Origin of the sequence: Myroides odoratimimus (assembly GCF_001485415.1) — a bacterium.
Taxonomy (GTDB): Bacteria; Bacteroidota; Bacteroidia; order Flavobacteriales; family Flavobacteriaceae; genus Flavobacterium; species Flavobacterium odoratimimum.
Genome location: NZ_BCMQ01000025.1, coordinates 1 through 49,358, shown reverse-complemented (window position 1 = coordinate 49,358; position 49,358 = coordinate 1). Strand labels below are relative to the sequence as shown.

Here is a 49,358-nt window from a genome sequence, read left to right as displayed (position 1 = left end):
AATTACCTTTAGATTTGCTAACTGAGAATATGATAATATTGTAGAGAATAAATAAAACAACCTAATCAACAAAGTGAACCAGACGAATTACAAGGATAACGCCCTAAAATTCGAGTAGGACTTTGTTGATTTTACTAAAGAGTATCAGACTAGTAATTAAGACGTCGAGGTCTAGTATTAAGGTTTAGATGATATTTTAGTAACAGGTTGCCTTAAATAATTATCATATGGACAAATTTACACAATTTATCGGAATAGATATTTCCAAAGATTATTTTGATGTAGCTATTTATGTAGATGCTAATTCTTGTAAACACAATCAGTTTGAAAACACTAAAACGGGAGTTGATCAATTTATGAAGTGGATGAAAAGCGAAGGATGTTGTGTAGAGGAAACATTGATATGTATGGAGCATACAGGTATTTATAAAAATATTTTAGTAGATATTTTGCTTTCAAAGAATTGTAATCTATGGGTAGAAATGGCTTATAGAATTATAAGAAGTAGTGGAATACAAAGAGGAAAGAATGACAAGATAGATTCTAAAAGGATAGCATTGTATGCTAAGAAAAATCAAGAAGAAGCGAAGCTCTTTAAAGCATCAAAGGCTGTATTGAATAAGATTCAGGCTCTATTGGGACAGCGAGAGATGAGTATAGCTCATAAGACAGCTATAGAAGTAAGAACCAACGAATTTAAGGGGTTTAATGATGAACTGTACAAGGTTTTGTCTAAAAATGATAAGGCTATTATCAAGGCTTTAGAGAACGCTATAAAGGTGATTGAAGAACAGTTAAATACTCTTATTAGAGAAAATCAAGAGGTATCTGAGATATTTGATTGTGTGATTTCTGTAAGAGGTGTTGGAGATATTACAGCGATGTTTTTAATATGTTATACCAATGCGTTTACATCATTTGAAGACTCTCGACAATTAGCATCTTATTGTGGTGTTGTCCCTTTTGAATATACTTCAGGTAAAAGTGTAAGAGGCAAAGCTAAAGTACACTTTATGGCTAATAAAAAGCTTAAAAAACTTTTACATCTCTGTGCTTTATCAGCTGTTAGATGGGACCCAGAGATAAGGGCTTATTACGAGAGGAAAGTTGGAGAAGGTAAGCATAAGATGCTTGTTTTAAACAATGTTAGAAACAAGCTTGTACAGCGTATATGTTCTTGTGTTAGGAATAAAAAAGCTTATGAGGTACGACAAGTAGCATAAACATCATACATTGAATTAGAAACAAAAATAGAGGATAATACGGATATAATCCTCAGGTTAGATATGCCTTGTTTTATTGAGTTATTCTCAAAAATAAGGTGTAAAATATATTAATAATGATTTGCTTTTATCATAGTAATCGAAAATGACCAAATACTGTTTTATGACTTAATATTTGAGTGCTAAATAAAGCTTGAACTGGCAAATAACTCCACTGGATACCTGTTTTTAGTTTATACAATATAGCATTAACTATCTCATAAAGTGGAGCTTTTGATTTAAATCCTCTTTTTGGAAGTGGTAAGTGAGGTACTATATCTAATTCTATACTATCTTTGTGGAGTACTTGGTACACGGGGTTGTAGTTTTTGTTTGTTTAGCGACACAAATTTCTATAACCCTTCTTTATTTTACAAAAGTCAAGACGACTTCATTATTACAGTAGAAGATAAGGATAAAATAAATTCTATTTTTTATAGAGAAACAATAGAAGATAGAGAGCTTATTTTTGTAATTAATCCTATACGAAATCTGTGGAAAATAGAGGAGATTATTGATGAGAAAGATTTAGATAAACGATCCGAGGCAGTGGATTATTGGATAACTTATAAATCTGATCGCCACAAATTAGATTTAAATATTTGGGAAGAATCTAACATGTTTGGAAGTGATATTTTTTTAGTAAGTTGTAAACTTGATGAATTAGATAAAGAAAGCGAGATGTCCAAGTTGTTTAGTAGGATTAAAAGATCATCAAAAACAAAAAAAATTAGTTTACTTAAAGAAGAACTACCTAAGATTAGAGTTTTTTTTAGTTTCAAAGGTAGAGTATTAGAACTAAAAGTTACAAGTGATACAAAAGGAGAAGTGTTTATTATCCCTTTTACAGAAGAAAAAGGCTGTACTGTATTTTAATAAAGGATTTAAGATAAAAAAATTGAATTGAGGAGGTTTTTAATGTTCATGCTAGGAGAGAAAAGTGTTTATAAATAAAAAAGGAACCACTTAATAGTGATTCCTTTTTGTCGGGGTGGCAGGATTCGAACCACTCCTCGTAAATATCTTTAAATCAACCTATTGTCTTTTTTGTAAAAAACCAACTCACCTAATAGCTCACCTTAGCAAATTAGGTTAAAATCAAATATAATGATTTTAAATGTATTAAAAAAGTACTAAAAAGTTAAATAATCATCTGTTTTTTTGATTGATGGAAGCGAATATTTTAGTAGAAATATTAGTTTTAGCTTTTGTTTATTTTTATTTTGTTTTTCAGTGTTTTGTTGTATTTGTTTTATATTATTAGTTAACTAATTTAATTTGATGTATTTTGTTATGGAATACTAAACTTGTTAAGGTGTTTTTTGGTTGTCGGGGTGTCTATTTGGCTTTAGTTAACTATTTTTATGGAGTAAAAGATTGAACTATTTTTAATTCTATCTTAGATTCAACTAATAAATGCTGTTGCATTTATTAGTTGAATCTAAGTAGTAAAAATCTTATAAAAGTTAAATAAGGATAAGAATTCATAGAAATAACTGTCGTATAGTAGCTAACAAAATTAATTTTCTATTTTTGAGTTTGTAAACTATGTATAACATTAAAAAAGAAGAGTTATTTTTATGAGGCAATTGGACAAAACACCTATTGAGAGGATGGTATCACCGATACAGCGATTTATGCAACAAGAAAAATCTGGAGGGATCGTTCTAGGTATAAGTGTGATTATAGCGTTAATATTAGCAAATACATCATTTAAAGAACAGTACCATCACATATTAGAGTATAAATTTGGTTTTCAATGGGCAGGCAATAGCTTCTTTGAATATAGTATTCACCACTGGATTAATGATGGGTTAATGGCTATCTTTTTCTTTGTTGTAGGGCTAGAGTTAAAAAGAGAGATTGTAGCTGGAGAATTATCAAACCCACGTAAAGCAATGCTTCCTATTGGAGCTGCATTAGGAGGAATGATTGTTCCTGCGGGTATTTATTTTTTTCTAAATCCAAGTGGAGAGATGTCTAATGGATGGGGAATTCCGATGGCAACAGATATTGCTTTTGCCTTAGGAGTCTTGTATTTATTGGGTAGTCGTATACCCTTGACATTAAAGGTTTTCTTAACTGCATTGGCGATTGTAGATGACTTAGGAGCGGTACTTGTGATTGCATTCTTTTATACCTCTGAGATTTCTATGTTACATTTAATCATTGGTGCTGCTATTTTATTAGTGATGTATTTGGGAAATAAAATGGGAGTTAGAAATATTATGTTTTATGCAATCTTGGGTATTGGTGGAGTTTGGACAGCATTTTTGCTTTCAGGAGTACATGCGACAATTGCAGCAGTATTAGCTGCTTTTACAATTCCTGCAAATGTGAGAATTAGCGAGAAAGTATATGGCGATAAGATGCAAGGTTTGTTAGATAGGTTTAGAGGCATTGATCCCAATGATAAAATTCCGACATTAACAAACGAACAATTGCATATCTTAGAAGAGATTGAGCATACAAGTAGTGCTGCTACTCCTCCATTACAACGTTTAGAACATATGATGCATCCGATGGTAACCTATCTAATTATCCCTATATTCGCTTTAGCTAATGCTGGGGTATCTTTAGATATTGATATGGATCACTTGTTTAGTACTAATGTAGCTCTTGGTGTAGCTCTTGGCTTATTAGTAGGGAAAGTAGTTGGAGTAGTTGGATTTACAGTGCTTTTAGTGAAATTAAAAGTAGCTCCTTTCCCTGAAGGAATGAATGTGAAAAATCTATTAGGATTAGGTTTGCTAGCTTCTATTGGATTCACAATGTCTTTGTTTGTAACTTCGTTAGCATTTACTAATGAGGAGTACATGACTCAAGCGAAGATAGGTATTTTTGTAGCATCCATCATTGGTGGTGTGCTAGGCTATATGGTATTGAGTAAGTCAACGAAATAATGTTTTAAATGACTAGTAAGTTTTTTGATTACATCAATCTTCACAAAGGTGAGGAGAAGGGCGAAAAAGTCCTTGAAAATATAGTAGCAAATATTGCTTTTAAAGGATCAAATCTTTGGATTTTGGCATGTGCAATTATCATTGCGTCGATAGGGTTAAATGTAAATTCTACAGCGGTGGTAATTGGAGCTATGTTGATCTCACCATTGATGGGACCAATTGTAGGAGCTGGTTTTGCACTTGGTACCTATAACTTTTTATTACTGAAGATTTCTATTAAAAGCTTGGTTATAGCTACAATTGTAAGTTTGGTTGTATCTTCAGTTTATTTTTATTTAAGCCCATTTAAAGATGTACAATCAGAATTACTTGCTCGTACTGCACCGACGATTTATGATGTGTTGATTGCTTTTTTTGGTGGATTAGTGGGGGTGATTTCAATTACTCGAGTAGAGAAAGGAAATCCTATTCCAGGAGTAGCGATTGCTACAGCCTTAATGCCTCCTTTATGTACTGCAGGATATGGTTTAGCAACTTTTAATTTTAGTTATTTTTTAGGAGCATTTTATCTGTATATGATTAACTGTTTCTTTATTTGTATAGCGACGTTCTTAGTAATTAAATACTTGAAATATCCTACAGCGACTGCACTAGATACAAAAAAGGAGAAACGTATGCGATACGGTATTAGTTTATTGATTTTAGTGTTGATTATACCAAGTTTTTACTTGGCCTATAATCTATTCAATGAGAAGAAATTTACCAAGACTGTTGAGGAGTTTATCAATACAGAGTTTACTGCTAGAGGGGTAACAGTTATCTATAAAAAAATTAATTATAATACCTCGCCACGTAAGGTAGAGTTAGCCTTTTTGGATAAGAAATTGTCTAAAGAGAATATAGAGATGTATAATCGACTTTTACAGGAAAAAGGGATAGATAATGTAGCTTTGACCTTCAAGCAAGATGAGCAAGATATCAAGTCTGAAATCATGAAGGAAATCAATAAACAAAATAGTAACCTATCCGAGAAAGACGTTATTATTAATGATTTAAAGCGCGAGTTAGCTAAGTACAAAGTGAGCGAGCCTGGTTTGGTGAGAGAGATCGGAGTATTGTTCCCATCACTTGAACAAGTATCTTTAGGTAAAGTAGAGCGAAATCTAACCGATACAACTAGTCAAGTTGATTGGGTGTTAATGTATAAAGATAGTGTTGCACCTATAAATTCGGAGAAGATACGTATCACGAATTGGTTAAAAGCTCGATTACAAGTAGATACTGTTTTAGTAGTGAATACATACCAGCCGGCTGTATATACTAAAGAGTAGCTTAGTAATTAAAAACATCGCAAAGAGCTCCTTACTTATTTTTTTGAGTAGGGGGCTTTTTTTTTAGTAGCTCACCAAAACAATGTAACTGCTTTTAGATGGGATCACAAGCAGGATTTAGCGTTAGATTTATCAGCTAGATGTATTACAGCAGATAATGGTTTTCAACGTTGGGATTTGAATGGAAAGTATCTCTCGGGAGACAAAAAGCAGAATTTAGTTCTCATCCGGCTGTCTGATGAGTATTGGTTTTCTTGGAAACGCTTTCATCCAAATACTCAGTTCATTGATTTGTAATATATAAAAAGAACCATATTAACTTTAAGCTAATATGGTTCTTTTTTGATACTAGAATAAGTTGACTAGTAATATATTATCTTAAACGATGATTGGAATCACTACTGATAAACATTTCATTTTTCTCTTCAGATATAATTTCAAGGAATCGTTCATAGTGTTTTAATACGTCAGAAATTAGCTCATTTTTAGTAAAGATGTGAACATCATAACCTTGTCTATAATCACCAAAATAAGCTTTTGGATAAAAGGTTTTATTATCGTTAATATCAGGTAAGTTTTCTTCTGATAATAAGTAATCAGAAACCATTTTAGACTCTGTTTTGACACCGTAAATAAAGTTATTTACCAAGTCGTGTTTAATCTCAATTTCTAGTCGATAAGGACCTTCATAAGTATTGATAACAGCATCAATATTATTTTTAGCAAATTCGGTTTCTAGCTCTTTAAAGGCTTCTTTGACTGTCGTATCAATAAATTTGTGTACAGATTCTTTATCGTCAAAGGATACAATTTGTTTTAATCGCTCTTTCCATGAATCTCCTGACCACGTAACCGTTGTAGTAGAAAAGTCAGTTTCATAATATTTTTTATCGATAACTAGTGCTTTGATCAAGCTTACGATAAATAATAGCATTATAATAGAGAATGGAAGAGCTGTAATTAAGGTCATGCTTTGTAATGCACCTAATCCACCTGCGTTTAACAATAACAAAGCTAATACAGCTAGTAATACTCCCCATCCAATAGTTTGCCATTTAGGGGATATTATAGCATTCTTGGTTGATATACTGTTCATTACAAACATTCCTGAGTCTGCAGAAGTAACAAAAAATATGATGATAATTGATATAGTTAAGAAGCTAGTAATTGAACTTAGAGGTAAGTACGCTAAAAACTCAAACATCAACGCATCTGGGTTGTTAGCAATAGTACTCAATGCACCATCAGCTACATTCATATCAAACCAAATGGCACTATTCCCGAATACAGACATCCAAATAAAGTTGAATAGTGTCGGTAGTAATAATACTGCAGCAATATATTCACGAATAGTACGTCCTTTAGAGATTTTAGCAATAAACAATCCAACATATGGAGACCATGAGATCCACCATGCCCAGTATAGGATAGTCCAGTCATAAAACCAGGGTTGTGTTTTATCATTAAAGGAGTGTGTACTAAAAGTCATGGTAAAGAAGTTTGATATATAATTACCAATACCTTCTGTAAAGCTTCCAATTAAATAAACGGTAGGGCCTAAAGCGAGTACGAAAACAAGCAATACGACTACAGCAATGATATTGATACTACTTAGTAGTTTTACACCTTTGTCTAATCCACTAACAGCAGAGATAATAGATAGAGATACTAATACAGCTACAATAAGTACTTGATAGATAAAGCTGTTTTCAGGTAAAATATTTAAGGTTTGAAGTCCAGAGTTAATCTGTACAACACCAAAACCTAATGTTGTTGTAATACCAAAGAAGGTACTACACAAGGCAAATACGTCAATCATATTTCCCCATTTACCTTTTATTTTATCTTTTAAAAGAGGATAAAAACAACTTCTTAGAGATAGCGGTAAACGATATCTATAAGCAAAATAAGATAGTGCTAGACCAACAATAGCATAAATAGCCCATGCGTGTATTCCCCAGTGAAAGAAGGTGTACATCTGTGCATCTTGTGCGCGTTGTAGTGCGGTATTGTTACTGAAAACTTCATTTGAATAGTGTTGGATCGGCTCAGCAACACTGAAGTACATTAGCCCAATCCCCATACCAGCAGCGAATAACATTGATATCCATGAAAAGAAGGAATAATCGGGTTTACTATTATTTCTTCCTAAGCGAATATTACCGTATTTACTGGCCATTAAATAAATCAAGAAGATAATAAATATAGTTACAGACCATACATATATCCAATTGAGATTAACAAAGATGAATGTTTTGATTACGTTTAATAGCTCATTGGTTATCTGTGGAAAAATTGCAGCAAGTAAACTGACTCCAATAATAAAAATTAAACTTGGTAGAATAACACCTTTACTCAAGGTTGTACGTATTCTAGGAAATTTAGACATAATTTTTGTTTTTATGTATTAAAAATATAGTTTTATTGTTTTTGTTTCGAATATACGTAATATTTAGTATTTTTTGTGGTTTTATTCTGTGTTTTTCGTTGTTGAGAATTAAAAAGAAGATGTTTTTGGAGTTTTTATTTCTAGTAAACTTTCATTTTTTTAAAGGTTAAAAATTGTAGTTTTGTCTTCTATAAAGCCTCAGAAGCATATGTTTTTTTGTTGCTTTATTTTGCTATTTTAGTTAAAAAGAATGCGGCAAATAATAAGAAATTAATACAAAATTGTTTTGAATTTATCTAATCGTGATAGTAGAGTAACTTTAATTTTTCAATTAGTAATCTTTTTTATTTTCACAAAGGGTATTGCACAGCAACCAGTGAGAGTTACTATTGACTCATTATCGAAAGTGTATTCCCAGAATGTATATTCCAAACCACTTGAAGCTAGAAAGGCCGCATTTGCTTGGTTAGCTTTAAGTGAAAAGCATAACTTAGAGAAGGAAAAAGCTCGTGCTTATTATTCTTTAGGAAATTTGAATTCTATTAATGGAGATTATAAGAAGTCTATAGAATATGCATTGAAGACTATTGAATCCTTAGAGAAATTAAAAATGGAGCAAGGTTTACCTGCTGCTTATAATCTATTAGCACTTAGTTATAAGAATTTATCGTTATACTCCAAGGCAATGGAGAGCTTTATGATATGTATTGAAAAAGCTAGAGCTGTAGACGATGTACTTCAAGAGGCAAATGCGTATCAGAATGTTGCTACACTATATATACAAAAGGATGAATATGATAAGGCTATAGAGAGCTTGAAAAGAGCGAATGATTTGTATAAATCTATTGAGGATACCGATGGGGTATTGACTACATTGTTTAACTACGCAAATATTTTGAAAGAGCAGCGTAAGTTTGATCAAGCTAGGGAGCATTATATGACTGTATTAAAGTTTCGTCAAGAGGAAGGAAATAAAACAGTGGAGGCCTATGTTAAAATTAACCTTGCTCAACTATTAGTAGAACAGCATAAGTTTAAAGAGGCTATACCTCACTTGGAGAATACTTATAAGCTTCTTGAAGAGTTAAATTATGTCACTGATATGGCTATCGTATTGAATGATTTAGGAGTGTGTGAGAGTAAAGTAGGGAATACAAAGAAAGCAATTAAGTATTTTGAGAGAGCATTGAGTATTACTGAAGAACGTTCTATATTAGCCTATAATACTAACTTTTTTTTGAATTTAGGTTCCCTATATGCAGATCAAAAACAATATGAAAAAGCATATAATTATTTATATCGAAGTATAATCGATAATACAAAATTTAATAGTATTGAGAAAGAGAAGCATTTAGCAGATCTGCAACAACAATATGAAACGGAATTAAAGGAAACTAAAATAGAGTTGCTGGAGAAGGAGCAAGAATTAAAAGAAGTAGAGCTTAGAGAAGTAGAGCAAGCTGTCATTCGTCAGAAACAACTTCGTAATACTTTTATCATTGGTTTTATTTTGGTGTCAATTCTCTTTATTATTGTGATGTATTTTTATCTACAACGTTTGAAAGTGCAAAGACAACTACAGGTGGAGGTTGAGAAAAATGCGAATCACAAGATTAATGAGATGGTTAAAGATCATAAAATTTCTATGATCGAGCGCTATCAGAAAGGACAAGAGGAAGAAAGAGCTCGATTAGCACGAGAGTTACACGATGGAATAGGAAGTGATTTAGCAGGAATTAAGATTGCTTTTGAACATCATTTCTCTCAGCAAGATACGGGAGAACAAACTAAGCGTTTGCAAGAAGCAATTAACAATGCGTGTAAGGATCTGCGTTTGCTATCGCATCAATTGCATCCACTGGCTTTCTCTTCAATTGGATTTAGTAGTTTTTTGAAAGAATACGTCGATACTGTAAGTCAGAAAAATAATTTGACAATTAAAGCTTATTTTTTTCCAGAGACAGAAATTAATAAGTTGACAGATGATGTATTGGCTGGTGCATATCGCATCGTTCAAGAGTTGGTCAATAATATCGTTAAGCATGCTAAGGCTTCAAGTGCTGAGGTACAATTGACCAAACACGATGACCACCTCAATATTCTTATTCATGATAATGGCGTTGGGTTTGCCAATGTTAAGAAACAAGGGATAGGACTGCGCAATATAAGAGAGCGTTTAGAAAAACTCAAAGGAAGTATAGAAATAGATAGTAATGTTAAATATGGGACTTCCATAACAATTAATATACCTTTAAATAAATAAGTAGTGAGTAGAGTAAATATAATCATAGCAGATGATCATTTGATGTTTTTAGAGGGGTTAAACACTATATTACTTGATATGGAGGAAGTAAAACAAGTGCATTTAGCAACAGAAGGAACACAAGTATTACGTTTATTAGAGCAATTTGACATACAATTAGTCATTACCGATTTGAATATGCCCAAGATGGATGGAGTAGAGTTATTAACTAGGGTAAAGAGTAATCAATCAGATGTCAAGGTTCTAATTTTGAGTATGCTTGATAATCCTCGCGTTGTTCATAAGGTAATCCAAAAAGGAGCAGATGGTTTTGTACCTAAATTTACAAATAAGCAGGAGTTACAAGTTGCTGTAAGGGAATTAATCAATGACAAGCAATATTTCTCAGAAGTTATTAAACAGCGCTATATGGAAAGTGTATTTGATAAAAAGAAGTATCAAGATATTGAATTGACTCAACGGGAGAAAGAAGTTCTAGCACTTTTATCAGAAGAAATGACTTCTAAAGAAATTTCTGAGAAACTGTTTATATCAGTTAATACGGTGGAGACACATCGCAAGAATATCTTGTTGAAAACAGGATCTAAGACAACTACGGGAGCGGTAAAGTTTGCTATTGAATCAGGACTATTTGATTAGTGAATAATTAAAAGGTATACTTTATTGCTAATAGTGGTTTAATCTCTTCTACAATAGAAATAAACGAATTTGGTTCAGTAATCGGTACGATTTCTCGATGAGTGACTACTTTGTTGGTAAGATTAATCGTTTCTAATAAAACAGCTGTTACAGGAGTCTTGTGATAGCTGTTTTTTTCTTGTTCTACTTCTTTTGTATCGATTAACAGATGTACCCACACAGCTTTAGTGAAACAAGCTGTATCTACATATAATAAAGAAAAATCATGGGAACTGTAGAGGTGGTCTAATCCCGCTAAATAATCCATACGCTTCGGCAGCAATTTTTCTTGTAAAGTTTTGAAATAATTAGTTTCTTGTTTTAGTAAGCATTCTTTGACCTGCCATGAGTCCTCTATGCTATGTATAACAATCATAAAAATATCCTCATTATAGGTTGGAAGATGGATAGTAATTGTGAAAATACTATTGATTTTTAGTGCGTCCTTTTGTTGATTTAGTAAGTATAAGAGTTTTTTAGTTTTCGTTTTCAGCTCATTGGGATTTGGGTTAAAAAGATATGTCATGGTTAATGAATCATAACTAATGTCAATACGACAATCTAAATCAATCATTTTTAGTTTTATATCTTCTTTGGTATAGTAGTCAGATAAGGCATCTTGGTATTGTTCTTTTACTGGTTTAGCATAGGAAACACCTTGTTCAATTCTGTTTTCATTTTTTAAAATCTTGGCGTCAAAGAATAAAACCCATCTTACTTGTGCTAATTGATGATCGTAGATAATAACCGAAAACATATTGGGATTCATATTAGAGGCATTAAAAAAGCGTCTAATTTCAACTGCTTTTAATTGACCCTTGAATTCATGTTCAAGATATTCTTGTATTAAACGATTTGCTTTTTTCTTTCTCATACCTCCCATAATGAGAGATAGATTATTTACAGCTAGTGTTAGTGATAGAAAACAAAACCCAATTATTAAAAGTGTTTTTAGCATTTTTTGTAAAGTTTGAATACAAGGTAAGATACTTTTGGAAATTTTCATATCACGGAATTCCGTGATAAGCGCAATTACCGAATTTAGGTCTATGAAACCAATAGCAAAGATAAGACCTTTGAAATGTTAATAATAGTAATAATATAAATCATGGGATTACAAGAAAAAAGAGCTTATACAGCAATAGAAGAGCAGTACGTAACTGAGTATCAAAAAGAATTGAACGCAATTGTAGGTAAAGAACTACCTATCCAAATCAACTGGGATACTTTCGAATTAGAGCATATTAAGTTTGTGCCAAGTGTATGTTTACAACGCTTAATGGATGCAATGAAAGAAGTGTGTAAAGATAATTTTGGGAAAGAAGCAGTACAAGAGTCAATGGATAAAATTGAAGTAAACTGTATTGTAAATGAAGGAGCTGAAGAAAATAAAAAATTAGACCTTTCTGGAAAAACTTTAACAATGACAGCTTGCTGGGGAGGACATCATAGTGGTTTCTTTACTGATTTAGTGATTAGAGAGTATTTAGAAAGCAAGTTATAAGGATATAAGGATTCTTTTTATAAAATTTTTAGTCTGACTTTTAATTTTTGATTTAGTTAATATCAACTAGATAGATAATAAAGGGGGATCATAATTAGATGAGTCTCCCTTTTTATTTTTTAATCATCGTGAACTAAGTCAGTAATAACCTAGTGACTAATTATATCTATAGAAGTATTTAATTAGTTTACAACTATAATTTAGAAGTATGAGTATAGAAAATTTTCCAAAGCTATTAGAAAGTATATTGCGTAAAAAAGGAGCGACGACAGAAGATATTGAGGCATTAGCAGATGCTGGAATTCAATCTAAAGAGGATTTCGTTATGATTGGTGATACGCGAACTTTGATAGAAGTTACAGCTATGGATATCGAAATAGCACATGTAATTATGCAGTGGGCTTTAGGTACACAAGCAGCAAGCTTGGCAGTTGCTGAAACCGTGGTAAAGCAAGAGGCAGTAATCGTAGAGAGTGCAGATGTTGTAAAATGTGCACATTGTCAAGCTAAGCAGCCGAAGGATTATAAAGTTGGTGATTTGTGTTTGTCTTGTGGACTTCAAGCAGAACCAGTTCACAATTGTTATTGGTGTTTGAGTACAGGACCAGGTCAGTTTTGCCGTTCTTGTGGAGCTGAGTTTGTCGCTTCTTCCGATTATGAGGTAGCTTTACAATTAAAGTTGGAAGGTGAATCGAAGTCAGCTATCGGTAAGTTAGTTAAAGAAATGACAGCAGTTCAAAAAGAAAATATTTGGGCAAAAATTAGAAAAGGTAGATAGAAAAATAGTTCGTATAGTATGGCAGTTATCACTTATTGTGAATCGTGCTCTACGCCACAACCGGGCGATTATCAGCCAGGGGATATATGTGTGGCTTGTGCGGGTAGCGTTCGTGTAGATGTACGCTGTGGATGGTGTGCTTCTCTTACTCCTGCTCAGGGGAATTTTTGTAGAGGATGTGGAAGTAAGGTAGTAGAAGAAAAACACTTTGGAGTAGCAAGAATTTTAAAGAGTTTAGGATATAATCAGGAGCAAATACCTGAAAAAATAAAACAGCTTTCTGAGGCAGAAATTACAAAGTATAAGGATGAGTTTTATAAAAACTATCGAGTTATACAGTATGCAAAGCAACAGTTGCAGTTGTTAGAACCCTATTTGTTATTACCTATAAATGAGGCTGTAATAGCTATGGAAACGGATCTTCTAAATTTTATTCCATATTCAAAGCAGATACTAGAAGAGTATGAAGATTTGCTAGCTGAGCCAGCTTCACTGGATTCTTTGTTAAAAGAGGAAACTTACGGTATCCATCGTATTGTTAGACAGTTAGTAAATCTAGTTCAGTTAAAACAATATCCCCTCAATGAGCAGGTCAATAGAAATATTCATTTGAAATGGGCAGATTTGACTACTGTGTTTGAATATGAATTTGTTCGTATAGAAGGCTTTTTATGGTTTGCTCATCCTAATAGTTTCCTTGGAAATTTTAAAGTGGACGAAGCCTTTGAACATCTTGAGCAAAGTTCACCAGAAAAAGATTTAGTTGAAGTTTTCGATAAATTAACTGATCGTATAAAAGGTATAAATAGACTTAAACCTTATTTAGATGTAGCTCGTCTTCATTTATATTCTTTTTTAAATCAAATAGAAGAAGAGGAGCCGACTCGTCTTTTTGATGTGATACCAGCTTATACAGCGCATACGGATTATGATCTAGCTATGAGTAGTGCACTAATCGTTGATGATCAAGATAGTTTGGCTTCATTGACAGCTAAGAATAAAGGTGCAGCAACTACAGGGTATCACTATTTGCTTTATTATGGAGAGGAGCACTTGATGCTTCAAAGCTTAAAAGAGAGTGGTTTAAATTATTATCAACTTAATGGTTTACTGCAATTTGTTGAGTATAATAAGTATTTACAAGATCAAGGAAATACAGATGTATATACGAGGCAAATAGTTGTAAATGAAGCCATCGGTTTATTGCTTCAAAAGTTTAATTCGCATTTTGTATTCGAGCGTCATACAGATACTTTTTCTGACAATGAAATACGCTTATGGGTGGATTTTATTAGTCTTTATGATCATCAGGAAGTAGAATTGGATTACTCAGGCTTTGTAAGCTTATTGATTAGCCGTAATCTTCGTCATTCTCTAATTCAATTATTAGAAGAGGCGCCAGCGCATTTAGTGTTTACAGATGAGCTTGCCAAGGAGTTATATCTTATAGGTAATGAATTTGACAATACTTTAGACGGGTTTAATCTTATTGCAGGCTGGAACAAAGTCTGTGAGTTGGAATACTTCCCTAGTGTAGATGCGGTAGATCGCATGCTTATTTTTATAGGTGATAATTATAAAAATTATACAAGTAGTGAGGAAGAGAATGGCATACGTTTAATGGTTGTTGATGTATTAAGCATATTGGTTCAAAAGAGTCCGAGACATTCTTTTAAAGTAGCTGCTAAGCTTATAGAGCTGTTGCTGATTAATGAAGACACGTCAAATACATGGTTGCCTAACGAGGAGCTTAAAAATAGTGTTTTAAATAGTCATTATTGTGTTCGTTTGGACAATGGTTCTTTTGAGAGAAGACCTTTTGCCACAACAGATGTTTTTATTAATGATTTTTTTAATGGAGAGTGGAGTGAATTTATAGCTGCGTTAAATGCTAGTTTGAGTATTGGTAACCGCTATGACTCCTCACCTTATAATATCTTCCTACTTTGGATTTGTGAATCAGGTAATCACTTCGCAGATGTGTTAAAGGCAGATATGACTTTAACAAATACTATTTCTGATGTGTTAATCGAGAGTCTTGTCGTGTTAGATCAAGGACAGGAACTGTTAGGTCTTTATGATAGTTATAAACAATACCCTTTATTGGAAGTACTTTGTGATAGTCAATGGAACTATCAACAAGCGTATTATTATAGTCGTCGCCCAGCTAATCTACCCATAGCATTGGAGTATAAAATGCATGCAGCACTTGTGTCGTGGCTATCTGTTGATATAGAGGAAAAGTTGTTGTCTGAGTTGTTTCAAAAAAATATCATTGTTCAGTTTCAACAAAAGCCAAGTGGACAATTGCCTCTATGTTTCTTGACACTATGGTTTATCTATAGCGATCGAGTAGTTTTTAAACCTTTTGTAAATCAGTTAGTTGAGTTGATTTTTGAAAATATTGAAATAGGCCCTTATGAATACAAGTTGCCTAGGTTATTAACGGCAAAAGGCGTAAATCAAGAAATGGAAGGACGAGAAATAGTCCAAACTGTTTTTCACAATACTGATCAGTGGTTAAATTGGTTAGATAATCGCACAGCTACGGGAAGTTTAAGTGAACCTATTCATCAATTTATGTTGTTGGTGTTACTTGATTTTGGAAGTGATTTAGAGGCGTTTATTCAAGCGCCACGAATTACATTCGAAGATTTAGAGATACCTACTGAAGAGCAACATAAAAGTAATAGAAGTATTCTATTTGGCTATTTAAAAAAAATGGTAGCTACATTAGATACAATCGAGGAAGTTAAATTTAAGTCGTTATACGCCAAGAAGATATTAAAGATTGTAGAAGACTTCTATTATGAGGATAATTTAGAAGATTGTATTGATATCGTAACCTTAGTGAATGATAGTTGCCATGATTTAAATGATGAGTGTGATCAAGTGGAGATTACCTTACGCATTGATAAATCAACAATAAATTGGTTTACCTTACATACTGGGTATATGGCATTGGAAGATTATTTGCTAAGTGAAGGAGAGCATGAGCGTTGGGTGAGCAAACTATTAAAAGACTATAGAAAAGATGCCTTCAGGGTAATGAAAAGTGATGAGCTGACTTCAGAGCAAGTTAGTGTTTTAGCAGATTTATTACTGCGATGTCTAGGTAAGGAACATTGGATGGTTGATATAAGTTATCAAACAGAAAAGGTCTTTAGATTGGTTGTAGATAATCTTGGCGATATGCTAGAAGAACTTCCTCCTGAGAAATTTGATCCTGAATTTGTTATTTATATTGACAATTTTATTCAAAAAAACAGTTATTGGTCAAATTACTTAGATCGTTTACAGGTGGCTGTTAGAGAGTTGAAGAAGTATCATTTTGAAGAAGTAGAGAAGCAAGAAGACTCGTTTTATGGTGATCAGCAGCAAGAGCAAATAGATGAGATCGCTAATCAAGCAATAGTAGATGAAGACGAACAGTACTTTTCTGATGAGGAACAACAAGGAGTAACTACAGTGTTGTCAGATGTGGAAATAGCAGGGCTAATGATGAGTTTTTCGATTGACAAAGAAAATTTACTAATGATTAGTTATCACTTTAATGATTACACTCGTAGCGCTATTGATAATCCAATTGTCTTTTCTCCGATATTGACCAATATGGTTGGTGTGAAGGAGTTCTTGGCTGCTAATGTTGATCAAACTATAGCGTTTTATCAAAAACTATATCTAATTGTATTAGATCCACAGACAGCCCCATCAGGTACTTATCCTTTGATAGGTGCGATGGCTCGCATGGTATTTGCTCAATTGTTACATGGTACGATGTATAGTGGAGCTTATGCTATAGGAATAGAAGCAATGGTTCAATCTGGTGTTTATACAGCCGATTATTCTCAAGCATTAAGTGTATTAGTGAATCAATTAAAAGTGTAATTATGAGTGAATGTATAGCATTAGGTAGTTTTCTTGATAATCCAAAATCTATTTCTAATGGTTTATTGTTGTATTATTTTCAAGATGTTTTATTAGACACGCCTTTCGGTTTAGATCCAAATAATGAAGAACATGTTTATGATATGCGAAGGTTTATGCAAATGCATCAAATCAAGAATAGTAAGTCGTTTCGTGTTTTCTTACATAATTTAAAAAAAGGTGAGTATTTTCATGCTAATGTAAAAGATATTATTGAAGAGATATATCACTTTGATGAGGTTGCTTTTGAAAAGCACCTAGAGCAACTAGAAGGCGCTTACTTGAAAAATAGATATCGTTTATTATATCCACAACGCTATGCTATTGTAGGTTATGGTATTTTAGGATTTAATTATGCGCTCTATAGTTTAGTTTGTAGAATAGGTGGGGTAGTGGGATATATAACAGAGAAGGAAGTTTATACTAGACATTGTGAGTTATCGGAATTCATTTCGCGTGTATTTGTAAATGGAAGAGAACTACAGGAAAATATCATGTTGGGAATTCAATTTTATGAAGCTTCTTTACAAGCAAACCCTACTAGCTTTTCTCGAAAAGGAAATTATTGGAATATAGTACGCGAGTTACAAAATGATCAGCTAAATAGTAATCCTAGTTAAAAGTAAAAAGAGAAATGAATTTTAAAGAGTTAGTTACTTTTATTGCTCAGAGTATTAATGAAAGAGATTATCAATCCTGTGAACAAGCGTTGATTGAAGGATATGAATATCTTCATCAAGAAGAGAAATCACCAGTAGAAAGCGTAGAGGAAGTTTCTTTTTATCGTTTTTATATTGAGTTTTTTACCCGATTTATTGGTTCGGATAATTTCGACTATGATAAAGTAATGCTGGCCCTTTCTGTTTTAGAGTATTATGGAGCAGAACAACTGAGAGAGTTTGAGCTTATTGGAGGGTTAGAGCAATATTGTGATATTGCATTTTATGAGCGAGCATTAGATTATCATCCTAATAGCTTAGCTCTGCTTTTAGGATACGCTAATAAGATGGAAGAGATACAAAAGTATGATGTAGCCATTGGGTGCTTACATCATGCTTTATCTGTTTATCCAGAAGCAAATAATCTTCGTCTTCGCTTATGGGATTTACAGGTGAATTATAGTAAACAACTATTAAGTAAAGAAATTCTTGAAGAAGGAGAAATTGATATTTTAGTAGATTATGCTGTGCAGACACAAGTACATAGCGTCATAGAAGATTTACTTAATCAAAGTCGTTTTAATTTATCTGATAAGCAAGTAAATGAATTATCAATAGCGCAGTATGTTGCTAAAGACATTTTTGATTTAGAGGAGTGTGTCACTTTATGGGAACAAAAGTGGAGTAAGACATTATTGAGTGCTCAAGCGGGAATATACCTAGTTGATTGTTTTTATAGCTGTGGTATGTTAGTACAGGTGGCGGAAGTTATGGAAGTAATAGCTTTTAAAGAAGTAATACCTGTTGATATGCGAGAGTTGACAGAACAATACGTTGAAGATTTTTTTAAATCTTATAGTTGTGAAGACAGAGAGTTAGTTGTGAATTATTATAACTATAAAGCACTTTATCACAAGCATCAATATGAATTAGATCTAGCCTTGAAATATGTCAATGTAGCTAAGGTAGTTGTAGAAGAACACCCTAGTATCTTATTAACAGAAGGAAGTATTTTGACCATGATGCGAAATCCTGAAGATGAGACAGCATTAGGCGTCTTGATAGAGGCCGCATATAAAGGAGCCAGTTTGCCTAACTATCTCTTAGAAATGGCTCACTATTATGACATGTTGGGAAGCTATCATGATGTTCTTAGTTTAGTGAATACCTATCATACTTATTCGCTCCCTACAGGGGAATCTTTATATCTTCAAGGAAAAGGAAACTTTGGTTTAGGTCAATACCGTCAAGCCTTAAAACCATTAGAGTCAGCCATGGATTTAAAGGAGGATAGTCCATATCGATTGAGTATTAACTTTCTTATTATGACCTTGTGTAGGTACTTGAACGATACACCTAAGTTTGTAGAAGCTTTACAATATAGACTTTCTTGTTTCCATGTTTCAAGACCAGAACATTGGGAGACGCGTAATTATTATGTAGTATTCCTTTATGAAATGAAAGCATATGAGCAGTGTGCTAAATTAATTGTTCAATTGCATCAGATTAATCAATTATCTAAAAGTAATGAGGCTATCTTGTATTACTTGGTGGATGCTGAGTATTTAAGCAGTTCTGAGATGCAACTACCTAAGGTTACAGAGGCAATGATTGTTCAAGATCCACAGGATATAGAAGACTATCGTTCGAATGCACTATATTATTGGATTATGGGTAATAATTTAGAATCGGCTAAGGCTTTCGAAGCAGCAGCTGATTTTAGCTATGAAAAAGGTTTTTATCTAGCCAGAGCTTATTGGCGTACAACTTATGATGAGTCCTTATATGAGTATTCATTAGCTTTAATAGAAAGGTTAAAAAAAGAAGACGTAACAAGTGTAGATTATCAAATGTTGTATTGGGAACAAAATATATACTTTAGAAATGATCTAGCCCAGCCAGCCTATGATAGCTTTAAAGAGTTAATTACCAAGTTTCCCGTTACCTCAATGCGCAAAGATAGCAGTGTTAGTCATTATGCAATACGACAAAAAATAAATACAGAAAAATTGGGTAATCAGTCAGAATGTAACCGATACCTTAGTATGTATACTAGTGTATTCCGAGAGAAATAAACAATTTCACTATTGTAGAACGTCCGCTGATAAAAAATAAATTATTTTTGTTTCACTTAGTTAGTGATTAATGATGAAACACTTATATTTTGGAACTGTCTCCATTGATATTACGACAGACTTGTCTAATCTAGACCAACAGTATAGTGGCTTTTTTAAAATTTTATTCTTGAAAGCAGGGAGCCAAATACAAATTGATTTTACCAATTATACTTGTGAACAAGATGCATTCTTTTTTTTTAATGAAGAACATGCCTTTCAAATTCTAGATCAATCAAAGGGAAAATTAATCTATTTTCACGCTGATTTTTATTGTGTAGAAATTCACGATCAGGAATTAGCATGTGACGGAATTTTGTATAGTAATGTATTAACAACTCCCTATGTCTATTTAAAACAAGAACAAAATGAGGTATTGTGCAATCATATTCTTGAAATTGAAAGAGAAAAAGATTTAGCAGATAGTTGGAGTGAAGAGAAAATTAGAATATTGATAAAATATATTATTATTGAGGCAACTAGGACTTGGGTAAAACGAGAAAATAACAATACGGGAGTATTATCTGAACACCAAGAATTTTCAAGAAAATTTAGTCAATTAGTTGATCGGAACTATATGAATTTACATAAGGTAGGTGATTATGCAGCACTTCTAAATGTGACTACTAATGTTCTAAATAAGCGGATAACTAAAGGCTGTGGTATTTCTCCAAGTTGCGTGATTGTTAATCGTCTTATACTACAGGCAAAGCGCTTGTTGGCTTATACTGATTTAAGTGTAAAAGAAATTGCCTTCTCTTTAGGATATGAAGATGTGTCTTATTTCAATAGATATTTCAAGATTCAAACTAGTTATACTCCCTTAGCTTTTAGACGTAATCAAGAACTGTCCAAGCGACCTTATTGAGCTACTATTATAGTATGGAGAGAATGTCCTATAATTGAGGCGTTTTCTCCATTGAGGAAAATGAGTATTACTTATACTTTTGTAGAATTAAAATGGCACTACTTTTTGTGTACAAGGATTTTAATTAACTAAAGTAATATTATGAAAGTATCAATTAAGGCAATCTGGCGAGATGATTTAAAACAAGGAAAAGGGAATTATGTGTCTGATAATCAGTTGTTGAATCAGATGAATTACTCATTTTTAAAGCAAAAGGATTATGCTGTAACACTACCAGAAGAAATGATAGCAGCGGCTTATTCTGCTTGTTTCAATATGACACTTACCCTGTTATTAACTCAAGCATCGTATAAGATAGAGGAGTTAGAAACTAATTGCGAAATCACCTACAACAATGAGGTTATCGTACAAGCTGATTTGGAAATTATGGCAGTCATTTCAGGATTAGATAATACTATTTTTCAGCAAGTAGTAGCGCAAGCAAAACAAATGTGTCCAATTGGAAACAGTTTTAATTTTCCTACAATTTACAGAGCATTACTGAAATAGTCATGTTTGTTATTTTCAACACCAAAACAGATATAATAGCATGAAAGATGGACGTAATAAGCAAGTGAAGTTCGGCAATGAAATAGGAGCTGAACAAATTCAATATTATACAAGTACTATAATAGACGCTTTTTTGCAACGTAATTATTTTTCTACCCAATTAAATGAATGTCAGCTTTTTATTGAAGTTCAACCCAGCGGGATGGGGTGGGAATCTTTACTTATAACCTTTGAAACAGTAGGGATATTCTTAACTGCTGAAACAGTAGGGATAAACGGTTACTCAACTAGTAAACGAATGGGGTATAGCGTTGATATTGGGATTGTTGTAGATCAATATTGGCCAAAAACTAAGGTGCTAGAATTGGTTGAGATTATAGATTTAGGGGTGAATTATTCAGATAACCCAAAGGTGTTAACTATGATTGAGGGACTAATAAAAAAACTAAATTAATATAGCATATAGAATGAATTTATCAGAATTACTTATTAAAGATAATGAAGCACTAGCTTTTGAAGATGTATTTTTGGATGAAAAACAGCGTATAATACTCGATCAGTTGGTAAAAGAATATACCTATTTTTCGGAACTGACAGATTTAGGACTTCCTGTTAACAATAAAGTATTTTTACACGGAAGTTCAGGTTGTGGAAAGACAACTACTGCTAAAGCTCTTGCCAAGAGACTCAATAAAACAATTATTATTTTAGATTTGAGTACAATTGTTTCGGCAAAATTAGGAGAAACTTCTCAACATATTAAGCTAGTGTTTGAAAAAGCAAGTAGAGAACGTGCTGTTCTATTTCTAGATGAATTTGATCAAATAGGTAAATCTAGGGCTGTAGATGATAAAGATGTGGGCGAGATGAGAAGAATCGTCAATACCCTCATTCAATTAATCGATTACTTTTCACCTAACTCAGTTTTAATATGTGCCTCTAATCACGCTGATATCATTGATCAAGCACTAATGAGAAGGTTTCAACTACGACTAAACTATGAGCTACCTTCTCAAGAGCAATTAGATAATTATTACGATAGATTAATTTCTAATTTTCCTTCTCATTTTGCTTTATTTAAGAGAAAATATAATGTTTCTTATGCAGAGGCTAAGGATTATGCTCTTACTAGTATAAAAAAACAGGTGATTAATCAATTGGAAGCTAGAGATAAGATTTAATTATAAACAGAGAGTTTACATAGCTAAATTATTTGTTAAGCGACAAGTTATTTGTTTTGTTGTAATTTTAACGCATAATAGATAAAAGATTGATGTTAAAACAAATTATTATATGTAGCGTTTTCTTGTTATGTACACTGGTTCATGCACAGAAAAATGATACACTTTATACTAAGCTTATTGATGATTTTCAGTTAGTCAGTCCAGAAAAGGCAAATTTTTATAAAGTGATAGGGCCGATGGATAAGCAAGGGTTTAGTGCTGTTGAAGATTATACTATTGAAGGATATATTGTATCCAAAGGTTTTGCAAGAAGAGATATGCTCCGTTTTATTTATAAAGGAGAGCGTTTTTTTTATGGTCATGATGGTGAGGTTACTGGAGTATACAAATATGATGACAAAGGAAATCAATACAGTATTGAATCATTCGATTCATTGAAGAAAAAGTCTTATCGTTTAATTACTAAAGAAGGGAAGCCTTTTGCAGGAGAAATCTATGATCTAGGTGTTTTGTACACTTATGAAAAAGGTAAACAGATCAAAGTAACTTGTTATTATAATAATAGTACCCAGCCATATGCAATTAAGAAAGTAGATACCATACAGTATTTTGACATGAAAGGCGATGTAGTAGGAAAGCTAAATTATGCAACAGATAATGGTGAGTTTATACCTCTTAACGGTGATAAATATGAGTACAAACAAGGAAGATTTGTCAGTTATTTAAAATATCAAGATAGAGCGATTGTTTATCAAGGGAAGTTTAACTTGGAAGCTAAAGCAGTTTTTCAATTGCAGCATGAGGTGTTTTATAAAAATGAAAAGTACTATAAGGAAAATGTATATTATACTGATGGAAAGCTCAGAGTAACAAACTGGTATAGTCAAGATAATTTAAATGTTTTGATAAGTAGTGATTATTACAACCAGAATGAAGAGTATTTAGGTACATATAATGAACAAACAAAAACAGGTGTAAATGTTTATTTCTATGATGATTTTTTTATCAAACAAATAAAAACTGAGAAAGAAGGAAGGGTTTTAAAGGAAATTAATTTTTTGAAAGAGACTGAGCCCGTTGTAAAAACAAGAATACACTATAAATTAAGTGAAATTGATTATACTCAAGGACAGGGATGGTTTTATGATCAAAAGGGTGAGTTAATTTCTAGTGTCGAGTATAAAGATGGGATTCCTTGGAATGGAACTACTTACGAATTTTCTGATGGTAATGTAGTCATTAGTCCTTATGTCAATGGATTTATAGATGGTATTCAAGAGATTTATGCAGATTATCCTAATACACCTTTGATTCTACGAAAGAATGTATATAAAGACAAAAAACTTCGTTTGGAGCAATGGTATGAACAAGGGGAGCTGTTACAGGAATTAGAATATGCTTTAGCGAATGAGGCAAATGCTATCGATGAATTGATAAGTAAAGGAAAGAAATATATTGTCTATCGCGATGGACAGCCGTATCACGGAAGTGAAACTACGGAGGAATTAAGTCATATACGCGAAGATATTTATCGCAAAGGCAAAAAGATTGAAACTACCTATACAGCGCACAATGGATTAGTGTTTGCTAAAGAGTATTTTTTTGCGGATTCAAAAATAAGACGAATCTTCTATAATGATCAAGGAAGAGAGATTATTAGTTATGAAGTTCAGTTTGAGCGATTGAATGGTGACTATAGCTATACTGATAAAAATGGGATTACCTATAAAGCAACTTTTCAGAAGGGTTACTTAATATCAGGCGAGGTATTATATAACTATATAAATGAAGATGATCAGCATAACTTGTATTATATATATGTTAAAAGACTTGGTAGTAAGGTGGATATAAAATTAAAAGATGTGAGTGAGAATAAATGGTTAAATGAGCAAACTATTAGTACAGAGGATATTGTTTACCCAAATATTTCATTATTAGCGGCTCCTATTGATGCTCAGTTCTTATACTTTGATTCAGAGTACCGTTTTTTATTTACTGATTAATTGATAATAAATAGTTTAAACTGTTTGTTTGGTTAATTGTTTTTTCAAGATTAAAAGATATGTTTTTGAATTATTTTGTGTTTTGATATTTATTTCTGATTAACGTATTTTTACCTAATAGTAAAAAGTAAGTATTATATGAAAAAAATGTTTTTAGGCCTTTTCGCCTTGTTTATTATGACTTCTTGTTCTACCGAGAGCAATGATGCTGTAAATGTTGGTAAAGAAACTCCTGAAGTACCAGGTGAAGTGGTGACTACTCCTTTTGTGGAAGGAAAGATGGTTATGAGTATTTATACTAAGGGAATAAATGTCGGTGGACTATTGGATAAAATAGATTATTCAAAAGGGGACGTATATGGACAGTTCCAAACACTAATGACAAATTTGCCAAAAGATGAAAATCCTTTTTTAGCATGGGGAGATTTATTTGATAAGAAACCTATGGCTGCTTTTGCATTAATGATGAGTATGACCAAGGCAGATTACTATGTGAAAAATAGTACAGTCTTAGCTAAAGCGAAGGGAGCAACTTGGCAGATGGATCATTTTCACAGTGAAGATCAAGATCAAGCGTCTGTTTACTTAAAAGCAATGGCTCCTGCTACTGATATGCCAGTTGAAAATCAAACAGCTTATGCTATATATACACCTTCTAAAGGAGAAACTTATACAGAAGGTAGTACTATTGACTATAAGGAGTTTAATAGAAGAAAATTAGATAAGGTAGCTTATGTAAGCAATTATGCTTGTGATGTGATTGAATATACACGAATTAAAGCGCCTTCTGATCCAAATAATGAGTTTTCATTTGGTTATAACAAGTTGTTGGTTTATATTTCTCCACTGTTTGACAAGACTATAAACTTTACTCATTCTACATATCTTCCAGAGGATGGAGGTATTTTGAAAATTGAAATGTATGTAGATGGAATAGAAGAGCCTTTTATGGTTTTTCAACCTGAAAAAGTAGAAGTCAAGACCATTGCAGATAGTGAATTAGAGACTAGAGTTTCTACACCAGTTTATGCTATTGACGATTTAGAATTTAGTGCTAAGGTACTTGGAATTATGTTTGCTCCTACAGATGAGCAAACTGAAGAACCTTTTCTTGCAAGTAAATCCTTGTAATTAGGTATTCTGCATATATTCTGTTTTCATAGGGTAAGCTAAGTAAGAAGTGAATAACTAGTTTTTTAACTTCTAGTTATCTTTTTAAATAGTTTTTTTTCAGTTAGAAGTCTAATTGTTTTTTAGACTAATCTTCATTAGTGAACCACTTCACTAAATCAGTATATCCATCGGTGATGAGGTTGTTGTAATATTTAGGGTTCATATTTGCTCCACTGAATTTACTGATAGTATATTGTAATTTTTTTAATTTAAGTGATCTAAATGATGCAGGAATAGGTTCGCTGAAATTACATCCTTCAATACTAAGACGTTCAAGATTTTTAAGGTCTAATAAAGAGTTTGGTAGTCCTTCTGTATCAAAGTTGGTAAGGTGTAGTGTACGCAATTCTTTAAACTGACCGATATAGGTTGGTATCATGTCTATTTGATAGCCAGATAAGTATAGTTCTTGCAACGGTAAACATGTAAGTTCTTGAGGTACGTAGCACAAGGAGTCGTTAGTTCCTTGAAGCCTAAGTTTTTTAAGTTTAGGATATTTGACCAAAGCATTCGCACCAGCTAATCCAAATTCATAACATAAAGATAGATCAACAACCTCTAAATTTGGAGCATCTAATCCTTCTAGTGTAGGTATTTTTGAATAAGATAAATCAACTATTTTTAAATAAGGTAATTCAACAGTGGGGAAATGATCATATCCTCTTAATTTAATAGATTCTATTAAAGGACTGTTTCTTAAGAGTTGATCTAAGTTATCAAGCTCAACGTTTTCTAATTGTAAGGTGTGCAATTTAGTCTCTTGATCCACAGATAAGCAAGGACAACTATCAGGTAAGATTGCGTTACTGTTTATTTTTAAAATTTTTAGGTTTTCACAATTAACCAGCACATTAGTCAATAGACCTATTGGCAAATTGGTGTCCAAACTAATAAGCGTATAAGGCTTAACCATTAAGTTAGTGATATCATTTACTTCATAAGTATCGTTTTTTAAAGGAAAGTATGTGAAGTTTTCTACGGATAGATAGCTGAATAAATCGCTGTGCTTTTCAACTTTGCAGTTTTCAATAGAGGCTTTACCAACGCATATAATTTTGTTAGATACTTTAATTTCAGCACAGTTTATGATTTTTAGTACATCTATTACACTGGGAAGAAAACAAGTGTCTATTATTAGTTTATTAGATTGTTCTATAGTTACAGACATCAGCTTTTCAATACGTCCGATTGATTTAGGTAGTTGCACTGTTTGGTAGTTAAAAAAACTAAGGTGTTTAAGCGAGGTACATTGTTCTATATTTTGCGATAAAGAGTTATCACCAATTAAATTTTCAAATGTAACGGTCGTTAGTTTATTGAATTTAGACCATGGCACTTTTATTTCCGTTAGGTTTTCCATATTGGAAAAGCTCAATTTATCTAAGTTAGGAAAAGACTCAGGGTTTTGAGATAGATATAGTAGTATTGCCTGGTCTGAAACTACTAGGTTTGTCAGTGAATCAAAAGTATATTGTTGTTCTAAGTTGATCAATTCTCCAGAAAAACAAGTAATCTTACCATTAAAAATTACCTTAGGATGAATTAGCTGGAGTCTATCATTTTTCCAAAGGCTCAACACAGTTAGGCTAGGTACGTTTAACTTGTCACTTATCGTAGTAAAATCTGGACATTTCATGATTTTAATTTTGTTCAGCTCAGGAAGTGTATTTAGTTCTTCTCCAATGGAATTAAGAGTGCTTACTAAAGAAAACTCAATCGTTTCTATACTTCTAGGCAGGGTAGGTAGTGTTGGAGTAGGCCAATTGGTGTTCATACACTTTAAAGACCTTAGAGCAGTTAGTTTTGTAAAGTCAAATTTGATATGTGTTAATTTAGGAAGCTCCAATTCCAAAGACTGTAGTGTCGTTATGTCTTCTATTGATTTTGGAAGTTTAGTATATTCTCCTTCTATGCTTAAGTGTTCAAGTTGAGTAAATTTGTCAAAAACATCAGGTAGTCCTTGTTCAAAGTTTAAGGTTTCAATATTGATAATTCTAACTGAGGGGAACCTCCCTAGTAGTATTGGATTTTGAATCAGAGTAGTTGGGTCATGACTATCCCTAACGTCAAGTACATCAAACCCTAGTTTACTATACATAAAATCAACATCTAAATCATCCGATATATTTGCATATTCTAATAAGGTATTTAAAACCTCGTACCATTGGGGAATACCAATTGACTTGATTAGTTTTTTTCGAATTTTGAAGGCTTTAATAACTTTCTCACTAGCATTTTGCTCTAAAGTTTGTCTGATTTCTTTAACTGTGTTTGTGTCTTTGCTACATTTTCCAATCAAAAATAAATCATTGATATAGTCTTTAGGAAAGTTAGTTTGACTTTGAATAGTAGCATAGTATTCAGGTAATGATTCAATAAACTTATACATATTATTTTTTTTTTCTTTTTTTGTTTCTGATTTTAAAATTATTTTTGGATTTTGAGTAATAGTATAAATCAGTTAATGGTAAAAAATATTTATGGATCAAAGTAAATATTTTGTTTAGACATATTATTCACTGAATTAGGTGATATTAATACAGGAGTTAGAAAGAAGTAGGTCGATCTTTTTGAGTTTTTATTTAAACTATATTATTGATATATAATATATTATTTAGGGTGTGATTTTTAAATAGTGGTACATCTAGTATGGTGTATAAACAAAGAAAAATTTAATAAAAATGGGGAGTTTATTTAGAAATGTGGGTTATGTTATAGCTATTGTTTTAACAGTGCTTTGTGTCTTGGGAATGCTACTTAGTTTCTTGGACTTTAGTAGAACAAATGAACGGGCTGCAGCCAATATAATATCTTATATTGCTGCTCCTGTGTTATTTTTGATAATAGTAATTATTACTTGTACTATTCTAATGATTGTTAATCTTATTGACGGACAAACTTTATTTTATGATTTTAATCGTTTTGTCAAGTTTTTTAGGTATTCAGGTTTAATCGTAGCAGTTTTATTTTTATTAAGTTTATTTAAGCTATAGTAGTAAAAAAGAGAAAGCCCAAAAGACTTTCTCCTTTTAAAGACAACTAGTAAATAAGGAGAACTAGTTTAGTGCTGTAAATCTCTAATATTGAATAAAATTATTTTTATCTAATTTAGAATTACAGTAGTAAAAATAAAGAATGAGATTTCTCACATTCAAAAATAGTAAAATTAATAGGTTAATGGTATTAATTACTGTTTTTTATTGAAATAATTTTGTGAATCAAAAAATACGCTAAAATGAAATTTAAAATTATGTTTTTGTTAAGTTTATGCTATACCATTTTATTAGCAAGTTGTGGTTATAAGAGTACAATTCAGGATGTAGTGCCTAAACATGATACTTTTAAACTAGAATCAAATCAATTAAAAGAAGAAAGAACTATTAATGTATGGACACCAAAAAATTATGAGAATACTCAGGATTCTTTGCCCGTAATCTATATGGCTGATGGAGGAATAGGAGAGGATTTTCCTCATATCGCATCTACCATAGAAGAGCTTATAAATGAGCAAAAAATTCCTGCTGTAATCTTAGTTGGAATTGAAAATACACAAAGAAGAAGAGATTTGACAGGATTTACAACTGTTGCAAAAGATAAAGAAATTGCACCCGAGGTAGGAGGTTCTAATCAGTTTAGAGCCTTTATTAAAGAAGAGTTATTTAAGGAAATCGATAAAAGATATAGAACCAAAGAAGAAAAAACGATATTAGGAGAATCTGCTTCAGGTTTGTTTGTGATGGAAACCTTTTTTGTTGAACCCGCCATGTTTGCAAACTATATCGCCTTTGACCCTTCATTATGGTGGAATAATCATTATTTAGTTAGAACCGCAAAAGCTAGTTTAGATCAAAATAGTGCGGTAAAAAGAAAGCTTTGGTTTGCAGGATCGAATGCTGCTGATATTTCTCCCTATACAAATAAGTTAGCTACTATTTTAGCAGAAAATGAAAATAAAAATTTAGTGTGGCACTATGTAGATGAGCCAAATGAAGGACATACAACTATATTTAGAGCAACTAAAAAACAAGCCCTAATTTGGATATTAAATAATTAAAATAGCAGTAGTTTAGCATTTTATAATAAGATATGGATAGAGGTATTAAGAAAAAGACATTTTTAAATTTTGTTGGACTTTTAAGAAGTTTTTTAATCAAGTGTTTTATTGGAATCGTCTTATGTAGTAGCATAGCGTTTTTATATACTAACTTTATTTTTGAGCAAATATTATTTGCTCCTAAGAACCCTAATTTTCCTATTTATATTTGGCATCGTTCTTTGATAGATTTTTTTAATTTGAGTTCATCATTGTATATGGAAGGGATTGATTTTGATATTCAAAATCGAAAAATGGATGGTCAGTTAATGATTATGATTTGGACTAGTTTTACCTTTGGACTAATAGCTTCATTTCCTTGGATTTTGTATCAAATTTGGAAACTTGTACAACCTAAATTATATAATAGTAAGACAAGATACAGTATTGTATTTGTAACAATCACAAGTCTTTTATTTTTTATAGGTGTCTTGTTTGGATATTTTATTATAGTTCCTTTATCTATTCATTTTTTTATGAATATAGAGATTAGTAGTATTGTTGCCAATCAAATCGATCTTACCTCATATATTTCTCTTGTTAAAACCACCATACTAGCATCAGGTATTGTGTTTGTTTTGCCAGTTGTCATTCTAGTATTATACAAGATGGGAATTTTATCAACAGATACACTCAAAGGTTATCGCAGATATGCTTATGTTTTGATTTTAGTAGCATCAGCAATTATTACACCTCCAGATGTATTGAGTCAAGTTATTTTGGTTATACCATTAGTTTTATTGTATGAAGTGAGTATTTTCTTTTCAAAGTTTATGAAGCCTAATCACATTACAGAATAATATATTATCGTATTTGCTATCAATATTAATTAAACTTGCACAGTTTAAATATACATCGTAATATTGCGATGTGTATTTAAGTATAAAACAATGGGAGTAACAAAATCAGAATTATTTAGTGATAAAAAGAATAGATTATCGCTTATGTTTAAGGTTTTAGGGCATCCAGCAAGACTTGCCATTCTTCAGTATATTATCAATCAAGATGCTTGCATTTGCAATGATTTGGTAGAGGAACTTGGATTGGCTCAAGCTACTATTTCACAACACTTAAAAGAGCTTAAGAATAGTGGACTTATCAAAGGAACAATTGAAGGTAAATCAGTTTGCTATTGTATTGACGATGCAGTTTGGAATGAATTTTTCAAGGAGTTTGAATTGTTCTTCGCTCAAAGAATTCAGTCAGAGGGTTGCTGTTAATATTTTTTAATCAAAATCATCGTAATATTGCGATTATAACAAAAACAAAGTAGAATTATAATATGAAATTATCAGAAGTAAAAGTCGTTTTAGGAAATTTAGATCGAGTAGATTTTCAATTTGAAGATGGGACGTTTGTCGCAGAGCACTTCCATGTAACAGAAGTAGGTCAAGTAACAAAGAAATTTATTGACTGTGGAGGGACAATAAGAGAAGAGGTTAAGGTAAGCTTCCAATTGTGGAATGCGGATGATTATCAGCACCGTTTAAAAGCAGGTAAATTATTAAATATTATCAGGTTGTCAGAAACAAAATTAGGTATTGTTGATGCGGAGATTGAAGTAGAAGTTCAAGGTAAAGAAACAATAGGAAAGTATTTCTTAGCATTTAATGGAACTCACTTTCTATTAAAAAACACATTGACTGCTTGTTTAGCTGAAGATGCTTGTGGAATTACACCAAGTAATCAGGTAACTCAAACTAATTGTTGTGATCCTAACTCTGGATGTTGTTAATCTTAAAAAAGTAAAAGATGTATAAAACATTATCAACTACAATTAGCACTATGCTTGAATCACAAGTGATAAGTGATAGTAGAAAAGACGTTTTGGCTCCCTTGGTGGCTTATATCCAATCTAAGGTTGATTCAAAATCTCCAATTCGAATCAATTTTATCTGTACACATAATTCAAGAAGAAGTCATTTGACTCAGATTTGGATGCAAGTAGCGGCTAGTTACTATGGTATTCCAAATGTTACTTGTTATTCAGGAGGAACCGAACAAACAGCTATGTATCCAATTGTTGCTACCGTTCTGAAAGAACAAGGACTTGAGGTGTTCAAAATTGCAGAAGGAGAGAATCCTATTTATGCGATAAAGTATGGTGATAATGAAGTTCCTATTATTGGTTTTTCTAAGAAGTACGATGCCGCTTTTAATCCAAGTGATGATTTTGCAGCTGTTATGACTTGTTCACAGGCTGATGGAGGTTGTCCTTTTATAGCAGGTGCTGAGCGAAGAATCCCTATTACATTCGAGGATCCTAAGGAATTTGATGGAACAGCAAATCAACAAATAGGATATTTTAATCGAAGCCTTGAAATTGCAAGTGAAATGTTTTACATCGTGTCACAAATTAAAAAGTAAGTTATGCAGGTTAGAATGAAATTTTTAGATCGATACTTAACCCTTTGGATATTCTTGGCTATGGGGATTGGTGTTCTCTTAGGAAATGTATTTCCAAGTGTTTCTAATGTGATGGATAAACTATCTATTGGGACGACCAATATTCCGTTGGCCATAGGGCTAATCATCATGATGTACCCGCCACTGGCTAAGGTTGATTATAATCTATTACCACTGGCTTTTAAGGATAAGAAAGTCTTAAGCTTATCTCTTTTCTTAAACTGGATTGTAGGACCTGTTTTAATGTTTGTTCTTGCTATTATTTTCATGCGTGATGAACCTGACTATATGGTAGGATTAATCCTTATTGGTTTAGCAAGATGTATTGCAATGGTGATTGTATGGAATGATTTAGCAAAGGGTAATAGAGAATATGCAGCCTTACTAATTGCATTAAATAGTGTGTTCCAAGTGCTGTTTTATAGCTTTTTTGTTTGGCTTTTTATCAATGTATTACCTTCTTATTTTGGGTTTGCCGATTATGCTATTTCAATTAAGATGAGTGACGTAGTACAAAGTGTGCTTATTTATTTAGGAATTCCTTTTTTAGCTGGCTTTTTAAGTCATAAGTACCTAATTAAAATAAAAGGAGAAGATTGGTTTAAGCGTAAGTTTATCCCATTTATTTCACCCTTTACTTTATATGCTTTACTATTTACCATTGTGCTTATGTTTAGCTTAAAAGGAGAACAAATTGTTCAATTACCGATGCAGGTAGTTAAGGTCGCTATTCCACTTGTTATCTATTTTGTCTTGATGTTTTTTGTTAGTTTCTTCATAAACAAGTCAATGAATGTCGATTATGATAAAAATGCTGCTATTTCTTTTACTGCATCAGGTAATAATTTTGAATTAGCTATTGCTGTTGCCATCGCCGTATTTGGGATACATTCTCCTCAAGCTTTTGTAGGAGTTATTGGACCTTTAGTTGAAGTTCCAGTATTGATTTTGCTTGTACGAGTGAGTTTGTGGATGAAAAAGAAATATTATACAAAGTAAAATATAGCCTTTATGAGAAGTTTTGTAAATGATAATAAAGAAGATCAAAATGATTATGATTTAATCATTATCGGTGGTGGTCAAAGTGCTTTGGCTTGTGGGTTTTATTTAAGAAGAACACAAATAAAGTATTTGATTTTAGATCAGCAATCTCAACCAGGAGGAGCTTGGATTCACGGATGGGATTCTTTGTCTTTGTTTTCTCCTGCTGAGTTTAGCTCTTTACCAGGATTTATGTTTCCAAAATCAGAAAACTATTATCCCGTTCGAGACGAGGTTATTTCCTATATGGATGATTATCAAGTAAAATATAGTCTACCTATAAAGAGATCTGTTCAGGTTACATCAGTTTTAAAACAGGAGGGAGGATTTACTTTAAAAACTTCGATTGGCGATTTTAAAGCAAAAGCAGTAATATCTGCTACAGGAACATGGGCGAGTTCTTTTGTTCCTGTCTTTAAAGGTTTAGATCAGTTTAAAAATGAACAATTACATTCTGCCTATTATAAAAATGCTTCAGATTTTATAGGAAAAAAAGTATTGGTGATTGGTGGAGGTAATTCTGGAGCTCAAATTTTAGCAGAAGTTTCCAAGTATACAACTGTTACTTGGTCAACAATAGGAGCACCAGCTTTTTTACCTGATGATGTGGATGGTAGGGTACTTTTCGATGTAGCAACGCAAAAATATAATGAGCAAAAGGCGGGTAATGAGCAAGTACAAGCAAAATATAATGTGAGAAGTATTGTTATGGTTCCCCCTGTTGTGGATGCTAGATCAAGAGGTGTTTTAAATAGCAAAGGAGAGGTTGAGCGCTTTACTGAAACTGGTGTTGTTTGGAAAAGTGGAGAAGAAGAAAACTTTGATGTTGTTATTTGGTGCACAGGATTTAAACCTGCATTAAAGCATTTAGAACCTTTAGGAATACTTCAATCAGATGGCAGAGTGAATACCAATGGTAACAGCAAAGTTGAAGGAATTAATGGTTTGTGGCTTGTAGGTTATGGTGATTGGACTGGTTTTGCTTCTGCAACATTGATTGGAGTTGGTAGGTCTGCTAGGAGTACAGTGGAAGAAGTTGTAGATTTTTTAAAGTTGTAAGAAGAACTTTAGATAAATTGTTCGTATATTTACGAATAGATTAATTTGATAAATGATAAGGGTATGTTGAAAAGAGACCTAACAAAAAAACAAGTAGAGATAGCAAGAATAACGAAGGCTTTATCTCATCCTATACGAGTTGCCATTTTAGAAATGCTTGCTTCTCAGGAGTGTTGTTTTCATGGAGATATGTCGGAGGTATTACCTGTAGCAAAAAGTACATTGTCTCAACATTTAAAAGAATTAAGAGAAGCTGGCTTGATTCAAGGAACAATTAATTTACCTACAGTAAAGTATTGTATTAATAAAGAGAATTGGCGAATTGCTAAGCAACTATTAAATGAGTTTTTTGAAGACATTAAAAAGCCTTCTGAGTGCTCATAAAAAAAATTTGCTCTCAATGTTCGTAGTTTTACGAATTACGAACATTGACATTTAGTGAAACTAAAAATTTAAATAACATCAAAATTACTATTTATGAAAACAACCTTTTTAAGCCTTATCTGTATGTTGGCTTTAGTAACTAGTTCATGTTCAGACAAGAAAAAGACACAAGAACAAAACCCCTTAGTGGAGTCGAGCTTGGAAGTATTAGATCAAGAGCAGCTTTTACAGGAAAAATCGGATAATACAATGGTTTATGTTTATTATTTCCATGGAAAGCAACGTTGTAAAACTTGTTTAGCAGTTGGAGACTTAACGAAGAAAACTGTAGAAGGAGCTTTTGCTAGTAATGAGTTAGTGAAGTTTATTGAAGTCGATACAAGTGAAAAGCAGTATAGTGATTTAGTAGAGAAGTATGAAGTGACTTGGAATGCACTTATTATTGCCAAAGGCGATGATTCAATTAATCTAACCGAAGATGCTTTTGCAACAGCACTAACAACACCAAAGGTATTAGAAGAGCTTATAGTTGAACAAGTAAACAAAAAACTTTAATGTTAGATGGAATTACTACAACAATTAGTAGACAGTTCTGATATTCCAATAGTAACTGCGTTTTTGTTGGGACTGATGACTGCTATTAGTCCTTGTCCCTTAGCTACTAACATTACAGCTACAGCTTATTTAAGTAAAGATATTACAGTTAAGCGTAAAGTATTATTTAATGGACTGTTTTATACCTTAGGTCGTGCATTTACTTATACTGTATTAGGTGTTATTTTCTATTTTGGAGCAAGTAAGTTTCAAGTAGCAAAACTATTGCAAAATGTAAGTGGTGTTTATTTGGGGATTGGATTAATCCTTATCGGTATTTTAATGCTTGATATTATTAAATTAAATATACCAGGAGTAGGATCACTAAGTCAGAAGGTAAATCAAAAGAACTTTAAGAAGAATTACTTCAATGCTTTTTTACTTGGTGTTTTATTTGCTTTAGCGTTTTGTCCTTACAGTGGAGTATTGTTTTTTGGAGTGATGATTCCTTTAATTATGGCGAGTGCTTCAGGATTATTATTAGCACCAGTTTTTGCTTTAGCAACGGGGTTACCTGTAATCATCATAGCTTTTTTACTTGCTTACAGTATATCTAATGTAGGGCATTTTTACAATAAGATGAAGAGTTTTGAAATATGGTTCAGACGTATTATATCTGCTGTTTTTATTGTTGTAGGTGTTTATTATATATATGTGAATTTATAAAAAAAATAGATTTGGAAATAATAGTTTTAGGTACAGGTTGTGCCAAGTGTAAGGTAACTTTAGAAACCGTAGAATCTGTAGTAAAAGAATTAGGTTCTGATATCAAAGTTACAAAGCAGGATGATATTATAGAGATTGTAAAATATGACATTATGTCTTTACCTGCTTTGGTTATTAATGGAGAAGTTACTGTTAAGGGGTATGTTCCATCAAAAGAAGAAGTAAAAGAATTAATTAAAAAACATCAGATATGAAAAATGAAGTAAAGATTTACGATCCAGCTTTATGTTGTCCAACAGGGCTTTGTGGGGTTAATATTGATCCTGAATTAATGCGTATTGCTGTTGTAATAGAAAACTTAAAGAAAAAAGGCATTTTAATTGAGCGATTTAATTTACGTGACAATCCTCAGGTTTATGTAGATACTAAAGTAGTTAATGACTTTATCCAAAAAGAGTCTATCGATAATTTTCCTATTACTACCTTAAATGGAGTAATTGTTCTTACCAAATCATATCCAAGTAATAAGCAAATTTCAGAATGGCTTGAAGTGTCAGAATCTGATTTGATTGTTACAAAATAATCTAACCCAATTTTCAATTTCAGTTTAGTTCGGCATACCTAATTGTATGTCGAACAGGAATTGTATTGAATAAAAAAATAGTAGTTATGAGTAATTTTAAACTATATAATCCCTCTAATGAAGGATTTACAAAATATATTTTCTTTACAGGTAAAGGAGGAGTAGGAAAAACATCAATAGCATGTGCTACTTCCTTAAACTTGGCAGACAGTGGGAAAAATATATTACTTATTAGTACAGACCCTGCATCAAATTTGCAGGATGTATTTGATATACCTTTGAGCAATAAAGTGACTAAGTTAAAAGATATTCCCACTCTTTCTATTTTGAATTTAAACCCAGAGCAAGCAGCTTTAGAATATAAAGAATCCATAATAGGACCTTATCGAGGAAAGTTACCAGAGGCTGTTTTATTTAATATGGAAGAGCAACTATCAGGATCATGTACAGTGGAGATTGCTGCTTTCAATGAATTTGCAGATGTAATTACAAATAAAGAGAAACACGATTTATATGACCATATTGTGTTTGATACAGCACCAACAGGACATACACTTAGAATGTTACAACTACCAGCAGCATGGAATACATTTATTGATGAAAATACAACAGGTATTTCTTGTCTTGGGCAATTGTCGGGATTAGGTGATCGTAAAGTAGTATATGAGCAGGCAGTGAAAACATTGAGTGATAAAAATAATACAACTTTATTTTTGGTGAGTCGTCCAGATGAAACACCATTAAAAGAAGTAGAGCGTTCATATAAGGAGTTACTTGAGTTAGATATACAATCTCAGCGTTTAATTATCAATGGAGTGCTAGAGAATTTTGATCAGAATGATTCTATTTCAAGTAAGTTGTATAAACGCCAGCAAAATGCTTTAGAAAATAGAACTAAAAAGCTTCTTGATATTCCAACCTATTATGTTCCATTAAGATCGTATAATATGACTGGAATTGATAATATTAGAAATATGCTTATTTCTAATACAAGTGCAATTTTGACTGAAAATAGCTTAGACAAAAACGAGTTACAAGATATTGATGTATTGATAGAAGACCTTTTTATATCTAAGAAAAAAGTGGTTTTCACGATGGGTAAAGGAGGTGTAGGGAAAACAACAATAGCTGCTCGAATCGCTAGAGGACTGGTTAAAAAAGGAGTTAAGGTTCACCTAAGTACAACAGATCCAGCCAATCACTTAGAGTATGTAAATACAAAGGTAGAAGGGCTTACTGTTAGTCATATTGATGAGAAGAAGGTGTTAGAAGCCTATAAGGAGAAAGTTTTAGCTAAGGCAAGACTAACTATGGGAAACAGTGATTTAAGTTATATTGAGGAAGATTTACGCTCTCCTTGTACACAGGAAATAGCTGTTTTTAACGCTTTTGCTGAGATTGTAGCTATAGCAGATCATGAAGTAATTGTTATCGATACAGCACCAACAGGTCATACTTTATTGTTATTAGATTCAACTCAAAGTTATCACAAAGAAGTAGAGCGTACACAAGGAGATATTAGCGAGGCTGTTCAGAATTTATTACCACGTTTAAGAAATGAACAAGAAACAGAAGTAGTTATTGTTACGTTACCAGAAACAACACCTTTATTTGAAGCACAACGCTTACAAGAAGATCTTGCAAGAGCAGGTATACACAATAAATGGTGGGTAATAAACTCAAGTTTATATCTCACAGATACAACAAGTACTTTTTTAAAAGATAAAGCAAAAACGGAAGTACAATGGATTAATAAAGTCAATGAACTTTCTAAAGGTAATTTTGTTGTAATACCTTGGATGGAAAAGGTTGAATAAAGAAGTACTTTTTAAAAACATCACACTGAATTAGAATGATATACTAATTTAAGTGTGATGCTTTTGTTGGTCTCAGATTATAATTAAAACTATACGTTAAAGTAAATTTAGTTTCCAAAATCTTTTTGGCTTTATAGCCTTGTGTAACAGAAAATAAAACTCAATAAGGAAAGTTTAGTTATGTTCTTTTAAATTTAACTATTTGGCTTGTATTTGTTTTTTATACATGAAATATAGTATGCTCTAGTAAAATATTAGGAATTGTATTGCTTATAGTCGGTATCGAGGATACTTATATCAACAACTCCTTGTGCATTTTTGATTAATCTTCTACAGGATAAACTTAAATGTTTTAAATGAACTTGTTTATTAGCTTTAGCATATTTTTCAGTAAGTTTATTAATTGTTTCTATTGCAGACATATCTGTAATTCGACTTTCCTTGAAATCAATAATAATCTGATCAGGATCATTCTCTATATCAAATTTTTCAAGAAATATTGTAGTTGAACCAAAAAATAAAGGTCCATATATTTCATAATGTTTTATTCCATTTTTATCGATATATTTTCTAGCTCTTATTCGTTTAGCGCTTTCCCACGCAAAAACAAGAGCAGAAACAATAACTCCTATTAATACAGCTAATGCTAAATTATGCAATATAACTGTTATACTCGCTACTAGGATAATAACAAAGATATCGTGGCGAGGCATTTTATTTATTATTTTAAAACTAGCCCATTCAAAAGTTCCAATGGCTACCATCATCATTACTCCAACTAATGCAGCCATAGGTATTTGCTCAATTACAGGACCTGCAACTAAAATTATTAATAGTATAGAACATGCTCCTACAAGAGCAGAGAGTCTTGTTCTTCCCCCAGCACCTATATTTACTAGGGATTGTGCAACCATAGCACAACCTCCCATACCACCAAAAAATCCATTCGTAATATTAGCAATACCTTGGGCAGTTGCTTCTCTATTTGAATGTCCTCTTGTATTCGTAATTTCATCAACCATATTAAGTGTAAGTAAACTCTCAATAAGCCCAACTCCTGCCATAACAATAGAGTAAGGGAATATGATTTTTAAAGTTTCAAAGGTAAAGGGAATATTTGGAATATGGAAAGTAGGTAAGGAGCCTCCTACAGAGGCAATATCAATTACTTTTTTAGTATCGATATTAAAAAAGTAAACAAGTGCAAAAACAACAATAATAGCTGCAAGAGAAGATGGTATTACTTTTGTTACTTTAGGAAGTAAAATTACTATTGTAATTGTAAGTAAAGTTAATCCAATCATAAGATATAAGGCTGAACCTTCTAACCAATTTTCAACTCCATTTGTAGTAATTTTAAATTGAACAATTTGTGACATAAAAATGATAATTGCTAATCCATTTAAAAATCCATACATTACAGAGGAAGGAATTAACCGAATGTATTTACCGAGTTTTAATACTCCCACAAGTAGTTGTAAAAGTCCTGCTAATACAACAGCAGCAAAGAGGTATTCTGTTCCATAACTAGCTGCAAGAGCAATAAGAACTACAACAGTTGCTCCAGCTCCTCCTGAGACCATACCAGGCCTTCCTCCTAATATTGCTGTTACAAGTCCCATTAAAAAAGCAGCATATAAACCTGTCAATGGTGATAGACCTGCTAGTATAGCAAAAGATAAGGATTCAGGTATCATAGTCATAGATACCGCTAAACCAGCCAATATCTCATTTTTGTAATTGATTGGTTGACTAAAATCAAATAAATTGATTAGTTGCTTCATAGAAAAAAAATTAAATAAGTATGACGCTTTGTAATTTTAATTACAAGCAATAATAGATATGATATATGTACTTTTATAAGTATATATAAGATAAGTCCATGACAAAAGTGCCAAAGGAAATAATTGGATAAAAAAAACTATTAGCCTAAGATCAAGGCGGAGTAATTTGAGAAGATATTTTTACTGTTTTTTTCATAAGTTACAAAGTTATTGCTTTTTTATTGTATTCTGAAGATTTTTTTAATTTTTATTTGATAGTATGAAAAATCTCAAGATATTTCTGCATAGCATCGCGGCAGTGTCTAATGGATTTAAACAAATATTTTACAAACAAGTAACTGAATAATTTTTTTTAGTAGAAATCATCATCAATAGCTTAAGAGAAACTACTTTAATCAACAGTATTTGATGAAATAGATATACATTAAGCTATTTAATTATGTAAGTTTATGATTATAAGATTTTTAATAAAGTTATTTATTATTTTGATTAGTAGAGTATATACCCCAACAAAGCTCCTACTAAAACAATAAAAGCACTATTTACTTTTTTAAATTTAAAAACGAGTATACCACTAAGTAGGGTAATAACAAGGGTTTGCCAGTTGAGCAAGACATCTCGTGTCATCGTTATACAAACAGCGACAATCAAGGCGACAGAGGCAACATTCACCGCATCTAAAAAGACAGATAATCCTTTTGAGTTGCGAAGTTTTTTCATCAATGGGTTTAGTAAGGCTACTAGAATAAAGGATGGTAAAAAAATTGCAACAGTTGAAAGAATTGCTCCAGATAAACCATTAATTTGAAAACCAATAAAAGTAACGGAAGAGAAAACAGGTCCTGGTGTGAATTGCCCTACAGCAATTGCATCCATTAGTTGTTCCCTTGTTAGTAATCCTGTTTGTACTAGTTCTGTATCTAAAAAGGCAAATAGCACATAACCACTACCATAAAGTATAGCACCTATTTTTAGAAAAATCCAAAATAACTGTCGATTGGTTGTAGTGAAAAACGTACTTTGTATGCTAAGTAAGAGTGGCAATGCAATCAAGCTTTGTAAGGTATTTTGCTTTCTCGTATTGATATAAAACAGGGCATAGGCTAAAAATCCAGCCCCAAACAATAAAAAGATTTCATTAACCCCCAGTAAAGAAGCTACCAAGACGATTAGCCCCAAAAAGGCTAAAAAGGTGGAGTTAATAGATTTTTTAGCTAGTGGAAAAACAGCTCCAAGCATAATGGCTATAATTGCTGGTTTAATTCCGTATATAAAAGGTTGTATATGCGGTAATTGCCCATACAATTTATAAAAGTAGGCGAGTACACCCGTTAGAAAAACAGCGGGAAGAATAAAACATAGCCCTGCAATTATGAGGCCTTTCCATCCCCCTTTGTCATAGCCAATGTGAATGGCCATTTCTGTACTGTTAGGACCAGGGATTAAATTGGTAGCTCCCAGTAGATCTAAGAAGTGTTGTTCATCCATCCATTTTCTTTGTACAACGACTTCCTCTCTCATCATCGCAATATGCGCTGCAGGACCTCCAAAACCAATAATTCCCAGTTTTGTAAAGACTTTGGCTATTTCTTTTAGGCTTACTTTTTCTGACATTTTGCTTCCTATTTTTAGTTTTTATTGCAATTGATGTGTTCAACATTATTGTGTAATAGGAACAGGGGGTAAAACTAATGATAATTAGATATTCAAAGGTTACCTAAATGTAAACAAAATGAGGATTAAACCTTTTTTCAATAATCTTAATATCCAACATTATCAAATAAATCTTATATTTTTCTAATATTCTAATTGAAGCAAGGTTCTTTATTTTTACAAGAGAGAAAATCTCTTTTATATCTAATTCGTTAAAAACATAATCTATTGCTTTCGGATCGCATTCTGTAATATCGACTCACCTAAATAAAAAGTAGCTCTCTAAGTTAATTTACTTTTGCTGTTTTATGTCTAATTCGATTTTATTGATACTTGTATGTTTATTGAATTTAAATAAGCCAATCTTTCTTATCATCTTGATTAATCTATTGGTTTATGTGTACTAACAGCGACTCTGTTCCATGCATTAATAGTAATGATAGCCATAATAATGAACCCTATGTATTCTTCGTTGAATAACTTTGTAGCCATTTCATAAGTCTCTTCTGTTAAACCACGCTCACTAATTAGAGTAATTTCCTCTGTCATAGCTAAAATAGTACGTTCTTCTTCTGTGAATAGTTCCGTTTCTCTCCAAGCATTTAGTAAGAAAATTCGTTGAGCAGTTTCTCCTTGATTCATAGCGTCACGTGTATGTAAATTAAGGCAATACGCGCAACCATTAATTTGAGATGCTCTAACCTTTATTAATTCAAGATGAGTTTTGTCTAAATCTGAATTCTGAACAAAACTGTCAAGTGCAATAATTCTTTTATAACCACTTGATACTACATTTGATAAGTCAATACGTTTTTTCATTTGTCAATTTTTTTAAGTATTAGAAGGATATAAGTTACAAATAAAACTATAGAATAGATTATTTTAAATAAGTATGTAAGTGAACTGCAGATAGTTCGAAGTGATTTTTAAAGTATAATTTCTGTGCAGTGTGATTGTCAAAACCAGTATCTAATACTACAGCATCCATAGACTCGGATTCAGCTATAGATCTTATGTGGGCTAATAGTTTACCTCCAAATCCTTTTTCTCTATAGCTTTCTACAGTACATAAATCATCGATATAAATAATATATCCACTATGTAACGTGGTCATTTTTCTATAACCAATAAAAGCAACAATATTTTCTTTGTCGTAGATACCTTTTAATGCATATTTTTCATTTTTAAGCATTTCATTAATTGTAATAAGCCAAGTATCTTTGTTTAAATGTGGTCTTAAGATTAAAGCAACAGCTAAACATTTTTGAATCTCTGATGCTGTTTCAATAGCTTTAATTTCAAATGTATTTTCCATATTTTAATATTTTTGGTAAAATTAAAACAGAGTCAAATAAGCTCAACATGCCAGATTATTAATAATAGGTAGCCCAGTGAATTTTAATACATTACTTTTTTTAGAATAGCACAAGCCTCTATCATTTCTTTTTCGTCTAATGATGCAAATCCCATACGAATGCCATTAGTTGAAAATACCTCATTCTTGTAAAACAGGCCATTGTCTAGATATAAACCTTGTTTTAATGCATTGTGAGATAGTTTTATTAAATCTATCTCTGGATTAAAAATAGCCCAAATAGCTAATCCACCTTCGGGAACTTTAAAGGTAATTTGATTAGCGAAATTAGTATCTAATAAAGAACAGAATGTATCGCGTCTTTCCTTATAGGTCTTAAGTGCTTTTCTGTTGTATCTATTCATTTCTCCCTGATTAAAAAGGGAGGCAAATGCTTCCTCTAAGGTTGTATCGCCTTGTCTATCGATTAGTTCTCTTAAGGCGGTGGCTGCATGTATAAAGTTAGCTGGGCCAGTCATAAAACCAATTCTTAGAGCAGGGGCAAAGGTCTTAGTAATTGACCCAAGATATATTACATTTTGATTGTGATCTATACTTGCTAAAGGTAAATAAGGTTTATTAGCATAGTGGAAATCAAAGTCATAATCATCTTCTATAATTGCAAATTGATGTTCTTTGGCCAATTTTAAAAACTTTAATCTGCGTTCCATACTTAGTGTAACTGTAGTAGGGCTATGATGATGTGGAATGATATAGATAGCTTTTATTTTTTGTTTTTTTAATTTGTTTTCGAGATAGTCTACATCCATCCCATTGTGATCTATAGGTATCCTTAAAAGGTTAGCACCTGCTTGTTTAAAAATCTGATCTGCTGTAGGATAGTTAGACATACCTACGGCAATAGTATCTCCTGGATCTAAAAGTAATTGAGCGGATAAATAGATCCCCATTTGACTACCCTTTGTGATTAGTAAATCATCGATAGAGGCATTTAAGCCTCGAGTGGTAGAGAGATAATTAGACAATGCCTCCCTTAGATTTTCTGAACCTTGAGGACTTCCATATTTTAAATAATTACGACCATAGAATTTTCTGGAAATACTTCTGTATTCACGCATTAACTCATCAATGGGGGCAAGGCGGACATCTGGAAACCCATCATCAATGGCAAGTTTAGTCTTCTGAAAGTTTTGTCCTAACTTAACATCTTTAAATTTGTTTGTCCACTTAAAAGCTTCTTGATTTAAATTTTTAATCGGTTCATTACCAATGCTTTTTTTGGAAATGGAAGGTAGTGTTGACAATACATATACGCCTTTTCGTTCTATTGACTCTGTCCATCCTTGGCTAATAAGCTCTTCATAGGCCAGTTTAACTGTATTTCGATTTATGCCTACTAATAAAGCTAAATTACGTGTGCTAGGTAAAATATCAGATGGTTTTAATGTACCATCTGTAATTAATGATATAAAAGCATTACACACTTGGATATACAAAGGAACAATAGAATCTCTGTCCACTTTAATTAAAGTTTTATAAGGTAACATCTGGGCTGTGCGATTTGTATTAATTGGTATACAAATATAATCCAATAAGCAACTACTTTTGGCTAAAATATTAAAAGATGAATGTAAAGAAAGACATAGATAAACAGGTTTTAATTATAAATGCTAGTGCAAGAACTATACGTTCACAAAGTAGAAAATTAGCTGACACCTTTAAAGAGCTATGGCAGAGTCATACTCGTAATACTGTAATTCAATTAAGAGATCTTGGTCTTGAAAATGTACCACATATTAATGAAATATGGATTAGTGCTGCCTTTAAGCCATTAGAAGATAGAACTGATGAGGAAGTAGAAGCCTTAAAGGTGAGTGATGAATATATTGCGGAATTAAAAGAAGCAGATATTATAGTTATTGCAAGTCCTATGTATAATTGGTCTATTCCTAGTAGTTTAAAAGCATACATTGATCAGGTAGTTCGCGTTAATCAAACCTGGAGATATAATCCAGATAATATACAAGACCCTTACATAGGATTACTAGAGAACAAAGAAGTTGTTTTATTGTTAACAAGGGGATCTCAAGGATATGAAATAGGTAACTATAATGAGCAAATAGATTTTCAAACTAACTATTTAAAGAGAGTTTGTAATGTAATGGGAATAACTAAGATTACAGTTGTTACACTTGATGGAGAAGCGAATGATAAACTAGAATATAGCGACAATATCACGGAAGCTCACAAAAAAGTAAGAACATATATAGAAACTATCTTTTCTTAACTCTTGTATTATTATAGTCTTCTTCTTCTATATTTTAAAAAGAGATTTTTTTCTCTGCTAATTAGAACTCATTTTTAAAATTAGGTTTTATATTATTAGATTTTCAGTTAACTATGTAAATTGATATAACAGATACAAGTAATCTATATGTTTTTTTATTGATATATCACACGTTAAATAGATATCTTAAATTTAACGTGTGATTTATTTTAGCTTTAGAATTATGTTTTATCCATATACTCCTCTAGTGCTTCTTTTAATTTATCTAAATAACACGTTTTTGACTTAGCTCTTGCTTTCATTCTATGAAAAGCATGATGTATATCCAAGAGCTTTATACCAAATACCTGCTGAAACAACACCGCTATCTTCCGTATTTCCCCTTTCCCATTGTTAATTGACCCTGATAGATAAAGTGCGTAGATAAGTTCTATAAGAGCGTTTTGAGACTCTGACCATACTAAGTTAGATGAAGATATTGAATTGTTGCCAATATCATATTCTTGTATTTTCTCATGAAGATAATTCTGAAGTAAGTCATGAGCTATTATACGAGCTATTTTATAATCATAATAGGTGGAGAAAAGAGCATCTATTTCAAAGATAAAACTGTTTATACCGATGAGTAAATCTGTTTTACCAAGGGTAAAGTACTCGATGTCTTTATCTATGCGTTTGGCATTATAGTATTTATAGAATTCATTGTAAGCAAAATACTTCTTATACTCAAGGTTTAGCTCTTCCAGATGTTTATGATAGTATTTATTCTTAACAACAATATCTATTGGGCAACTTGTTTCTATAGAATAGAGTTTGTTGTAAAAGATTAGTTTGCCTAAGACTTGAGGCTTAATTACTTTAAAAAATTCAATCTCATCTATTTGATTTTTGAACCCCACTTGAAGTATTTCTTCTTTTAGCTTTATAAGTAAAAGCCTTAAAAATTGAATCATCTCGTAAGCTTTTGAAATTGAAGTTGAATCAATTAAGTTTAGTTCAATTTCCTTTGATTCGATTGTCTTTAATACACTTTTGTAAAGAGCATTTTGTGTCATAATTATTGAGTTTTGGTTGGTTAATTATTGACACGTTTGCCTTGAAAGAATCTTCTATTAGTAGCTCTTTTAAAATAAAGCAATACTACTTTTAAAATCAATACGTAAAAACACGGTAAATATGCGGAAAACACGTATTGTTTATTATTTGGAAATTGTAAATATTTACATTATTAATTTTTAAATGTTTAGCTTTATGGAGATTAACAAAAAATCAGGTACAGTAATTAGCCTTGAAAAGGCAATTGAACTAACACATTCTTATCAAGAAAACAGCCCCGAAAAACCTAATAGTTATTTTGTAGGTCTTGATAAGATTAATGAGTTATTACAACAAAAAGGGGGGATTGGATTGCGAATCTATCCAGGTTTAGATCCTCAAAGCAATCAAAACAATATGGTTTTAGTAGCAGTAGACCAAGAAGGAGAAGATTTAACTAATGGAATTATGCTTGATGAGCTTATCACATGTCCTCCTATGTGTCCTAAAAAGCCAACCAAGCTTATAAAAAGTAAGTAGATGATTTATTATGTACTCTTATATGTAACGCTATTAACAGGTCTTTTTCCTATAGTTATGTTTATTGGAAAAGGAAATCATTTAAATAAGCAGAACAATTATGTTTTGCCTCTTATTCTGTTAATTGCTGGTTCTTCTATATATGAGTATGTAGTTAGTGGTGTATTGAAAATAAGTGTTATTCCTTGGTATCAAATACATTCATTATTAGAGTTTTTAGCTTTATACTATCTTTTTATAAAATTAATTGTACAAAGACCTAAATGGTTCTTTTTAACCTTTTTAGGTCTTTTTCTATTGATCTATGTTTATTCTTTTTTCTGTTTGGAAGAAGATTCAGCTTTCTTAGCAAAGAGCATCAACAAGTCTTTTTTGACCTTGTTTATTATGTGGTGTAGTTTTTTATGGGTAAAACAGGTCTTTGATCAAAAGGTGGTTTTAAGTCTGTATAAGCAGAGTAGTTTTTATGTAGTTATGGGGCTATTCTTCTATTATAGTACGACGATTTCACTTTTTATGTTATCAAGTTATATCTATAATAACGACATCTATTTTAATGATTATTGGTTAGTGAATATTATAGCTAGTTTGATACTTAGAATCATCTTATCAATTGGCGTATGGAAAATGAAATAAAATTATTCTTTTGGCTTGGGACTTTTATTATGATTTCCCTTGTCATTATCGTGATTATCCTTGTGATTGTTTATCAGAAGAATCTAAGCAAGTACCACAATGAACAGCTAAAACAGCAACTTAGAAACAGTTTAATTGTAGAGCATAAAGAAAGAGCAAGAATAGCCAAGGAGTTACACGATGGTCTTTGTGGGGATTTAGCAGCTTTAAAAAATTATGTAGGTGTTATAGAACTTAGTCAAGATAAGGATTTAATAAAATCTACGATTTCAGATATACAACAGAGTATTTTATTGTGCTATGATGAGGCGGTCAGAGTGAGTTATAACTTATCACCTCCTTTGATTAAGGATAATCCAATTAGTATCATATTAAGTAATTACTTAACCAGGATATCAAGAGCGACAAGTATAAAAATGTCTTTTAAATCTGATAAACAAACTTTTATACTAAGTGAATTAGTAAGATTAGAACTCTATAGAATAATACAAGAGCTAATCCAAAATATTATCAAGCACAGCAAGGCGACCTATACAGAGTTAGAACTTAAATGGACAGAGGATCAACTTGTATTATCTATAACTGATGATGGAATAAGGTATGATTTTAATGCTGATTTAAAAGGACAGGATGTTGGCTTAGGACTTAGTAATATTAAGACAAGAGTACAGCAAATTAAAGCAGATTTTACTCATCAAAGACAACAAGAGGTTAATATTACCACATTAAAAATAAATAATAAATATGAAAATTAAAGTAGGAATAGTAGATGACCATAAACTTTTTAGAACAAGTTTTGGTTTGCTTTTATCTCAGTTAGACGGAGTAGAAGTAGTGTTTCAGTGCTCTAATGGTATAGAGCTATTTGAGGTATTAAAAACTAAAAAGGTGGATATTCTATTTTTAGATATTCAAATGCCTGTTATGGATGGTTTTGAGATAACTCCCAAACTCAATGACAGATATCCAGACTTAAAAATACTTATTCTTAGTAGTTTTAATGATTCTTATACCATTGAGAGAATGCTTAAATATAAGATAGCAGGATATCTAACCAAGAATGCAGGACAGTCTCAAATAAAAAAAGCTATTTACAATGTATTTGAAGATGGAGTGTATTATGATAGCCAGATTAGAAATATAGTAAAGCATTTACAAGATGCAGATTACAAAAAAGATGCTGGTTTAACCCAGAAGGAAGTAGAGATCATTAAGCTATTTGTTAAGCAGTACAGTGGAAGAGAAATAGCTGAAAAACTTCATTTGAGTGTTAGAACTGTAGAAAAGCACAAAGAGATTATTATGCAAAAAACAGGAGCGAATAACTTCATAGGTGCTGTTGCTTATGCTATTATTAGACACTATATAACAGAGGATGATCTTTTTTAGAAGTCAAACTACTAAAATTACGTAAAATTACGTATTGTTTTGAAAATAAGTGATTTGTAGTTTTGGATATCCCAAAATGCCAGTACTATGAAAGCCAAATTCTCACTTATTGTACAATATTTCTTTGTATTACTTTTTGTTTATGCAGCGATAAGCAAATTAATCACTTTTGAAGCATTTCAAGTTCAACTGACCCAGTCCCCACTATTAAGCGCTTACGCTAGTATAATAGCCTATTTGGTTATTATTGTTGAACTTGTTATCGCTTCATTATTAACGATAAAACAATTCAAGCTGTTAGGTTTATATCTTAGTTACGGATTAATGGTAGTTTTTACTATTTACATCTACCTGATATTAAACTACAGCGACTTTATACCTTGCTCTTGTGGAGGAATACTTGAAAAGATGGGATGGACAGAGCATCTATGGTTTAATATCATCGTATGTATTTTGGGATTATTAGCCATCTACTTTCAAGAAAATGATAA

Annotated in this window: 47 protein-coding genes and 1 pseudogene; 38 read left to right on the top strand and 10 right to left on the bottom strand. The window is 32.0% G+C overall.

What is annotated here, in order from left to right:
• The first annotated feature begins 227 nt into the window (after positions 1 to 227).
• A complete protein-coding gene (locus tag MODO_RS16050) occupies positions 228 to 1,223 on the top strand; it encodes an IS110 family RNA-guided transposase (RefSeq protein WP_006258619.1) in 996 nt (331 codons plus the stop codon).
• A 130-nt stretch (positions 1,224 to 1,353) separates the two neighbouring features.
• On the opposite strand, the gene MODO_RS16045 is transcribed toward MODO_RS16050, so the two are convergent.
• Positions 1,354 to 1,578, bottom strand: a complete 225-nt coding sequence (locus MODO_RS16045; protein WP_039851620.1) for an IS5 family transposase — start codon at positions 1,576 to 1,578, stop codon at positions 1,354 to 1,356.
• Between MODO_RS16045 and MODO_RS16040 the strand changes: the two genes are divergently transcribed.
• From MODO_RS16040 to MODO_RS19720, 4 genes and pseudogenes are all read left to right on the top strand, one after another.
• A complete protein-coding gene (locus tag MODO_RS16040; RefSeq protein ID WP_006256901.1) occupies positions 1,515 to 2,138 on the top strand; it encodes a hypothetical protein in 624 nt (207 codons plus the stop codon). The two genes, MODO_RS16045 and MODO_RS16040, sit on opposite strands and share 64 nt — an antisense overlap.
• Before the next feature lie 704 nt (positions 2,139 to 2,842).
• On the top strand, positions 2,843 to 4,165 hold the full coding sequence (gene nhaA / locus MODO_RS16035; RefSeq protein ID WP_006266538.1) for a Na+/H+ antiporter NhaA: 1,323 nt from the start codon (positions 2,843 to 2,845) through the stop codon (positions 4,163 to 4,165).
• Between the two features lie 8 nt (positions 4,166 to 4,173).
• Positions 4,174 to 5,496, top strand: a complete 1,323-nt coding sequence (locus MODO_RS16030) for a DUF389 domain-containing protein (protein WP_006266539.1) — start codon at positions 4,174 to 4,176, stop codon at positions 5,494 to 5,496.
• Positions 5,497 to 5,604: 108 nt separating this feature from the next.
• Positions 5,605 to 5,793: pseudogene (locus MODO_RS19720) on the top strand (DUF3179 domain-containing (seleno)protein); the annotation flags it as partial.
• Positions 5,794 to 5,869: 76 nt separating this feature from the next.
• On the opposite strand, the gene MODO_RS16025 reads toward MODO_RS19720, so the two are convergent.
• Positions 5,870 to 7,885, bottom strand: a complete 2,016-nt coding sequence (locus tag MODO_RS16025; protein ID WP_059051424.1) for a BCCT family transporter — start codon at positions 7,883 to 7,885, stop codon at positions 5,870 to 5,872.
• 286 nt (positions 7,886 to 8,171) lie between these two features.
• Here MODO_RS16025 and MODO_RS16020 point away from each other — a divergent pair, with 286 nt between their 5' ends.
• Positions 8,172 to 10,148, top strand: a complete 1,977-nt coding sequence (locus MODO_RS16020) for a tetratricopeptide repeat-containing sensor histidine kinase (protein WP_006266541.1) — start codon at positions 8,172 to 8,174, stop codon at positions 10,146 to 10,148.
• A 3-nt stretch (positions 10,149 to 10,151) separates the two neighbouring features.
• Positions 10,152 to 10,787 (top strand): response regulator transcription factor, encoded by a 636-nt coding sequence (locus MODO_RS16015; protein ID WP_006266543.1) that lies wholly within the window; start codon positions 10,152 to 10,154, stop codon positions 10,785 to 10,787.
• A gap of 7 nt (positions 10,788 to 10,794) precedes the next feature.
• Here MODO_RS16015 and MODO_RS16010 read toward each other — a convergent pair whose 3' ends face one another.
• On the bottom strand, positions 10,795 to 11,784 hold the full coding sequence (locus MODO_RS16010) for a hypothetical protein (RefSeq protein WP_059051422.1): 990 nt from the start codon (positions 11,782 to 11,784) through the stop codon (positions 10,795 to 10,797).
• Positions 11,785 to 11,934: 150 nt separating this feature from the next.
• Here MODO_RS16010 and MODO_RS16005 point away from each other — a divergent pair, with 150 nt between their 5' ends.
• The 11 genes from MODO_RS16005 (at position 11,935) to MODO_RS15955 (ending at position 25,543) form a co-directional block, all read left to right on the top strand.
• Positions 11,935 to 12,330: a hypothetical protein gene (locus MODO_RS16005; RefSeq protein ID WP_006266545.1), complete on the top strand. Its 396-nt coding sequence runs from the start codon at positions 11,935 to 11,937 to the stop codon at positions 12,328 to 12,330.
• Between the two features lie 208 nt (positions 12,331 to 12,538).
• Positions 12,539 to 13,108 (top strand): hypothetical protein, encoded by a 570-nt coding sequence (locus MODO_RS16000; protein WP_006266546.1) that lies wholly within the window; start codon positions 12,539 to 12,541, stop codon positions 13,106 to 13,108.
• Between the two features lie 18 nt (positions 13,109 to 13,126).
• Positions 13,127 to 16,996 (top strand): hypothetical protein, encoded by a 3,870-nt coding sequence (locus MODO_RS15995; protein ID WP_059051419.1) that lies wholly within the window; start codon positions 13,127 to 13,129, stop codon positions 16,994 to 16,996.
• Between the two features lie 2 nt (positions 16,997 to 16,998).
• Positions 16,999 to 17,655 carry a DUF1266 domain-containing protein gene (locus MODO_RS15990; RefSeq protein ID WP_059051417.1) on the top strand — a complete coding sequence of 219 codons (657 nt, stop codon included), beginning with the start codon at positions 16,999 to 17,001 and terminating at the stop codon, positions 17,653 to 17,655.
• Positions 17,656 to 17,669: 14 nt separating this feature from the next.
• Positions 17,670 to 19,769, top strand: coding sequence for a hypothetical protein (locus MODO_RS15985; RefSeq protein WP_059051415.1), 2,100 nt, complete (start codon positions 17,670 to 17,672; stop codon positions 19,767 to 19,769).
• 70 nt (positions 19,770 to 19,839) lie between these two features.
• The gene (locus MODO_RS15980) at positions 19,840 to 20,676 is read left to right on the top strand and encodes a helix-turn-helix domain-containing protein (RefSeq protein WP_006266550.1); all 837 of its coding nucleotides are present in this window, start codon (positions 19,840 to 19,842) and stop codon (positions 20,674 to 20,676) included.
• Between the two features lie 141 nt (positions 20,677 to 20,817).
• A complete protein-coding gene (locus tag MODO_RS15975) occupies positions 20,818 to 21,225 on the top strand; it encodes an OsmC family peroxiredoxin (RefSeq protein WP_059051413.1) in 408 nt (135 codons plus the stop codon).
• Positions 21,226 to 21,265: 40 nt separating this feature from the next.
• Complete coding sequence (locus MODO_RS15970) at positions 21,266 to 21,679, top strand: hypothetical protein (protein WP_059051411.1); 414 nt, start codon at positions 21,266 to 21,268, stop codon at positions 21,677 to 21,679.
• A gap of 13 nt (positions 21,680 to 21,692) precedes the next feature.
• Positions 21,693 to 22,406, top strand: a complete 714-nt coding sequence (locus MODO_RS15965) for an AAA family ATPase (RefSeq protein WP_006266553.1) — start codon at positions 21,693 to 21,695, stop codon at positions 22,404 to 22,406.
• Between the two features lie 92 nt (positions 22,407 to 22,498).
• On the top strand, positions 22,499 to 24,412 hold the full coding sequence (locus MODO_RS15960) for a toxin-antitoxin system YwqK family antitoxin (RefSeq protein WP_059051409.1): 1,914 nt from the start codon (positions 22,499 to 22,501) through the stop codon (positions 24,410 to 24,412).
• Positions 24,413 to 24,550: 138 nt separating this feature from the next.
• On the top strand, positions 24,551 to 25,543 hold the full coding sequence (locus MODO_RS15955; RefSeq protein ID WP_059051407.1) for a hypothetical protein: 993 nt from the start codon (positions 24,551 to 24,553) through the stop codon (positions 25,541 to 25,543).
• Between the two features lie 127 nt (positions 25,544 to 25,670).
• Here the strand turns inward: MODO_RS15955 and MODO_RS15950 are convergent, their stop codons facing one another.
• Positions 25,671 to 27,974: a leucine-rich repeat domain-containing protein gene (locus MODO_RS15950; RefSeq protein ID WP_059051406.1), complete on the bottom strand. Its 2,304-nt coding sequence runs from the start codon at positions 27,972 to 27,974 to the stop codon at positions 25,671 to 25,673.
• Between the two features lie 292 nt (positions 27,975 to 28,266).
• Here MODO_RS15950 and MODO_RS15945 point away from each other — a divergent pair, with 292 nt between their 5' ends.
• The 14 genes from MODO_RS15945 to arsA all read left to right on the top strand — a co-directional run bounded on the left by MODO_RS15945 (position 28,267) and on the right by arsA (position 38,228).
• Complete coding sequence (locus tag MODO_RS15945) at positions 28,267 to 28,578, top strand: hypothetical protein (protein WP_006266559.1); 312 nt, start codon at positions 28,267 to 28,269, stop codon at positions 28,576 to 28,578.
• 242 nt (positions 28,579 to 28,820) lie between these two features.
• Positions 28,821 to 29,639 carry an alpha/beta hydrolase gene (locus MODO_RS15940; RefSeq protein ID WP_059051404.1) on the top strand — a complete coding sequence of 273 codons (819 nt, stop codon included), beginning with the start codon at positions 28,821 to 28,823 and terminating at the stop codon, positions 29,637 to 29,639.
• A gap of 32 nt (positions 29,640 to 29,671) precedes the next feature.
• Positions 29,672 to 30,478 (top strand): twin-arginine translocase subunit TatC, encoded by an 807-nt coding sequence (tatC, locus tag MODO_RS15935; protein WP_059051402.1) that lies wholly within the window; start codon positions 29,672 to 29,674, stop codon positions 30,476 to 30,478.
• Between the two features lie 90 nt (positions 30,479 to 30,568).
• Positions 30,569 to 30,898, top strand: a complete 330-nt coding sequence (locus MODO_RS15930; protein ID WP_006266562.1) for an ArsR/SmtB family transcription factor — start codon at positions 30,569 to 30,571, stop codon at positions 30,896 to 30,898.
• Between the two features lie 62 nt (positions 30,899 to 30,960).
• Complete coding sequence (locus MODO_RS15925; protein ID WP_016649737.1) at positions 30,961 to 31,413, top strand: DUF6428 family protein; 453 nt, start codon at positions 30,961 to 30,963, stop codon at positions 31,411 to 31,413.
• 17 nt (positions 31,414 to 31,430) lie between these two features.
• Positions 31,431 to 32,045, top strand: a complete 615-nt coding sequence (locus MODO_RS15920; protein ID WP_006266564.1) for an arsenate-mycothiol transferase ArsC — start codon at positions 31,431 to 31,433, stop codon at positions 32,043 to 32,045.
• 3 nt (positions 32,046 to 32,048) lie between these two features.
• Positions 32,049 to 33,083, top strand: coding sequence for an ACR3 family arsenite efflux transporter (gene arsB / locus MODO_RS15915; RefSeq protein WP_006266565.1), 1,035 nt, complete (start codon positions 32,049 to 32,051; stop codon positions 33,081 to 33,083).
• A 12-nt stretch (positions 33,084 to 33,095) separates the two neighbouring features.
• The gene (locus MODO_RS15910; protein ID WP_006266566.1) at positions 33,096 to 34,184 is read left to right on the top strand and encodes an ArsO family NAD(P)H-dependent flavin-containing monooxygenase; all 1,089 of its coding nucleotides are present in this window, start codon (positions 33,096 to 33,098) and stop codon (positions 34,182 to 34,184) included.
• A gap of 63 nt (positions 34,185 to 34,247) precedes the next feature.
• Positions 34,248 to 34,568, top strand: a complete 321-nt coding sequence (locus tag MODO_RS15905; protein ID WP_006266567.1) for an ArsR/SmtB family transcription factor — start codon at positions 34,248 to 34,250, stop codon at positions 34,566 to 34,568.
• A 93-nt stretch (positions 34,569 to 34,661) separates the two neighbouring features.
• Positions 34,662 to 35,123 carry a nitrophenyl compound nitroreductase subunit ArsF family protein gene (locus MODO_RS15900; RefSeq protein WP_016649734.1) on the top strand — a complete coding sequence of 154 codons (462 nt, stop codon included), beginning with the start codon at positions 34,662 to 34,664 and terminating at the stop codon, positions 35,121 to 35,123.
• 6 nt (positions 35,124 to 35,129) lie between these two features.
• Positions 35,130 to 35,828: an aromatic aminobenezylarsenical efflux permease ArsG family transporter gene (locus MODO_RS15895; RefSeq protein WP_006266571.1), complete on the top strand. Its 699-nt coding sequence runs from the start codon at positions 35,130 to 35,132 to the stop codon at positions 35,826 to 35,828.
• Positions 35,829 to 35,839: 11 nt separating this feature from the next.
• Positions 35,840 to 36,082: a thioredoxin family protein gene (locus MODO_RS15890; protein ID WP_016649733.1), complete on the top strand. Its 243-nt coding sequence runs from the start codon at positions 35,840 to 35,842 to the stop codon at positions 36,080 to 36,082.
• Positions 36,079 to 36,411: an arsenite efflux transporter metallochaperone ArsD gene (gene arsD / locus MODO_RS15885; protein ID WP_016649732.1), complete on the top strand. Its 333-nt coding sequence runs from the start codon at positions 36,079 to 36,081 to the stop codon at positions 36,409 to 36,411. Before MODO_RS15890 ends, arsD begins: the two co-directional genes overlap by 4 nt.
• An 86-nt stretch (positions 36,412 to 36,497) precedes the next feature.
• Complete coding sequence (gene arsA, locus MODO_RS15880; RefSeq protein WP_059051400.1) at positions 36,498 to 38,228, top strand: arsenical pump-driving ATPase; 1,731 nt, start codon at positions 36,498 to 36,500, stop codon at positions 38,226 to 38,228.
• A gap of 254 nt (positions 38,229 to 38,482) precedes the next feature.
• On the opposite strand, the gene MODO_RS15875 is transcribed toward arsA, so the two are convergent.
• The 5 genes from MODO_RS15875 to pdxR all read right to left on the bottom strand — a co-directional run bounded on the left by MODO_RS15875 (position 38,483) and on the right by pdxR (position 44,500).
• The gene (locus MODO_RS15875) at positions 38,483 to 40,012 is read right to left on the bottom strand and encodes a SulP family inorganic anion transporter (RefSeq protein WP_006266575.1); all 1,530 of its coding nucleotides are present in this window, start codon (positions 40,010 to 40,012) and stop codon (positions 38,483 to 38,485) included.
• 489 nt (positions 40,013 to 40,501) lie between these two features.
• Positions 40,502 to 41,626, bottom strand: coding sequence for a chromate efflux transporter (chrA, locus tag MODO_RS15870; protein WP_059051398.1), 1,125 nt, complete (start codon positions 41,624 to 41,626; stop codon positions 40,502 to 40,504).
• A gap of 420 nt (positions 41,627 to 42,046) precedes the next feature.
• Entirely contained in the window at positions 42,047 to 42,484 is a 438-nt protein-coding gene (locus MODO_RS15865) for a carboxymuconolactone decarboxylase family protein (RefSeq protein WP_059051396.1), read from the bottom strand.
• Between the two features lie 58 nt (positions 42,485 to 42,542).
• Positions 42,543 to 42,980: a GNAT family N-acetyltransferase gene (locus tag MODO_RS15860; protein ID WP_059051394.1), complete on the bottom strand. Its 438-nt coding sequence runs from the start codon at positions 42,978 to 42,980 to the stop codon at positions 42,543 to 42,545.
• Between the two features lie 83 nt (positions 42,981 to 43,063).
• Positions 43,064 to 44,500 (bottom strand): MocR-like pyridoxine biosynthesis transcription factor PdxR, encoded by a 1,437-nt coding sequence (gene pdxR, locus MODO_RS15855; RefSeq protein WP_162264456.1) that lies wholly within the window; start codon positions 44,498 to 44,500, stop codon positions 43,064 to 43,066.
• 104 nt (positions 44,501 to 44,604) lie between these two features.
• Between pdxR and MODO_RS15850 the strand changes: the two genes are divergently transcribed.
• Positions 44,605 to 45,267, top strand: coding sequence for an FMN-dependent NADH-azoreductase (locus MODO_RS15850; RefSeq protein WP_016649726.1), 663 nt, complete (start codon positions 44,605 to 44,607; stop codon positions 45,265 to 45,267).
• Between the two features lie 221 nt (positions 45,268 to 45,488).
• Here the strand turns inward: MODO_RS15850 and MODO_RS15845 are convergent, their stop codons facing one another.
• The gene (locus tag MODO_RS15845) at positions 45,489 to 46,322 is read right to left on the bottom strand and encodes an RteC domain-containing protein (RefSeq protein ID WP_059051390.1); all 834 of its coding nucleotides are present in this window, start codon (positions 46,320 to 46,322) and stop codon (positions 45,489 to 45,491) included.
• A 196-nt stretch (positions 46,323 to 46,518) separates the two neighbouring features.
• On the opposite strand from MODO_RS15845, the gene MODO_RS15840 reads away from it, so the two are divergent.
• The 5 genes from MODO_RS15840 to MODO_RS15820 form a co-directional block, all read left to right on the top strand.
• Positions 46,519 to 46,842 carry a hypothetical protein gene (locus MODO_RS15840; protein WP_058699366.1) on the top strand — a complete coding sequence of 108 codons (324 nt, stop codon included), beginning with the start codon at positions 46,519 to 46,521 and terminating at the stop codon, positions 46,840 to 46,842.
• Positions 46,843 to 47,478: a hypothetical protein gene (locus MODO_RS15835; RefSeq protein WP_059051388.1), complete on the top strand. Its 636-nt coding sequence runs from the start codon at positions 46,843 to 46,845 to the stop codon at positions 47,476 to 47,478. It abuts the gene before it with no gap.
• The gene (locus MODO_RS15830; protein ID WP_059051385.1) at positions 47,463 to 48,233 is read left to right on the top strand and encodes a sensor histidine kinase; all 771 of its coding nucleotides are present in this window, start codon (positions 47,463 to 47,465) and stop codon (positions 48,231 to 48,233) included. The genes MODO_RS15835 and MODO_RS15830 overlap by 16 nt, the downstream gene beginning before the upstream one ends.
• On the top strand, positions 48,223 to 48,867 hold the full coding sequence (locus MODO_RS15825; protein ID WP_059051383.1) for a response regulator transcription factor: 645 nt from the start codon (positions 48,223 to 48,225) through the stop codon (positions 48,865 to 48,867). The genes MODO_RS15830 and MODO_RS15825 overlap by 11 nt, the downstream gene beginning before the upstream one ends.
• Before the next feature lie 87 nt (positions 48,868 to 48,954).
• Positions 48,955 to 49,358 (top strand): MauE/DoxX family redox-associated membrane protein (locus MODO_RS15820; protein WP_305801358.1); only part of this gene is annotated, 404 nt, incomplete at its 3' end.

What these genes read in the sequence shown, in the direction of transcription:
- MODO_RS16050 (WP_006258619.1), top strand. Translation starts at nt 228, where the DNA reads ATGGACAAATTTACACAATTTATCGGAATAGATATTTCCAAAGATTAT.
- nhaA (WP_006266538.1), top strand. Translation starts at nt 2,843, where the DNA reads ATGAGGCAATTGGACAAAACACCTATTGAGAGGATGGTATCACCGATA.
- MODO_RS16030 (WP_006266539.1), top strand. Translation starts at nt 4,174, where the DNA reads ATGACTAGTAAGTTTTTTGATTACATCAATCTTCACAAAGGTGAGGAG.
- MODO_RS16025 (WP_059051424.1), bottom strand. Translation starts at nt 7,885, where the DNA reads ATGTCTAAATTTCCTAGAATACGTACAACCTTGAGTAAAGGTGTTATT.
- MODO_RS16010 (WP_059051422.1), bottom strand. Translation starts at nt 11,784, where the DNA reads ATGCTAAAAACACTTTTAATAATTGGGTTTTGTTTTCTATCACTAACA.
- MODO_RS16005 (WP_006266545.1), top strand. Translation starts at nt 11,935, where the DNA reads ATGGGATTACAAGAAAAAAGAGCTTATACAGCAATAGAAGAGCAGTAC.
- MODO_RS16000 (WP_006266546.1), top strand. Translation starts at nt 12,539, where the DNA reads ATGAGTATAGAAAATTTTCCAAAGCTATTAGAAAGTATATTGCGTAAA.
- MODO_RS15995 (WP_059051419.1), top strand. Translation starts at nt 13,127, where the DNA reads ATGGCAGTTATCACTTATTGTGAATCGTGCTCTACGCCACAACCGGGC.
- MODO_RS15990 (WP_059051417.1), top strand. Translation starts at nt 16,999, where the DNA reads ATGAGTGAATGTATAGCATTAGGTAGTTTTCTTGATAATCCAAAATCT.
- MODO_RS15985 (WP_059051415.1), top strand. Translation starts at nt 17,670, where the DNA reads ATGAATTTTAAAGAGTTAGTTACTTTTATTGCTCAGAGTATTAATGAA.
- MODO_RS15980 (WP_006266550.1), top strand. Translation starts at nt 19,840, where the DNA reads ATGATGAAACACTTATATTTTGGAACTGTCTCCATTGATATTACGACA.
- MODO_RS15975 (WP_059051413.1), top strand. Translation starts at nt 20,818, where the DNA reads ATGAAAGTATCAATTAAGGCAATCTGGCGAGATGATTTAAAACAAGGA.
- MODO_RS15970 (WP_059051411.1), top strand. Translation starts at nt 21,266, where the DNA reads ATGAAAGATGGACGTAATAAGCAAGTGAAGTTCGGCAATGAAATAGGA.
- MODO_RS15965 (WP_006266553.1), top strand. Translation starts at nt 21,693, where the DNA reads ATGAATTTATCAGAATTACTTATTAAAGATAATGAAGCACTAGCTTTT.
- MODO_RS15960 (WP_059051409.1), top strand. Translation starts at nt 22,499, where the DNA reads ATGTTAAAACAAATTATTATATGTAGCGTTTTCTTGTTATGTACACTG.
- MODO_RS15955 (WP_059051407.1), top strand. Translation starts at nt 24,551, where the DNA reads ATGAAAAAAATGTTTTTAGGCCTTTTCGCCTTGTTTATTATGACTTCT.
- MODO_RS15950 (WP_059051406.1), bottom strand. Translation starts at nt 27,974, where the DNA reads ATGTATAAGTTTATTGAATCATTACCTGAATACTATGCTACTATTCAA.
- MODO_RS15945 (WP_006266559.1), top strand. Translation starts at nt 28,267, where the DNA reads ATGGGGAGTTTATTTAGAAATGTGGGTTATGTTATAGCTATTGTTTTA.
- MODO_RS15940 (WP_059051404.1), top strand. Translation starts at nt 28,821, where the DNA reads ATGAAATTTAAAATTATGTTTTTGTTAAGTTTATGCTATACCATTTTA.
- tatC (WP_059051402.1), top strand. Translation starts at nt 29,672, where the DNA reads ATGGATAGAGGTATTAAGAAAAAGACATTTTTAAATTTTGTTGGACTT.
- MODO_RS15930 (WP_006266562.1), top strand. Translation starts at nt 30,569, where the DNA reads ATGGGAGTAACAAAATCAGAATTATTTAGTGATAAAAAGAATAGATTA.
- MODO_RS15925 (WP_016649737.1), top strand. Translation starts at nt 30,961, where the DNA reads ATGAAATTATCAGAAGTAAAAGTCGTTTTAGGAAATTTAGATCGAGTA.
- MODO_RS15920 (WP_006266564.1), top strand. Translation starts at nt 31,431, where the DNA reads ATGTATAAAACATTATCAACTACAATTAGCACTATGCTTGAATCACAA.
- arsB (WP_006266565.1), top strand. Translation starts at nt 32,049, where the DNA reads ATGCAGGTTAGAATGAAATTTTTAGATCGATACTTAACCCTTTGGATA.
- MODO_RS15910 (WP_006266566.1), top strand. Translation starts at nt 33,096, where the DNA reads ATGAGAAGTTTTGTAAATGATAATAAAGAAGATCAAAATGATTATGAT.
- MODO_RS15905 (WP_006266567.1), top strand. Translation starts at nt 34,248, where the DNA reads ATGTTGAAAAGAGACCTAACAAAAAAACAAGTAGAGATAGCAAGAATA.
- MODO_RS15900 (WP_016649734.1), top strand. Translation starts at nt 34,662, where the DNA reads ATGAAAACAACCTTTTTAAGCCTTATCTGTATGTTGGCTTTAGTAACT.
- MODO_RS15895 (WP_006266571.1), top strand. Translation starts at nt 35,130, where the DNA reads ATGGAATTACTACAACAATTAGTAGACAGTTCTGATATTCCAATAGTA.
- arsD (WP_016649732.1), top strand. Translation starts at nt 36,079, where the DNA reads ATGAAAAATGAAGTAAAGATTTACGATCCAGCTTTATGTTGTCCAACA.
- arsA (WP_059051400.1), top strand. Translation starts at nt 36,498, where the DNA reads ATGAGTAATTTTAAACTATATAATCCCTCTAATGAAGGATTTACAAAA.
- MODO_RS15875 (WP_006266575.1), bottom strand. Translation starts at nt 40,012, where the DNA reads ATGAAGCAACTAATCAATTTATTTGATTTTAGTCAACCAATCAATTAC.
- chrA (WP_059051398.1), bottom strand. Translation starts at nt 41,626, where the DNA reads ATGTCAGAAAAAGTAAGCCTAAAAGAAATAGCCAAAGTCTTTACAAAA.
- MODO_RS15865 (WP_059051396.1), bottom strand. Translation starts at nt 42,484, where the DNA reads ATGAAAAAACGTATTGACTTATCAAATGTAGTATCAAGTGGTTATAAA.
- MODO_RS15860 (WP_059051394.1), bottom strand. Translation starts at nt 42,980, where the DNA reads ATGGAAAATACATTTGAAATTAAAGCTATTGAAACAGCATCAGAGATT.
- MODO_RS15850 (WP_016649726.1), top strand. Translation starts at nt 44,605, where the DNA reads ATGAATGTAAAGAAAGACATAGATAAACAGGTTTTAATTATAAATGCT.
- MODO_RS15845 (WP_059051390.1), bottom strand. Translation starts at nt 46,322, where the DNA reads ATGACACAAAATGCTCTTTACAAAAGTGTATTAAAGACAATCGAATCA.
- MODO_RS15840 (WP_058699366.1), top strand. Translation starts at nt 46,519, where the DNA reads ATGGAGATTAACAAAAAATCAGGTACAGTAATTAGCCTTGAAAAGGCA.
- MODO_RS15835 (WP_059051388.1), top strand. Translation starts at nt 46,843, where the DNA reads ATGATTTATTATGTACTCTTATATGTAACGCTATTAACAGGTCTTTTT.
- MODO_RS15830 (WP_059051385.1), top strand. Translation starts at nt 47,463, where the DNA reads ATGGAAAATGAAATAAAATTATTCTTTTGGCTTGGGACTTTTATTATG.
- MODO_RS15825 (WP_059051383.1), top strand. Translation starts at nt 48,223, where the DNA reads ATGAAAATTAAAGTAGGAATAGTAGATGACCATAAACTTTTTAGAACA.